The sequence below is a fragment of the Xaviernesmea rhizosphaerae genome, from assembly GCF_001938945.1.
In the GTDB taxonomy this organism is placed as follows: domain Bacteria; phylum Pseudomonadota; class Alphaproteobacteria; order Rhizobiales; family Rhizobiaceae; genus Xaviernesmea; species Xaviernesmea rhizosphaerae.
The window spans coordinates 288358-345734 of record NZ_MKIO01000041.1; the positions used below are offsets into that span (position 1 = coordinate 288358).

The 57377-nt window shown below is 65.3% G+C and carries 51 protein-coding genes and 1 pseudogene (1 of these 52 running past the window's edge); 32 read left to right on the forward strand and 20 right to left on the reverse strand.

Translation table 11 applies throughout. The annotated features are described in order from the left end of the window. The first annotated feature begins 120 nt into the window (after window positions 1-120). Genes BJF92_RS22215 through BJF92_RS22230 form a run of 4 tightly spaced genes read left to right on the forward strand, consistent with a single transcriptional unit; the run spans window position 121 to window position 5253 of the window. Window positions 121-1047: a carbohydrate ABC transporter permease gene (locus BJF92_RS22215; protein ID WP_078058324.1), complete on the forward strand. Its 927-nt coding sequence runs from the start codon at window positions 121-123 to the stop codon at window positions 1045-1047. Next, window positions 1044-1901 (forward strand): carbohydrate ABC transporter permease, encoded by an 858-nt coding sequence (locus tag BJF92_RS22220; RefSeq protein ID WP_078058325.1) that lies wholly within the window; start codon window positions 1044-1046, stop codon window positions 1899-1901. Before BJF92_RS22215 ends, BJF92_RS22220 begins: the two co-directional genes overlap by 4 nt. Before the next feature lie 10 nt (window positions 1902-1911). Further along, window positions 1912-4161: a glycoside hydrolase family 2 protein gene (locus BJF92_RS22225; RefSeq protein WP_075637036.1), complete on the forward strand. Its 2250-nt coding sequence runs from the start codon at window positions 1912-1914 to the stop codon at window positions 4159-4161. A 9-nt stretch (window positions 4162-4170) separates the two neighbouring features. Then, window positions 4171-5253, forward strand: coding sequence for an ABC transporter ATP-binding protein (locus tag BJF92_RS22230; RefSeq protein WP_075636917.1), 1083 nt, complete (start codon window positions 4171-4173; stop codon window positions 5251-5253). 39 nt (window positions 5254-5292) lie between these two features. On the opposite strand, the gene BJF92_RS22235 is transcribed toward BJF92_RS22230, so the two are convergent. The 3 genes from BJF92_RS22235 to BJF92_RS22245 form a co-directional block, all read right to left on the reverse strand. Beyond that, the gene (locus BJF92_RS22235) at window positions 5293-6528 is read right to left on the reverse strand and encodes a styrene monooxygenase/indole monooxygenase family protein (protein WP_075636918.1); all 1236 of its coding nucleotides are present in this window, start codon (window positions 6526-6528) and stop codon (window positions 5293-5295) included. Between the two features lie 77 nt (window positions 6529-6605). Then, complete coding sequence (locus BJF92_RS22240) at window positions 6606-7388, reverse strand: SDR family oxidoreductase (RefSeq protein ID WP_075636919.1); 783 nt, start codon at window positions 7386-7388, stop codon at window positions 6606-6608. Window positions 7389-7525: 137 nt separating this feature from the next. Then, window positions 7526-8032: a flavin reductase family protein gene (locus BJF92_RS22245; protein WP_075636920.1), complete on the reverse strand. Its 507-nt coding sequence runs from the start codon at window positions 8030-8032 to the stop codon at window positions 7526-7528. A gap of 188 nt (window positions 8033-8220) precedes the next feature. Here BJF92_RS22245 and BJF92_RS22250 point away from each other — a divergent pair, with 188 nt between their 5' ends. Continuing rightward, entirely contained in the window at window positions 8221-9234 is a 1014-nt protein-coding gene (locus tag BJF92_RS22250) for an AraC family transcriptional regulator (protein WP_075636921.1), read from the forward strand. A 130-nt stretch (window positions 9235-9364) separates the two neighbouring features. Here the strand turns inward: BJF92_RS22250 and BJF92_RS22255 are convergent, their stop codons facing one another. From BJF92_RS22255 to BJF92_RS25380, 3 genes are all read right to left on the reverse strand, one after another. Further along, a complete protein-coding gene (locus tag BJF92_RS22255) occupies window positions 9365-10522 on the reverse strand; it encodes a GGDEF domain-containing protein (RefSeq protein ID WP_075636922.1) in 1158 nt (385 codons plus the stop codon). Between the two features lie 372 nt (window positions 10523-10894). After that, window positions 10895-11746, reverse strand: a complete 852-nt coding sequence (locus BJF92_RS22260; protein WP_075636923.1) for a MurR/RpiR family transcriptional regulator — start codon at window positions 11744-11746, stop codon at window positions 10895-10897. 123 nt (window positions 11747-11869) lie between these two features. After that, on the reverse strand, window positions 11870-12178 hold the full coding sequence (locus tag BJF92_RS25380) for a hypothetical protein (RefSeq protein ID WP_143524151.1): 309 nt from the start codon (window positions 12176-12178) through the stop codon (window positions 11870-11872). Window positions 12179-12206: 28 nt separating this feature from the next. On the opposite strand from BJF92_RS25380, the gene BJF92_RS22265 reads away from it, so the two are divergent. The 6 genes from BJF92_RS22265 (at window position 12207) to BJF92_RS22290 (ending at window position 18780) form a co-directional block, all read left to right on the forward strand. Then, window positions 12207-13295: a dipeptidase gene (locus tag BJF92_RS22265; protein ID WP_075636924.1), complete on the forward strand. Its 1089-nt coding sequence runs from the start codon at window positions 12207-12209 to the stop codon at window positions 13293-13295. 43 nt (window positions 13296-13338) lie between these two features. Continuing rightward, window positions 13339-14976, forward strand: coding sequence for an ABC transporter substrate-binding protein (locus BJF92_RS22270; protein WP_075636925.1), 1638 nt, complete (start codon window positions 13339-13341; stop codon window positions 14974-14976). A 228-nt stretch (window positions 14977-15204) separates the two neighbouring features. Continuing rightward, entirely contained in the window at window positions 15205-16278 is a 1074-nt protein-coding gene (locus BJF92_RS22275; RefSeq protein ID WP_078058326.1) for an ABC transporter permease, read from the forward strand. After that, entirely contained in the window at window positions 16275-17207 is a 933-nt protein-coding gene (locus tag BJF92_RS22280) for an ABC transporter permease (RefSeq protein WP_075636926.1), read from the forward strand. Before BJF92_RS22275 ends, BJF92_RS22280 begins: the two co-directional genes overlap by 4 nt. Beyond that, window positions 17204-18037: an ABC transporter ATP-binding protein gene (locus tag BJF92_RS22285; protein ID WP_075636927.1), complete on the forward strand. Its 834-nt coding sequence runs from the start codon at window positions 17204-17206 to the stop codon at window positions 18035-18037. The genes BJF92_RS22280 and BJF92_RS22285 overlap by 4 nt, the downstream gene beginning before the upstream one ends. Next, entirely contained in the window at window positions 18034-18780 is a 747-nt protein-coding gene (locus BJF92_RS22290; RefSeq protein WP_075636928.1) for an ABC transporter ATP-binding protein, read from the forward strand. Before BJF92_RS22285 ends, BJF92_RS22290 begins: the two co-directional genes overlap by 4 nt. 51 nt (window positions 18781-18831) lie before the next feature. On the opposite strand, the gene BJF92_RS22295 is transcribed toward BJF92_RS22290, so the two are convergent. The 4 genes from BJF92_RS22295 to BJF92_RS22310 form a co-directional block, all read right to left on the reverse strand. Then, the gene (locus BJF92_RS22295; protein WP_075636929.1) at window positions 18832-19698 is read right to left on the reverse strand and encodes a helix-turn-helix transcriptional regulator; all 867 of its coding nucleotides are present in this window, start codon (window positions 19696-19698) and stop codon (window positions 18832-18834) included. A 379-nt stretch (window positions 19699-20077) separates the two neighbouring features. Further along, on the reverse strand, window positions 20078-20680 hold the full coding sequence (locus BJF92_RS22300; protein ID WP_143524152.1) for a hypothetical protein: 603 nt from the start codon (window positions 20678-20680) through the stop codon (window positions 20078-20080). Between the two features lie 287 nt (window positions 20681-20967). Next, complete coding sequence (gene eat, locus BJF92_RS22305) at window positions 20968-22329, reverse strand: ethanolamine permease (RefSeq protein WP_075636931.1); 1362 nt, start codon at window positions 22327-22329, stop codon at window positions 20968-20970. A gap of 671 nt (window positions 22330-23000) precedes the next feature. Further along, window positions 23001-23978: a zinc-binding dehydrogenase gene (locus BJF92_RS22310; RefSeq protein WP_075636932.1), complete on the reverse strand. Its 978-nt coding sequence runs from the start codon at window positions 23976-23978 to the stop codon at window positions 23001-23003. Window positions 23979-24200: 222 nt separating this feature from the next. On the opposite strand from BJF92_RS22310, the gene BJF92_RS22315 reads away from it, so the two are divergent. The 8 genes from BJF92_RS22315 (at window position 24201) to BJF92_RS22350 (ending at window position 33797) form a co-directional block, all read left to right on the forward strand. Further along, the gene (locus tag BJF92_RS22315; RefSeq protein ID WP_075636933.1) at window positions 24201-25118 is read left to right on the forward strand and encodes a LysR family transcriptional regulator; all 918 of its coding nucleotides are present in this window, start codon (window positions 24201-24203) and stop codon (window positions 25116-25118) included. A gap of 150 nt (window positions 25119-25268) precedes the next feature. Beyond that, window positions 25269-26795: an ABC transporter substrate-binding protein gene (locus BJF92_RS22320; protein WP_075636934.1), complete on the forward strand. Its 1527-nt coding sequence runs from the start codon at window positions 25269-25271 to the stop codon at window positions 26793-26795. 449 nt (window positions 26796-27244) lie between these two features. Further along, complete coding sequence (locus BJF92_RS22325; protein WP_075636935.1) at window positions 27245-28195, forward strand: ABC transporter permease; 951 nt, start codon at window positions 27245-27247, stop codon at window positions 28193-28195. A gap of 23 nt (window positions 28196-28218) precedes the next feature. Then, the gene (locus BJF92_RS22330; protein WP_075637038.1) at window positions 28219-29070 is read left to right on the forward strand and encodes an ABC transporter permease; all 852 of its coding nucleotides are present in this window, start codon (window positions 28219-28221) and stop codon (window positions 29068-29070) included. Continuing rightward, a complete protein-coding gene (locus BJF92_RS22335) occupies window positions 29067-30050 on the forward strand; it encodes an ABC transporter ATP-binding protein (protein ID WP_075636936.1) in 984 nt (327 codons plus the stop codon). The genes BJF92_RS22330 and BJF92_RS22335 overlap by 4 nt, the downstream gene beginning before the upstream one ends. After that, complete coding sequence (locus tag BJF92_RS22340) at window positions 30047-31048, forward strand: oligopeptide/dipeptide ABC transporter ATP-binding protein (RefSeq protein ID WP_075636937.1); 1002 nt, start codon at window positions 30047-30049, stop codon at window positions 31046-31048. The genes BJF92_RS22335 and BJF92_RS22340 overlap by 4 nt, the downstream gene beginning before the upstream one ends. 202 nt (window positions 31049-31250) lie before the next feature. Continuing rightward, the gene (locus BJF92_RS22345; protein WP_075636938.1) at window positions 31251-32654 is read left to right on the forward strand and encodes an amidase; all 1404 of its coding nucleotides are present in this window, start codon (window positions 31251-31253) and stop codon (window positions 32652-32654) included. Between the two features lie 309 nt (window positions 32655-32963). Then, the gene (locus BJF92_RS22350; RefSeq protein WP_075636939.1) at window positions 32964-33797 is read left to right on the forward strand and encodes an aldo/keto reductase; all 834 of its coding nucleotides are present in this window, start codon (window positions 32964-32966) and stop codon (window positions 33795-33797) included. A 107-nt stretch (window positions 33798-33904) separates the two neighbouring features. On the opposite strand, the pseudogene BJF92_RS22355 reads toward BJF92_RS22350, so the two are convergent. Beyond that, window positions 33905-34297: pseudogene (locus tag BJF92_RS22355) on the reverse strand (DUF2780 domain-containing protein); the annotation flags it as partial. 345 nt (window positions 34298-34642) lie between these two features. On the opposite strand from BJF92_RS22355, the gene BJF92_RS22360 reads away from it, so the two are divergent. Continuing rightward, window positions 34643-36193, forward strand: coding sequence for a helicase HerA-like C-terminal domain-containing protein (locus BJF92_RS22360; RefSeq protein ID WP_075636941.1), 1551 nt, complete (start codon window positions 34643-34645; stop codon window positions 36191-36193). Window positions 36194-36541: 348 nt separating this feature from the next. Next, window positions 36542-36886, forward strand: a complete 345-nt coding sequence (locus tag BJF92_RS22365; RefSeq protein ID WP_245294862.1) for a hypothetical protein — start codon at window positions 36542-36544, stop codon at window positions 36884-36886. 118 nt (window positions 36887-37004) lie between these two features. Here the strand turns inward: BJF92_RS22365 and BJF92_RS22370 are convergent, their stop codons facing one another. Further along, on the reverse strand, window positions 37005-37430 hold the full coding sequence (locus tag BJF92_RS22370) for an organic hydroperoxide resistance protein (RefSeq protein WP_075636942.1): 426 nt from the start codon (window positions 37428-37430) through the stop codon (window positions 37005-37007). Window positions 37431-37591: 161 nt separating this feature from the next. On the opposite strand from BJF92_RS22370, the gene BJF92_RS22375 reads away from it, so the two are divergent. The 3 genes from BJF92_RS22375 to BJF92_RS22385 all read left to right on the forward strand — a co-directional run bounded on the left by BJF92_RS22375 (window position 37592) and on the right by BJF92_RS22385 (window position 40991). Further along, window positions 37592-38098 (forward strand): MarR family winged helix-turn-helix transcriptional regulator, encoded by a 507-nt coding sequence (locus tag BJF92_RS22375; protein ID WP_075636943.1) that lies wholly within the window; start codon window positions 37592-37594, stop codon window positions 38096-38098. A gap of 536 nt (window positions 38099-38634) precedes the next feature. Continuing rightward, the gene (locus BJF92_RS22380) at window positions 38635-40587 is read left to right on the forward strand and encodes a sensor histidine kinase (RefSeq protein WP_075636944.1); all 1953 of its coding nucleotides are present in this window, start codon (window positions 38635-38637) and stop codon (window positions 40585-40587) included. Further along, entirely contained in the window at window positions 40584-40991 is a 408-nt protein-coding gene (locus BJF92_RS22385; RefSeq protein WP_075636945.1) for a response regulator, read from the forward strand. The genes BJF92_RS22380 and BJF92_RS22385 overlap by 4 nt, the downstream gene beginning before the upstream one ends. Before the next feature lie 114 nt (window positions 40992-41105). Here the strand turns inward: BJF92_RS22385 and BJF92_RS22390 are convergent, their stop codons facing one another. Next, complete coding sequence (locus tag BJF92_RS22390; protein ID WP_075636946.1) at window positions 41106-41843, reverse strand: DUF3750 domain-containing protein; 738 nt, start codon at window positions 41841-41843, stop codon at window positions 41106-41108. Between the two features lie 151 nt (window positions 41844-41994). Between BJF92_RS22390 and BJF92_RS22395 the strand changes: the two genes are divergently transcribed. Next, window positions 41995-43002, forward strand: coding sequence for an asparaginase (locus BJF92_RS22395; RefSeq protein WP_075636947.1), 1008 nt, complete (start codon window positions 41995-41997; stop codon window positions 43000-43002). A gap of 217 nt (window positions 43003-43219) precedes the next feature. Here the strand turns inward: BJF92_RS22395 and BJF92_RS25385 are convergent, their stop codons facing one another. The 3 genes from BJF92_RS25385 to BJF92_RS25395 all read right to left on the reverse strand — a co-directional run bounded on the left by BJF92_RS25385 (window position 43220) and on the right by BJF92_RS25395 (window position 44178). After that, the gene (locus BJF92_RS25385) at window positions 43220-43516 is read right to left on the reverse strand and encodes a hypothetical protein (RefSeq protein ID WP_143524153.1); all 297 of its coding nucleotides are present in this window, start codon (window positions 43514-43516) and stop codon (window positions 43220-43222) included. Then, window positions 43503-43793, reverse strand: coding sequence for a hypothetical protein (locus BJF92_RS25390; RefSeq protein ID WP_143524154.1), 291 nt, complete (start codon window positions 43791-43793; stop codon window positions 43503-43505). Before BJF92_RS25390 ends, BJF92_RS25385 begins: the two co-directional genes overlap by 14 nt. A 121-nt stretch (window positions 43794-43914) precedes the next feature. After that, the gene (locus BJF92_RS25395; RefSeq protein WP_143524155.1) at window positions 43915-44178 is read right to left on the reverse strand and encodes a hypothetical protein; all 264 of its coding nucleotides are present in this window, start codon (window positions 44176-44178) and stop codon (window positions 43915-43917) included. A 135-nt stretch (window positions 44179-44313) separates the two neighbouring features. Between BJF92_RS25395 and BJF92_RS22405 the strand changes: the two genes are divergently transcribed. Continuing rightward, window positions 44314-45210 (forward strand): LysR substrate-binding domain-containing protein, encoded by an 897-nt coding sequence (locus tag BJF92_RS22405; RefSeq protein WP_075636949.1) that lies wholly within the window; start codon window positions 44314-44316, stop codon window positions 45208-45210. Window positions 45211-45221: 11 nt separating this feature from the next. Here BJF92_RS22405 and BJF92_RS22410 read toward each other — a convergent pair whose 3' ends face one another. After that, a complete protein-coding gene (locus BJF92_RS22410) occupies window positions 45222-45881 on the reverse strand; it encodes a glutathione S-transferase family protein (RefSeq protein ID WP_075636950.1) in 660 nt (219 codons plus the stop codon). Window positions 45882-46079: 198 nt separating this feature from the next. After that, a complete protein-coding gene (locus tag BJF92_RS22415; RefSeq protein ID WP_075636951.1) occupies window positions 46080-46979 on the reverse strand; it encodes a LysR family transcriptional regulator in 900 nt (299 codons plus the stop codon). 615 nt (window positions 46980-47594) lie between these two features. Between BJF92_RS22415 and BJF92_RS22420 the strand changes: the two genes are divergently transcribed. Next, window positions 47595-48911, forward strand: a complete 1317-nt coding sequence (locus tag BJF92_RS22420; RefSeq protein ID WP_075637040.1) for an MFS transporter — start codon at window positions 47595-47597, stop codon at window positions 48909-48911. 140 nt (window positions 48912-49051) lie between these two features. Here the strand turns inward: BJF92_RS22420 and BJF92_RS22425 are convergent, their stop codons facing one another. Next, on the reverse strand, window positions 49052-50863 hold the full coding sequence (locus BJF92_RS22425; RefSeq protein WP_075636952.1) for a bifunctional diguanylate cyclase/phosphodiesterase: 1812 nt from the start codon (window positions 50861-50863) through the stop codon (window positions 49052-49054). Window positions 50864-51344: 481 nt separating this feature from the next. Between BJF92_RS22425 and BJF92_RS22430 the strand changes: the two genes are divergently transcribed. The 4 genes from BJF92_RS22430 (at window position 51345) to betB (ending at window position 55979) form a co-directional block, all read left to right on the forward strand. Continuing rightward, entirely contained in the window at window positions 51345-52184 is an 840-nt protein-coding gene (locus tag BJF92_RS22430) for an alkaline phosphatase family protein (protein WP_075636953.1), read from the forward strand. 96 nt (window positions 52185-52280) lie between these two features. Next, on the forward strand, window positions 52281-52961 hold the full coding sequence (gene betI, locus BJF92_RS22435) for a transcriptional regulator BetI (RefSeq protein WP_075636954.1): 681 nt from the start codon (window positions 52281-52283) through the stop codon (window positions 52959-52961). Between the two features lie 14 nt (window positions 52962-52975). Beyond that, window positions 52976-54511 (forward strand): choline-sulfatase, encoded by a 1536-nt coding sequence (gene betC, locus BJF92_RS22440; RefSeq protein WP_075637041.1) that lies wholly within the window; start codon window positions 52976-52978, stop codon window positions 54509-54511. 4 nt (window positions 54512-54515) lie between these two features. Further along, window positions 54516-55979: a betaine-aldehyde dehydrogenase gene (gene betB / locus BJF92_RS22445; RefSeq protein ID WP_075636955.1), complete on the forward strand. Its 1464-nt coding sequence runs from the start codon at window positions 54516-54518 to the stop codon at window positions 55977-55979. Here betB and BJF92_RS22450 read toward each other — a convergent pair. Further along, the gene (locus BJF92_RS22450) at window positions 55973-56338 is read right to left on the reverse strand and encodes a helix-turn-helix domain-containing protein (RefSeq protein WP_245294863.1); all 366 of its coding nucleotides are present in this window, start codon (window positions 56336-56338) and stop codon (window positions 55973-55975) included. The genes betB and BJF92_RS22450 overlap by 7 nt on opposite strands. Before the next feature lie 80 nt (window positions 56339-56418). On the opposite strand from BJF92_RS22450, the gene betA reads away from it, so the two are divergent. Further along, on the forward strand, window positions 56419-57377 hold the 5' portion of the coding sequence (gene betA / locus BJF92_RS22455; protein WP_075637043.1) for a choline dehydrogenase. Its footprint extends 691 nt past the window's final position; only the first 959 of its 1650 coding nucleotides appear in the window; its start codon is at window positions 56419-56421; its stop codon lies off the right edge, out of view.

Genomic DNA, 57377 nt, shown 5'->3' on the forward strand with positions numbered 1-57377 from the left:
GCGTCCCGATCCCGCAGCTCCTTCCCGGCCAGGGACTGCGCGCCGGTCCCCTGCCAATCATCCCGCCGCGGAGCCAAGGCCGCGGCGTGCCTTCTCTCGCGGAATCACCCGAGGTCGCCCATGGCACTCTCTGTTTCTGAACCCTCTTCCGGCCGGTCCTCCCAGGGGCGCGCCGGCGCGCGCAGCGCAAGCCTCAATGGCTGGCTGTTCACCGCGCCGGCGCTCGCTCTCATCGGCATTTTCCTGGTCTATCCGATCCTGCGCTCGCTGGTGCTGTCCTTCTATGCCGGCAAGGGGATGATGCTGAAGCCGGCGGGCTTTTCCAACATCGTCCGGCTGTGGAACGATCCGATCTTCCTCAAGGCTTTGGTCAACACCACCACCTTCTTCGTGGTGCAGGTGCCGATCATGATCGTCCTGGCGCTGCTTCTGGCCGGCATGCTCAACAGCGACCGGCTGCGCTTTGCCGGCTTCTTCCGCACCGCCATCTTCCTGCCCTGCGTCGCCTCTCTCGTGGCCTATTCCGTGCTGTTCAAGGGCATGTTCGCGGTGGATGGCGTGGTCAATTCCACGCTGATGGCCATCGGCCTCGTCGATCAGCCGATCGGCTGGCTGACGGATCCGTTCTGGGCCAAGGTGCTGGTGATCCTCGCCATCACCTGGCGCTGGACCGGCTACAACATGATCTTCTACCTCGCCGCCCTGCAGAACATCGACAAATCGATCTACGAGGCGGCGCGCATCGACGGGGTGCCAGCCTGGGCGCGCTTCCTGCACCTGACCGTGCCGATGCTCAAACCCGTGATCCTCTTCACCACGATCATCTCGACCATCGGCACGATCCAGCTGTTCGACGAGGTGTATAATCTCACTGAAGGGCGCGGCGGGCCGGCGGATTCCACCATCACCCTGTCGCTCTACATCTACAACCTGACCTTCCGCTACATGCCGAGCTTCGGCTATGCGGCCACCGTCTCCTATGTGATCGTCGTCATGGTCGCCGTGCTCTCCTTCCTGCAATTCTACGCCGCGAGGGACAAGGCATGAGCCTGTCAGCCACCACGCCCGTCACCGGCGCCCCGGCGCGGCCTTTCCTGCGGCATCTGGAGCGCGCGGGGCTTTATCTCGCGCTCTCCGTCGCCGCCTTCCTCTCGGTCTTTCCGTTCCTGTGGATGCTGGTCAGCGCCACCAATTCCTCCGGCGAGATCATCCGCGGCAAGCTCGGGCTCGGCGATCAGTTCTGGATCAACCTCGACAACTTCATGACGCAGGTGGACCTGCCGCTGGTCATGTGGAACTCGGCCAAGGTGGCGGTGCTCTCCACCGTGCTCACCATCGCCGTCTCCTCGCTCGCCGGCTATGGCTTCGAGATGTTCCGCTCGAAGATGCGCGAGCGGCTCTATTCGCTGGTGCTGCTCACTTTGATGGTTCCCTTCGCCGCGCTGATGATCCCGCTCTTCATGATGATCGGCCAGGCGGGGCTCATCAACACGCACATCGCCATTCTCCTGCCCTCCATCGCCTCGGCCTTCATCATCTTCTACTTCCGCCAGGCGACCAAGGCCTTCCCGACCGAGCTGCGCGATGCCGCGCGCGTGGACGGGCTGAAGGAATGGCAGATCTTCTTGTTCATCTATGTGCCGGTGATGCGCTCGACCTATGCGGCGGCCTTCGTCATCGTCTTCATGACCAGCTGGAACAACTATCTCTGGCCGCTGATCGTGCTGCAGTCCAACGAGACCAAGACGATCACCCTCGTCGTTTCGGCGCTCGCCTCGGCCTATTACCCCGATTTCGGCGTGGTGATGATCGGCACGATCCTCGCCACCCTCCCCACCCTCATCGTCTTCTTCGTCATGCAGCGCCAGTTCGTGGCGGGCATGCTCGGTTCCGTGAAATAGGATGTCGACAATGCGTCAGATGGAAAGCTTCAACGCCGGCTGGACCTTCCGCCAAGGCTTCGATGCCGCGAAGGCCGGCGCGCGCCAGGCCGGCGAGACCGTGCGCCTGCCGCACAGCGCCGTCGAGCTGCCCTATAATTACTGCGACGAAACCAGCTATCAGAAGGCCTTCACCTATCAGAAGGTGCTGGCTTATGACGGCCGCTTCGAGGGTCACGAGGTCTCGCTGGTGTTCGATGGCGCGATGGCCGACAGCGTCGTCTTCGTCAACGGCCAGCAGGTCATGGCCCATCCCGATGGCTACACGCCCTTCGAGGCCCGGCTGACCCCTTACCTGAAACCAGGCGACAATCTGATCACGGTCAAGATCGACGGCTCGGAAAACCCTGCCATTCCGCCCTTCGGCGGCATGATCGACTATCTCTGCTATGCCGGCATCTATCGCGATGTCTGGTTGAAGGTGGCGCCCAAGCTGGCCATCGCCCATCTCAAGATCGAGACGCCGGAGGCGCTGGCGCAAACCAAGAGCGTGACGGCCCGGGTCGATCTCGCCGCCCATGACGGCGCAGCGCTCGAGGGCACGCTGACGGTGACGCTGACGGATGCCGAGGGCGCGACGCTCGCCACCGCGCAGGCCCAGGTCGACGGCGCGCGCATGCTGCTGACGCTCGATGGTCTCACCGGCCTTTCGCTCTGGGACATCGACAATCCCGTGCTCTATCGCCTGACGGTGGAGCTCGAAAGCGCTTCCGGCCGCGACGCCGTTTCCTCCCGCTTCGGCTTCCGCACGGCGGAATTCACGCCCACCGGCTTCCTGCTGAACGGCAAGCCCCTGAAGCTGCGCGGCCTCAACCGGCACCAGGCCTATCCCCATGTCGGCTATGCCTTCGGCCGCCGCGCGCAGGAACTCGATGCCAATGTGCTGAAGTTCGAACTGGCCTGCAACATCGTGCGCACCTCGCACTATCCGCAGGCGAAGAGCTTCCTCGACCGCTGCGACGAGATCGGCCTCCTGGTGTTCGAGGAAATTCCCGGCTGGCAGCATATCGGCGACGAGGCCTGGCAGCAGGAATCGATCCGCAATGTCCGACGCATGATTGAGCGCGACTGGAACCATCCCTCGATCATCATCTGGGGCGTGCGCATCAACGAAAGCCAGGACAACCACGCCTTCTATGCCGAGACCAACCGCCTGGCGCGCGAACTGGACTCTACCCGCCAGACCGGCGGCGTGCGCTTCATCACCAATTCGGAGCTGCTCGAAGACGTCTACACGATGAACGACTTCATCCTCGGCAATGAGGAAATGCCGGGCAACAATCGCGGCCGGGTGGTGCTGCGCGACCGGGTGGAGACCACCGGCATCGCCAGGCCGATCCCCTATATGATCACCGAATATAACGGCCACATGTACCCGACCAAACGCTTCGATCAGGAGCAGCGCCAGGCCGAGCACGTCACCCGCCACCTGCTGATCCTCGACAAGATCGCCGGCGAAGAGACGATTTCGGGCGGCACCGGCTGGTGCATGGCCGATTACAACACCCACAAGGATTTCGGCGCGGGCGACCGCATCTGCTATCACGGCGTGCTCGACATGTATCGCGAGCCGAAATTCGCGGCCTATGCCTATGCCTCGCAGGGCGATCCGCGCAAGAAGCCGGTTCTCAAACCCGTGACCTACTGGGCGCGCGGCGAGCGCAACATCGGCGGCGTTCTGCCGCTGATCATCCTCACCAATTGCGATTATGTCGAGGTCGCCTTCGGCGACGCCGCGCCCAAGCGCTTCGAGCCCGACCGCGCCACCTATCCGCATCTCAGCCATCCGCCCGTGATCCTCGACGAGCGCAATGTCGATCCCAAGGAATTCGGCACCTGGGGCCGCGTCTGGCGCGAAGGCACGATTGTCGGTTATGTCGACGGCAAGGAAGCGATCCGCGTGATGCTCCCCGGCGATCCGCTGCCGACGCGGCTGGAGATCGCCCCCGACGACACCAGGCTGAAGGCGGGCGAAAAGGATGCCGTGCGCGTGATCCTGCGCGCGCTCGACCAGGGCGGCAATCCGCTGCCCTTCTTCGACGATCCGGTCGCCCTGTCGCTCGAGGGCCCGGGGCGGATCATCGGGCCGGAACTCGCCAGCTTCAAGGGCGGCGGCACCGGCCTGTGGATCGAGGCGGGCGACGAGGCTGGCACGCTGACGCTGACGGTGCGCTCGGCCCCCTTCGGCGAGCAGACGGTTGCCTTCACGGTCGAGGCGTAAGGAAAAGCCATGGCGGATGTTCGTCTTCAGGCTGTCAGAAAGACCTTCGGCGTCCTCGACGTGATCAAGGGCGTGGATCTCGACATCCGCGCCGGCGAGTTCGTCGTCTTCGTCGGCCCTTCCGGCTGCGGCAAGTCCACGCTGCTACGGATGATCGCCGGGCTGGAGGATATCAGCGAGGGCACGCTGACCATCGGCGGCCAGACCATGAACGATGTCGATCCCTCTCAGCGCGGCATCGCCATGGTGTTCCAGTCCTATGCGCTCTACCCGCATATGACGGTGCGCGAAAACATGGGCTTTGCGCTGCGCTTTGCCGGCATGGACAAGCAGGAGATCGCGCGGCGCGTCCAGTCCGCCGCGCGCATCCTGGAGCTGGAACCGCTTCTGGAGCGCAAGCCCAAGGCGCTTTCCGGCGGTCAGCGCCAGCGCGTGGCGATCGGCCGGGCGATCGTGCGCAATCCGAAGGTCTTCCTGTTCGACGAACCCCTGTCCAACCTCGATGCGGAGCTGCGCGTGCACATGCGCGTGGAAATCGCCCGGCTGCACAAGGAACTGAAGACCACCGTGATCTATGTCACCCATGATCAGGTGGAAGCGATGACGCTGGCCGACAAGATCGTGGTGCTGCGCGCCGGCCAGGTGGAACAGGTGGGCGCGCCGCTCGACCTCTATGACGACCCGGCCAATCTCTTCGTCGCCGGCTTCATCGGCGCGCCGCGCATCAATGTCTTTACAGGACAGGTGACCGCGCGGCTGCCCGGCGCGGCGGAAGTGCGGCTGGATGGCTTTGCCGAGCGACGCCTCGTCATTCCGCTCACCGGCGAAGCGCCGGCCGAGGGCACGGAGATCCGCCTGGGCATCCGCCCGGAGCATCTGACCGAGGGCGGCGCGGAGAGCCTGCCGATCGAGATCGACATGTTCGAGCATCTGGGCGGCGAAACCTTCGCCTATGGCCGCTCGCGCTCGGGCGAGACCATCATCGTCTCCACCCGCAACGGCCGCCACCTCAAGGCCGGCCAAGTGCTCGCCGCCGGCTTCGATGCCAGCAAGGCGCTGCTGTTCGACGCAGCCGGGCTACGCATTCGGTAGCGCAGCACATGACACGAAGGTTCGCGCGCCTCGTCCGCCTCAGGCCGCCAGCTTTTCCAGATAGGCATCCGCCTCTTCCGGCACGGCGAACCAGGGGAAGAAGTCGCGCGGATCGTCGAAGCCATTGGCGATGCGGCGTGCCAGCGCCGGATAGGCCTGAGCCGAGCCCATGATGTTGAGCACATGCGGCGGCGGCGGCATCAAGAGCGCATTGGTCCAGCCGACGACGAATTGGGCATAGGCCCAATAGGCCTCGAAGGTCGCGACCATGAAGGCCTCGTCGAAGGGCCGGTCGCCCTGGGCGAGGATGGCGTCGAGATAGCATTTCGCCGCTTTCGAGGCATTGTTGGAGCCCTGGCCGGTGATCGGATCGTTGAGGCAGACGGCATCGGCCATGCCGAGCACGACGGCGCCGGAGGGCAGGCGTCCGACGGGTTTGCGCACGGTGGGGGCGAAGGCGCCGGCCAGCCGGCCATTGTCGTCGGTGAGCGCGATGTCGCGGCAGCGCTCGGCCTCCCAGGGCAGGAAGCTGTCGAGGATGCGCTGCGACACCGCCAGATGCGCCTCGGGCGTCGTCGCCTCCTTCCAGCAGTCCATCGGGCCGCCGGGCAGGCCCTCGAACACCATGATGTCGCAAGGGCCTGACGTGGTCAGCGCCGGGAAGGTGAAATATTCTCCGACGCCGGGGATCAGGTTGAAATTGACGGCGGAATGGTCAGGGCGCGCTTCCATGCCGGTGACATAGGTCAGCGCCAGCGCTCGCTGCGGCTTGTCGAAGGGGGAGCGTGCGGCGTCACGCTCGAACATGCGGGCGATCTCGCCCTTGCCGGCGGCGACGATCACCAGATCGCTGCGCTTGGCATAAGCCTCCAGATCCTCGATCCCGGCATCATGAATGGTCAGGCGGCCGCCGCGCGCGGTGAACTCCGCCATCCAGCGCGGGATCTTCACGCGCTGGTCGACGCTCTGCGCCTTGCGGTCGAGCTTGCCGTTCCAATCCACGGCCTTGCCCGCGCCATCGGGCGCCGGCACCACGAAGTTGATGGAGTCGACAGGCGGACAGCTGTCCTCCCAGAAATTCAGGTCAAGCGCGCGCTCGTTTTCCAGAGCGGTGTGAAACATGCACTGGCTGGACAGAACCCGCCCGCCAGCGATCTCCTCAGCCGTACGGTTCTGGACGACCTCGACCTGATGGCCCGCCGCCAGCAGTCCGCAGGCAAGCTGGAGGCCCGACTGGCCGCCGCCGACGATGGTAAAGGACTTTTCTCTGCTCATCTCATTCCCCTTTTTTGCGAAACTGCTTCTTCTGGCATGTCATTGTCGAAGGTGGGCGCGACGCGCGGGTCCTGTGCTTATTCCATCAGCAGCGGAATGGCCGGCTCGGCCCGCTCCGGGCCCATGGCGGTGTAGCCGCCATCGACGCGCAGGTCGGTTCCGGTGACGAAGCTCGCATGGTCGGACAGCAGGAAGGCCACGGCCTCGGCCACCTCGTCCGGGCCGCCAGTGCGCTTGATCAGGTGAAAGGCGCCGGCCACCTTGTCGGCCTTTTCCCTGACATCGCCGGTCAGTTCCACCATGACATTGCTCCAGGTCCAGCCGGGCGAGACGGCATTGACGCGGATACCGTCGCTGGCGAGATCCATGGCCTGGTTGCGGGTGAGCTGCAGGATCGCGGCCTTGGAAACGGGATAGACCCAGCGCCCGGTCTGGGCGAGGCGCGCGGAGATCGATCCGAAATTGACAATCGCCCCCCGGTTCTTCGCCAGATGCGGCCGCGCGGCCTGCATCAGCACGACTGAGCCGACGAGGTTGATATCCAGCGCCTTCAGCCAGTCGGCGCGCGTGGTCTCAGCGCCATTGTCGAGATAGGTGCAGGCGACGTTGACGAGAAAATCCAGCCGGCCGGTGGTCTCCACCACCTTGGCCACCAGCGCGGCCACGCTGGCATCGCTGGTAATGTCCGTCTCGATGAAATGCGCGCCTGGCACCGCCGCGGCCACGGCGCGGCCGCCCGCGGCATTGATGTCGGCGATCACGGGCGTGACGCCATAAGACGCCAGCACCTCGGCCACGCCGCGCCCGATCAGTGTCGCGCCGCCGGAGATGATCGCGGTCTTTCCGTTCAATCCACGCATGCAGTTCCCCTTTTTGCTTGTTAATGGCCAGGGCTTCGAGGCATGGGCGCGCGCAGGCGCAATCGGGCAGCGCGGCTCGTGCCCCGGCAGTGCCACGGCATCTTCCGATTGTTCTGTGGATGCGATGATCCGGCCCGTCAGGCGATCGCCGGCATGGCGGCAAGCCGGGAGAAGGCGCCGTTGCCATAGATCAGCGGGCCGTCGAGGCAGTCGGCCAGATGCGTGGCGGCCACGGTGCCGATCAGGATCAGATGCGTGCCGAAGGGCTTGACCTCGGCCAGCCGGCATTCAAAGGCGACAGCGGCATCGCCGAGCACTGGCGCGCCGGTCACCCGCCGGTGCCAGAGGCCGGCAGCGCCGAAGCGCTCTTCCCGCGCAAGGCCCGCCCGTCCGGCAAAGACTTCGGCCACGCCTTGATGATCGAGGCCGAGCACGTTGACGGCGAAGACGCCGCTGGCCTCGACCACGGCCGCCACCGAGCTTTCGCGGTTGACGCAGGCCAGCAGCGAGGGCGGATCGGTGGAAAGCGAGCAGACGGCCGTGGCCGTCAGCCCGCAGCGCCGGCCGTCAAGGTCGAGAGAGGTGATGATGGTGACGCCGCCTGCGAGCTTGCGCATGCCGGCGCGAAAATCGTCGCTGCCCATGGTCTGTTCCCTTTTGCGATGGAGTTCGCATTTATTTTATGCTTCAATTTTCAAGGATGATCCGGCAGAGCCCGTCGCTTCGCAATCCGTTTTGCGCGGGCGATTGTCCAGATCCGGCAGGGCAAGCACCCTGCGCCCGCCCGAACGCCCCCGTCTTGATGCCCCGTCTTGAAACAAGGACATGCCGCATGAAGATCGCCAGCCAGACCATCGATTTCTCCCATCACCGGCGGGTGGACACCCGCGCGATCGACGAGGCGCGCGAGGCGATCGGCCGGATCTTCTGTCCGCATTTCCTCGATGTGACCGATCGCGCCCGCGCCCGCTTCCACGCCCGCCATGCCGTGGCCGATGGGCCCGGCTATTCGGTCAACCTCGTTTCCTATGGCGCGGAGGTGGAGATCGATCCGGGGGAGCTGTCGCGCTTCTTCCTGCTTCAGCTGCCGCTCAAGGGGCATGCGCGGGTGCGCTGCGGCACGGCCATGGTGGAGGCCGCCGCCGGGCGGCGCGCCAGCCTGCTGTCCCCGACGCTTGCAACCCGCATGCGCTGGATGGAGGGCTGCGAGAAGCTGATCGTGCTGATCGAGCGCGCGGCCGTGGAGTGCCACGCCGCCGCCTTCGACGGCGGGCGCGACGGGCCTGTGGAATTTTCGCCGGAGATCGATCTCACAGCCCCCGTGGGACGGGCGGCGCTGCAGCATGCCGTCCTGATGGCGGCCGCCGCCGTCAGTCCGTTGCCGCTGCCGGAAGCCTATCGCCTGCTGCTGCGCGATGGCCTGATCAGTCTCCTGTTCAACGGGCTCGGCCACAACCGTAGCGCCCCCTCGCCCCGGCCAGGCACCGTGGATGCACCAGCCCCGGTGCGCCGGGCGCAGGCCTTCATCGAGGCCCACGCCGCCCACCCCATCACCACGGCGGAAATCGCCACCGCCGCCGGCCTCTCACTGCGCAGCCTGCAGGACGCCTTTCGCAAGGCGCGCGGCATGACGCTGATCGAGGCGCTGCAGGCCGCAAGGCTGGAGAAGCTCCGGGCGAAGCTGTTGCGGCCGGAGGAGGCGCTGACGGTCGCCGATGCCGTTTTCGACTGCGGGCTCGGCCATCTCGGCCGGGCGGCTGCGGCCTATCGGGATCGCTACGGCGAAACACCCTCGCAGACGTTGCGCCGGGGGCTGCCGCAGGCGAGGCATGGTATGAGGACGTGAGCAGCGAACCGAAAAGCCGGAACCGCTATTCGGTCCGGCGCTCGGAAGCACGGCGTGATCGCGAAGGCACAATCCGAACCTGCGACAGGCCGGCATACAGTGCGCGATGCCGTTGTCTCTGCGCCGCGCATCACCGCGCCGAGCGCATCCGCGTGATGGTCCGGCCATCGTCGAAGGACAGCACCCGGTTTCGGCCGGCGTTCTTGGCGTGATAGAGCGCCTTGTCGGCGCGGCTGCAGGCGCTGCGCAGATCGTCCTCGCTTTCCCGTACCCGCGCCAGACCGATGCTGACGGTGACGTGCACGATCTCGCCCATCTCGCTTTCGAGCTGGCGGCGCTCGATGGCGGCGCGCATGCGCTCGGCGATCTGGGCGGCATCGCCGGCCTCTACAGGCAGATGAACACAGAACTCCTCGCCGCCATAGCGTGCGACCAGACCATTGCGCGGTGTGAGATGGCGCAGCGTCTCGGCGATCGACTTCAGCACGTCATCGCCGCCGGCATGGCCGAAGCGGTCGTTGATCGATTTGAACCTGTCGACGTCGATCAGCAGGATCACGTCGTCCGCCTTCAGCTGCGGACCGACCGAGCGCTCGAAGGCGCGGCGGTTTGCGACGCCGGTCAGCCCGTCCGTGTCGGCAAGACGCTGCAGCTTGATATGTTGCCGCTCGCTGATCAGCACGGTGACGAGGTAGGTGAACAGGAATTTCGTCACGATCAGCAGGAAAAAGATCGACGCGGGCGAAATCAGCCAGAACTCATTGGTGAGAAACTCCACGGCCGCAACACCGCATAGAAGGCCGCTTGCCCCCGTCACCCCCGCGAGAAGCGGGCGAACCCTGAGCGGCTCCACGGCATTGTCGCGCCACACGACGATGGCGGAGAAGATCAGGCTGGCGCAGGCCATCCCCATGAACAGGGCTCCGCGAACGCTGTCGACTGCATGAAGCCCGGCAAGTGTGGCTGGCGCCATCACCGCCAGCGTCACGCCAAAGACGTGCCATAGCGAGATCCGCCGGCTTTGTCCGCTCAGATGCGTCAATCCCATGGCCCAGAGCGCATAGGCGGCGACGCCCATGAGCAGCGTCGTCCAGGCGAGAATTGCGTAGTTCCACGCCTGGGGATCAAGACCGGCCGCAATGGTCGAGCCGATGGACAGAAGCGCGAAGCAGGCGGCAATCGCCACGACGCCATCCGTATTGGGCAGGGTCCTGCGCATGAACAGAAGCACGATCGCACCGGCAATGTAGGATGTCTTCTGCAGAAGGAGGACGGTCGAAATGTCCACGGTCGTTCCTGATGTTCAAGGAGAGCCTCCGGCCGAACCCGCAAGCCGCGTGCTCTCGCTCTTGTCTTCGCCTTGGAAATCCCCAAAGCCGCTGGTTACTCGTCTTTCCAATGCCAACGTCCGGCAATCGCATGCGGGCAGGCGTCACAGACGGGCGCATCCGACCGAAAGGCGCGAACCGGTCTTCAGAAAAATCCGCTGCAGACCTGAAAACCGACATCATCGACGCGCGAACTGCTTTCCGTTCGATTCTCTCGGCAAAGAGCCTTCTGCAATCCGTCCCGCCGCACGCTGAGACCACGAAGCCTAGTCGCGAATCCTAAAGAAACCTTCCTCACGGGCAAGACCCCGTCGACCGGCACGGGCCGGCATCTATTTGCTGTAGGCGCCGAACCTGTCCTGCGACACGGAGATCCGCTCCACATGCGCCTTGCCGCGCTCGCCGAGCGCCAGCACGACGTCCTGCATCAGCAGATTGAGGCTGAAATTGATGCCGACGGGCAGGCCGAGGAAATAATAGGACTCGCTGGGAAAGACGATGGTCTTGTCGGTCAGCTCCGCCGCCCAGTCGCACAGCTCGTCGCAGAACACGATGACCTCGGCCCCCTCTTCCCGCGCGGCCCGCGCCAGGCGCGGACCATTGGCGCCATAACGAAAGGTGTCGATGATGATCAGCACCTTGCCTTTGGCGCCGGAGGCGAAGAATTCGCCGTACACACCATCCGCGCCATCAAGCACCGTGACGTTGTTGCGGATGTAGCGCAGGCGCATGGCCAGGCCCCCCGCCAGATAATGCATGGTCTGGAAACCGGCCAGAAAGACCGCCTCGGTCTCCGCCACCAGGCGCACCACCTCGCGCCAGAGAAAGGTGCGGCGATGTTCCAGGGCGCAATTGATCGCCGTCAGCGCCACCTGATGATCGCTGTTGAGATCGCGCCCGCCGAGGGACAGGCTGAAATCACCGTAGCGGTTGTCGAGACGGGCGGCGCCATGGGCGTAGAGATCGGCCTTGATCTTGCTGCGCGCTTCCAGCGAGCTCTCATAGCCGAGCTTCTTGAAGAAGCGGCTGACGGTCATCGGGCTGACATCGAGCTTCTTGGCGATCTCGGCGCTGGACTCGATCGCCACGACCTCGGGCCGGCTGAGCAGGTAATCGGCGATCCGCTGCTCGAGCTTGGTCAGGCTCGCCTGCGCCGAGGCGATGGTCTGCGCAAGGTCCGTCATGCCGCGCGCTCCGAGGATCCTGCCCTGCCCGCCAGGTTCGTTTTCATGCCGATACCCCTGTCCGCGCCCCGCACCACCCAGGGCTCAAGCCGGGTGGTGGCGGAATGTTTCGATCATAACATATCACAAGGCACTGTTTTGCAATTCAATTTCTAAAAATTCCCGGCCACTCACGATAGAATGCAAAAGATATGGTACGAAGCAATCTATTTTATTGACGCGCCGCACGATATGAATTTTACTCAGTGCAGAAATTAAAAAGAGACGATGGGGAATCATGAACAGCCAGCCGGGACAGCCATACAGAGCGACCTGACGAGCAGGGCAGCGCGTGAGCGCATGCGGCCTTGAAGGCCCAGCTGTGCGCAACACAGAACGATCAATCTTGAAAAGCCGGCAAGCGCAGAACGCTGCCGGCAACGGCTTCGGCATGTCTGCGGCCTGATGAAAGCGGAATTCGATGCAGCAGGTTTTCGACGGCCATAATGATGTCCTGTTCCGGCTCTGGACGCTGTCGCTTGACGGTCGCGATCCGGTCGCGGCCTTTCGCGATGGCGATGGCGCGGGCCATATCGACCTGCCGCGCGCCCGTACCGGCGGCCTTGCCGGCGGGCTCTGCGCCATTTTTGTCCCCTCCGAAGGCGGCCTCGTCGTCAGCCATCCCGCCACGGACGGCGCCTATGTGACGCCCATGGCCGAGCCGGTGGCCCAGCCGCAGGCGCTGGAGATCGCCAAGGCCATGCTCGGCATCGCCCGCGACATCGAAGCGGGCGGCGGCTGGCAGCTGTGCCGCAGCACGGCCGAAATCCGCGCGGCCATGGCCGCCGGGCGCTTTTCCACCGTGCTGCATCTGGAAGGTTGCGAGCCGATCGGCCCGGATCTGGCCGAACTCGAAACCTTCCATGCCGCCGGCCTGCGCTCGCTCGGCCCGGTGTGGAGCCGGCACAACATCTTCGGCCACGGCGTTCCCTTCGCCTTCCCCATGTCGCCGGATACGGGGCCGGGCCTGACCGAGCACGGCTTCGCGCTGGTCAGGGCCTGCAACCGGCTGGGCATTGCCGTGGATCTCGCCCATATCACCGAACAGGGCTTCTGGGACGTGGCGCGCACCACGGACAAGCCGCTGATCGCCACCCATTCCAATGCCCATGCGCTGACGCCGGTGGCGCGCAACCTCACCGACCGGCAGCTCGACGCCATTCGCGAGAGCCGGGGCGTGGTGGGCCTGAACTATGCCACCACCATGCTGCGCCCCGACGGCCTCGACGATGCGGCGACGCCGCTCTCCGACATGGTGCGCCACATCGACCACCTCGTCGCCCGCCTCGGCATCGACGGCGTCGCGCTCGGCTCGGACTTCGACGGCGCGACGATCCCGCGGGCAATAAGCGATGCCGCCGGCAATCAGGCGTTGATCGACGCGCTCAAGGCCGCTGGCTATGGTGACGACGACTTGAGCAAGCTGTGCTGCGACAACTGGCTGCGCGTGCTGGGCGAGGCCTGGCACGAGGGCGCCGCGAACGACACCGGGCGGCATCAGGCGGCCTGAAAAACCCACGTCCATTCAACAAAACAACATCAAGGGGAATGCCATGAATATGCCCATCCGCAAGACTTTCGCCGTTCTGCTGGCCAGCGCCGGCCTCGCTGCGATGGTCAGCGCCGCGCCCGCCTGGGCCGTCACGCCGGCCGATACGCTGGTCGAGGGCTTCGCCTTCGACGATATCATCTCGGTCGATCCGGGCGAAGCTTTCGAGCTGTCGACCGCCGAGATCACCGGCAACACCTACAACATGCTGGTGCGTATCAACCCGGAGAACACGGCCGAGGTCGTCAACGAACTGGCCGAGAGCTGGTCGGTTTCCGACGACAAGCTGACCTATACGTTCAAGCTGAAGCCGGGCCTGAAATTCGCCTCCGGCAACCCGATCACCGCCGAGGACGTGGCCTTCTCGATGGAGCGCGCGGTCAAGCTCGACAAGTCGCCCGCCTTCCTGCTGACACAGTTCGGCCTGACCGGCGACAACGTCACGGAAAAGGCCAAGGCCGTTGACCCGCTGACCTTCACGCTGACGGTCGACAAGCCCTATGCGCCGAGCTTCGTGCTCAACGTGCTGACCGCCACCGTCGCCTCCGTGGTCGACAAGAAACTGGTCATGTCCAAGGCCCAGCCGGTGACGCCGAGCGAGAAGTACAAATACGACACCGACTTCGGCAACGGCTTCCTCAAGACCGGCTATGCCGGCTCCGGCCCCTACAAGATCATGGCCTGGAAGGCCAACGAGGCCGTGGTTCTGGAAGCCAACCCGAACTATTTCGGCGAGAAGCCCAAGCTCAAGCGCGTGATCTACCGCTACATGAAGGAAAGCTCGAGCCAGCGTCTGGCGTTGGAGGCCGGCGACATCGACGTCGCCCGCAATCTCGAGCCGGGCGACATGGAGGCCGTTTCCAAGAAGCCGGGCATGGTCATCACTTCGGCGCCGAAGGGCACGGTCTACTTCATCAGCTTCAACCAGAAGAACAAGGATCTGGCCAAGCCGGAAGTGCGCGAGGCGCTGAAATATCTGATCGATTACGATGCGATCGGCGCAACGCTGATCAAGGGTGTTGGCACCATCCACCAGACCTTCCTGCCCGCCGGCCAGCTCGGCGCCATCGATGACAAGCCCTACAAGCTGGACGTGGCCAAGGCCAAGGAGCTTCTGGCCAAGGCGGGCCTCAAGGACGGTTTCAGCGTCACCTTCGACGTGCGCAACATCCAGCCGGTCACCGGCATCGCCGAGAGCTTCCAGCAGACGGCGGCGCAGGCCGGCATCAAGGTGGAGATCATTCCCGGCGACGGCAAGCAGACGCTGACCAAGTTCCGCTCCCGCAAGCATGACCTCTATATCGGCCAGTGGGGTTCGGACTATTTCGACCCGAACTCCAACGCGGAGACCTTCACCTCCAACACCGACAATTCCGACGACAGCAAGAATAAGACGCTCGCCTGGCGCAATGCCTGGGACGTTCCGGCGCTGACGAAGGAAACCCAGTCGGCCCTGCTGGAGCCGGATGCGGCCAAGCGTGCGGCGATTTATCAGGACCTGCAGAAGAAGGTGCTGGCCGATGGTCCCTTCGCCATCATCTACCAGCAGGTGGAAATCGCCGGCCATTCGGAAAAGCTGAAGAACTTCAAGCTCGGCCCGAGCTTCGACACCAACTTCGTCTACACGATCTCCAAGGACTGACGCGCCGGAAGCAGGCGCGGGCGCGACACCCGCGCCTGCGCCTTTTCTCCCCCACGTCGCCCGTCAGCCGAAGCCTCCGGGTAGACCGGCAGCGCATCGCGCAAGATCGCTCAGCGGTCTTGCGAGGATCGCCTGTGTCCGAACGCAAACTGTCGTTCGGCCGGGGACATGACGCGGCTTTTTTGGCCACCGGACGACGGTGGGCCTTGAGACAACGGAGCTGATCGGATGACCGTGACGACCACATCCCCCAGCCTGCCCCCCGGGCGCAAACATCGAAAAACCGAGAAGATCCTGCTCGACATCGGCCGTTTCCTGGTCGTGCTGGTCACGACCTATCTCGGCCTTCTGGCGGTGACCTTCTTCATCGGCCGCGTCATTCCGATCGACCCCGTTCTGGCGGTGCTGGGCGACCGCGCGCCGGCTTCGGCAATCGCCCGTGTCCGCGAGGAAATGGGGCTGGACCTGCCGCTCTGGCAGCAGTTCTTCCTCTATGTCCGCCAGATCCTGTCGGGCGATTTCGGCACGTCCGTGCTGACCACCAATCCCGTTCTGACCGACATCGCCCGCGTCTTTCCCGCCACGCTGGAGCTGGCCACCTTCGGCACCGTGATCGGCACGCTGCTCGGCATTCCGCTCGGCGTGCTGGCGGCGGTCAAGCGCGGCACGCTCATTGATCAGCTCGTGCGGCTGGTCGGCCTCGTCGGCTATTCGGTGCCGATCTTCTGGCTGGCCTTGCTGAGCCTCCTGCTCTTCTATGCCAAGCTCGGCTGGGTCGCCTTTCCCGGCCGTATCGATATCGTCTATGAATATACCTTCACGCCGATCACCCAGATCTTCCTGCTGGACGCGCTTTTGCAGCGCCAGTGGGACGTGGCCTGGGATGTGTTCCGCCACATCGTCCTGCCCGGATCGCTGCTCGGCTATTTCTCCATGGCCTATATCAGCCGCATGACGCGCTCCTTCATGCTCAACGAGCTGGCGCAGGAATATGTGGTCGCCGCGCGCGCCAAGGGTCTTTCGGAAAGCCGGATCATCTGGAGCCATGCGCTGCGCAATGCCGCCGTGCCGCTCGTCACCGTGATCGCCCTCTCCTATGCCGGTCTTTTGGAAGGGTCGGTGCTGACGGAGACCGTATTCTCCTGGCCCGGTCTCGGCCTCTACATCACCAATTCGCTGCAGAGCGCCGACATGAACGCCGTGCTGGGCAGCACGCTGGCGATCGGCTCGGCCTTCATCGCGCTCAACCTTCTGTCCGATCTGCTTTACCGGACGCTCGATCCGAGGACCCGCACCCGATGACGACAGGTCTCGACACGCCCGTCCTCAGCCGCCGCGAATGGCTGCTGTCGGACCGCCCGGCCTCAAGGCTTCAGGCCCAGCTTGGCCGCGCCTATATGGTCTGGCTGCGCTTTTCCGCCAACAGGCTGGCGCTGGCCGGCCTCGGCATCATCCTCATGCTGATCGTCGTGGCGCTGTTTGCCGATGTGCTGGCGCCGCACAATCCGGTGCAGGGCGACCTGCGCAATGCGCGGCTGCTGCCGCCGGGCACGGGAAGCTATCTGCTCGGCACCGACGATCAGGGGCGCGACATTCTCTCGCGCCTGATCCATGGCTCCCGGCTGACGCTGGCCGTGGTCGTGCTGGTCGCCATCATCGCCGCGCCGCTCGGCCTGCTGGTCGGCACGGTGTCCGGCTATGCCGGCGGCTGGGTGGACGCGGTGCTGATGCGCATCACCGATATCTTCCTCGCCTTCCCCAAGCTGGTGCTGGCGCTCGCCTTCGTCGCTGCGCTCGGGCCCGGCATCGAAAACGCCATTCTCGCCATCGCGCTCACCTCCTGGCCGCCCTATGCCCGCATGGCCCGGGCGGAAACGCTGGGCGTGCGCCATTCCGACTATATCGCCGCCGTCAGGCTGATGGGGGCTTCGCCGTTCCGCATCGTCCTGCGCCATGTCATGCCCATGTGCCTCTCCTCGCTGATCGTGCGCGTCACGCTCGACATGGCGGGCATCATCCTAACGGCCGCAGGCCTCGGCTTTCTCGGGCTCGGCGCGCAGCCGCCGCTCCCGGAATGGGGCGCCATGATCGCCTCGGGCCGGCGCTTCATCCTCGACCAGTGGTGGGTCGCTACCATGCCCGGCATCGCCATCCTCATCGTCAGCCTCGGCTTCAACCTGCTCGGCGATGGCCTGCGCGACGCCCTCGATCCCCGGGAGGCCGGCCAATGAGCGCGCTTCTGACCGTCGAAAACCTCAAGGTCCACTATCCCACCCGCTCCGGCCTGATCCAGGCGGTGCGCGGCGTCTCCTTCACGCTCGGCCGCGAACGTCTCGGCATCGTCGGCGAATCCGGCTCCGGCAAGTCGCAGACCGGGCGGGCGATCATGGGGCTAACCGCCCCGCAGGCGCTGATCTCGGCCGACCGCCTGGAATTCCAGGGCCAGGATCTTCTGACGCTCAGCCCGCGCGAACGCCGCGCCTTGCGCGGCCGGCGGATCGCCATGATCCTGCAGGATCCGAAATATTCGCTCAACCCCGTCATGACCATCGGCCGGCAGATCGTCGAGACCCTGCGCACGCATGAAAGCGTGACCAAAGCCGAGGCGAAACGGCGGGCCCTGGAGATGCTCGAAGCCGTGCAGATCCGCGATCCCGAGCGCGTCTTCGGCCTTTATCCGCATGAGGTCTCCGGCGGCATGGGCCAGCGGGCGATGATCGCGATGATGCTGATCTGCGGCCCGGAGTTGATGATTGCCGACGAGCCGACCTCCGCGCTCGACGTGACGGTGCAGCTCGAAGTGCTCAACATTCTCGACGGTCTCGTGGCGAAACGCGGCATGGGCCTGATCTTCGTCTCCCACGATCTGCGCCTCGTCTCCTCTTTCTGCGACCGGGTGCTGGTGATGTATGCCGGCCGGGTGGTGGAGGAGCTGAGCTCGGGCGCACTATCCGAGGCGAAACATCCCTATACCCGCGGGTTGCTGGACTGCGTGCCAAAGGTCGGCGAAAGCCGCCATCCCCTGCCCGTCCTCGACCGCAAGCCGGAGTGGGCCGCATGACGCCGCTTCTCGATATCCGTGACCTCAATGTCTATTTCGACACCTATCGCGCGCTTGATGATGTCAGCCTCTCGGTTGGCAAGGGCGAATCCTTCGGCCTCGTGGGCGAGTCCGGCTCGGGCAAGTCCACACTGCTGCGCGCCGTGGCGGGCCTTGCGCCGGTTGCCGGCGGCACCATCGCCGTCGAAGGCGAAGAGATCAAAGGCAGGCGCCGCTCGCGCGATTTTCACCGCCGGGTGCAGATGGTGTTTCAGGACCCCTATGGCTCGCTGCATCCGCGCCAGACGGTGGACCGCCAGCTTCTGGAGCCGCTCGCCATCCACGGCATAGGCGACACCGAGCCGCGCATCCGCCGGGCGCTGGACGAGGTCGGCCTCGGCCCCTCCTTCCGCTTCCGCTTTCCCCATCAGATGTCCGGCGGCCAGCGCCAGCGCGTGGCGATTGCCCGCGCGCTGATCCTGGAGCCGAAGATCCTGCTGCTGGACGAGCCGACCTCGGCGCTCGATGCCTCGGTGCAGGCGGAGGTGCTCAATCTGCTGGAGCAGGTGCGCAAGGAGCATGGCCTGACCTTCATCATGGTCAGCCATGATCTCGGCGTCGTCACCCATCTGTGCGAGCGGCTGGCGGTGATGCAGCATGGTCGCGTGGTGGAAACGCTTTCCTCCACGGATCTTGCCGGCGGGCGGATGCGCGCCGACTATACCCGCCATCTGATGACGGCCAGCCTCGGCTTCGCCCGCTGAGATGGTCGCCGGCGTGAGGGCGGCACCCTCGTCCGACTGCCGTCTTGTGTCTCAGCCGCGATGCTGGCGGCGGAACTGGCCGGGGGAAAGCCCTGACGCGGCGGAAAACACCCGGGTCAGGTGGCTCTGGTCGGAAAAGCCCGTCATGACCGCGATTTCCGCAATCGGCAGCGGCCCGGCCAGCAGCTCGCGCGCGCGGCTCACGCGGTAGTCGATCAGCCAGCGATAGGGCGTGCGGTGGAAGGTCTGCTTGAAGGCCTTGATGAAATGGTTGCGGGACAGGCCGCAGGCCTGCGCCAGCTCGGCGATCTGAAAGGGCGTGGCGATATGGCCTGCGAGAAATTCCGTGGCCCGCTTCTGCTGCCAGGCCGCCAGCATGCCCTTTCCCTGGGCCGGCAGGTGCAGGCCGCCATGGGCCTGGGCCAGATGCGTCATCAGCGCCAGTACGACCTGCTCGACGAAAAGCGGGCTTGCCTCTTCCGGCCGCTCCAGCGAGGGCAATAGCGCCTGGGCGAGCCCGGCCGCCACGGGATCGGCCTCGGCCGAGACCTCGCCGAGCCCGGTCAGGCGCGGCTGGCCCATCTCCTCGGCGAAGCGGCGGAGTTCCGCGACAGGAATATCGAAACGGACATTGTCGAAAGGCGCGAGGTGATGGCACTGCCAGGCCGCGCCAAGATCGGTGATCGCCAGCGCGCCCTGCCCATGGCCGCCCTCATAGACAAGGCGGCCATCGCGCCAGAGCCGGTGCATGCGGAAATCAGCGAGCTGGGTGATGACATGAAAGGCGTCGCTCGGGCGGCTCGGCTCCGCCATGGCGAGATCATCGCCGTCATAGCGCATGCGCGCAATGCCGATCCCCCCGGCCGAAAGCCGGCTGCATTCCGGCACCGAGGCGCCGCCTGCTCCTCTCTTGTCCATTGTCCCCTTCCTCTCGCCCGATCCCGCAACGGGCGGCCTGTGCGTCATGACGCACAGCGTCAGAGCGCCGCTTCCTCGGCAGAAAACAGAAAGCCAAGCCTGTCATGGCACGCGTTACGGCCAATGGGCTTGCCATCCCGAAACTTGACAGGCTGAAGCCGGCGTCCCCCGACGCTGAATGCCTCGCATCTTAGGGTTTCCGGTTGATCAGACTGGGAACCGTATCGCACGATCGTCTCTTGCCCAGGCCAGCCGCAGCCGACCCGAAAGAGCGTATGCGGCGAGTGTAACCGAATGCGCACAAATGTGTAGCCGCGCCCGATCACGCCCTGGTGATCGGTCTGGCAGAAGCCAGATTTCCCCTTTTCGGTCTGATGATCTAATGCCAGAGGCGGGAGGTCGGCGGGCCGCCGGCCGCGGGGCCTGCCATGGCTGCGAGACCGTAAGCCTGGACCAGATGCAGGCAGATCCCGCGCGCCACATGGCAGAGAACAGCGTCGGACAGGGTTTCGGCCTGCATGAGCGCCAGCCAGGCAGTGGCGAGATGGACGAGGACAGGATCCAGCGCGGCACGGCGGCAGCGCAACCCGTAGACGGGCGGGAGATCGGCGGTCCGCACCAGTTCCGACAGGAGATCGTCGGCAATGATGAAGGCCAGCACTTCCAGATCGCTGCGCAGGGCGATCGCCGCCCCGTCCCGCAGATCGACCAGACAGATGGAGCCGGCAGGGTAGAGCCGCGCCGGAGCCTGCTGGCCATCGGGCAGGAGATCGCAATGCCAGGCATCGGCCCTGTAGACCATCAGCAGATGCGCCCGCTGCGGCGCGAGCACCACCGTCCTCCCGGCCCCTAGGCCGGCTGCGCCCTGCAGATAGGCGGACACCAGCGCGACCGCACCCAGCGGCACGATCGACATAACAGGCGCCTCCGGAAGGCCGAAGCAGCGGGCAAGCGATGCGCTGTCATAGGGTGAACCAGTCAAGGCGGCCTCTTGGGCATGTTCCGTAAAGCATGATCATAGCAAAGCATCGGACCGAAAAACGGCATGGCACGGCCGGGGCCTGCCATCGCGACCCGAAAAGGGTCCCGTATCCGGAAAGGCACGGCCCCATATCGTGGGTACAGGCCCTTTCCGCATGGAGAGCATAGAGCATGGCGTGGCAAAACGGAATCCTGCGAGGAACACCGTTTGCGCGGTTCAGACCTGCAGGACTGCGTCGTCTGCCCTTATGGCGCCCGCCGGGCCCGCGGCCAGGCGGGCGCCGCGCATCAGGCCGGCACGACCGGCGTCACGGTGCGGCGCATCAGCCGCGTGGCAACCACCAGCACCAGCATGATGCCGGCGAAGACGGCGAAGATCTGCGTGTTGTAATAGACCATGGCGAGGAAGGCGACCACGGCCATGCCGAGCGCGAAGCCGGGCGCCAGCGGATAGAGCGGCGCCTTGAAGGGGCGGGCAAGGCCCGGCTCGCTCTGGCGCAGCTTGAACAGGCTGAGCATGCTCATGATGTACATGGTCAGCGCGCCGAAGACCGACATGGTGACGATGCTGGCGGTCAGTGACTGGCCCGCGATCGACACGAGATTGTCGCTGAAGATCGCCGCCACGCCAATGACGCCGCCGGCGACGGTCGCCACATGCGGCGTGCGGAAGCGCGGATGCAGGCGGGAGAAGAACTCCGGCAGGAAACCGGCCCGCGACATGGCGAAGATCTGCCGCGCATAGCCCATGATGATGCCATGGAACGAGGCAACGAGGCCGAACAGGCCGAGCCAGACAAGCATGTGCAGCCAGCCGCTGCTTTCGCCGACCACGGTCTTCATCGCCTGCGGCAGCGGGTCGTTCAGGTTGGAGAGCGCCTTCCAGTCGCCCGAGCCGCCGGCAAACAGCATGACGCCGAAGGCGAGCGCCACCAGCGTCAGAACGCCGGTGATATAGGCCACCGGAATGGTGCGCTTGGGGTCCTTGGCCTCCTCCGCCGCCATGGCCACGCCCTCGATGGCGAGGAAGAACCAGATGGCGAAGGGAATCGCGGCGAAAATGCCACCGATCGAGGCGACGCTGAACGTATCCTCACCGCTCCAGCCGCCGGCGGCGAACTGGGCAAAGCTGAAGGCCGGCGAGACCACGCCCATGAACACCAGAAGCTCGCCCACCGCCAGAATGGTGACGAAAAGCTCGAAGGTCGCGGCGATCTGCACGCCGATGATATTGAGCGTGATGAAGAGGATATAGGCGCCCAGCGCCGCCATCTTCGGGTCCAGCCCGGGAAATTGCACGTTGAGATAGGCGCCGATCGCCAGCGAGATCGCCGGCGGGGCGAAGACAAATTCGATCAGCGTGGCAAAGCCGGCAATGGCGCCGCCCGTCGGCCCGAAGGCCCGCAGCGAATAGGCAAAGGGCCCGCCCGCCTGCGGAATGGCGGTGGTGAGCTCGGTGAAGGAAAAGATGAAGGCGACATACATGGCGGCGATCACCGTCGTCGTCACCAGGAAGCCCAGCGTTCCCGCGGTGGCCCAGCCATAGCTCCAGCCGAAATACTCGCCGGAAATGACGAGGCCGACGGCAATGCCCCAGAGATGGAATGTATTGAGTGTTTTCTTGAGTGTGACGTCAGGTGTGTTGCTCATAAGCTGTTCCCCTTTTTTTGATCGGCTTATTGATGCAGTGGCACGCAATGCGGCCCTCAGGACAGGTCCGCCATTCCCGGCGGCCGTCCCCGCACCCCTTTCGCCGGACGCCGCACGGGGACAGGCGCAGAAAGGCACGGGACCGCGCGATGAGTGTGACGATCACGAGGTTGTAGAACAAGGCATTTTCGTCACGGACCCTGAGATATTGCTGCACCTGCGTTCACGCGCTCGCCGCAGGGCGGCATGATCGCCCTTCGGTGGCGTCAGGACGCGCCGATCGGTCCGGCGCAGGGCGCGAGACTTGCGCGCGACGCTTCGGGCGCGAAGAGGGATGCCTCGCCATCAGGCCGATGCGACCTCTCTTTCACTGCGGCCGGAGGGAATATCAGAGCCCGGGCATCAAAGCGGGGAGGCCGAAGGCGATCACTGCGCCTGAACTCAATGCACCGGACCGAAAATCGGTTCGCGCTTTCTCGGTCCGTTCGATGCTCTATCCCTCATCCAAAGGCCTAAGAATCACGTCCGAATTTTAAGATTTCCGGCAAAGATCATCATCATCGCGCGCGACGTTATCCTCGGGCTTGTCGCAGAGCCCGAGGATGACGTGAACACAGGGTCCACCGCATCGAGACGTCCGACGACGGCGCCTCCCCCGATCTCTCCCCGGCTCAGGGCCGGAGCAGCACCTTGCCGCCCTTGCCCGGCGCAAGCGAGGCGCGCACCGCATCGCCGATCGCCTCCAGCGGAAAGACCGAATCGACCGGCAGGATGATCTGCCCGGCTACCACCAGCCGGATCAGCTCGCCCATCAGCCGCGCCCGATCTTCCGGCGCCATGGCGGCCGAGACCTTGGAGCCCCAGAAGCCCTTGATGGTCAGCTGCTTGAAGATGACGGGGCCGGAGGAGATCTGCATCGGCTCGCCGGTCATGGAGCCGAAGGAGACGAACAGGCCGTTGTCGCCGAGGAGTTCGGCAATATCGCCGGAGGCCTTCCCGCCGATGGAATCGACGCCGGCGCGCGCGCCCGCCTCGCCGGTCAGCGCCCGCACCTTGTCCTTCCAGCTCTCGCCGGCGGTGGAGACGGCATTGGCGATGCCGAGCGATTCGAGTTCGGCCACGCCTTCGTCGCGCCGCACCAGATTGACCGTGTGGATGCCGCGCGCGGCCGCCACCATGGCCAGCACCTTGCCCACCGCGCCATTGGCCGTGTTCTGGACGATCCAGTCGCCCGGCTGCACCTCGAGGAATTCCAGCAGCGACAGGGCGCTGAAGGGCATGGCGATCAGCTGCGCGCCGGCCTCGTCGGAAATGGCGTCCGGCAGCGGCACCAGCGCCCTGGCGGGGGCCACGAAATACTCCGCCCAGCTGCCGCGCAGACCCGCCGCCGCCACGCGCCGGCCGATCAGCGACGCGTCGGCCTCCGGCCCCACGGCCTCGACCACGCCCACCGCCTCGCTGCCGCCGATGGCCGGCAGCGGCGGCTTGATGCCGTAGGAGCCGCGCACGGTCCATAGATCGTGATTGTGGATGGGCGAGAGGTGCATGCGCACCAGAACCTCGCCCGTGCCAGGCACAGGCTGCGGGCTTTCGTGCAGGCCAAGCACGTCCTGGGGATCGCCGAACCGGTCGTGAACCGCACTGCGCATCGTCTTGATCTCCTGTTTCTCGTCTTTTGGTCTGTCGTCTTCCGGTCCGGGCCGGATCGTTCCGGCCGGACATTCGCCGTCGATATAGGTCGCCCCGGGGCAATGGGCCAGCCGGGCGCAAAGGGGCTCGCAGGCTGTCCGGCGGGCTGCCTCTCCCCCAGCCGGTCGGGATCGGCTATGCATCGACGGGAAAAGGCGGCTGATGAGGGAGAGACGGGCGCGATGCAGGTCCGGGCGCTGATCTATTTCGACGAGGTGGTGCGCACCCGCTCGCTGCGCGCGGCCGCCGAGCGGCTGAACGTGGCGCCCACCGCGCTCGCCCGCCAGATCGACCATCTCGAACATTATTTCGGCACGCCGCTTTTGGAGCGCTCGGCGCGCGGCATCAGGCTGACGGCGGCGGGCGAGCTGCTGGCCGAGCGCGCCGGGCGCACGCTGCGCGAACTCGACAATGTCCGTCAGCTGATCGACGATCTGGCAGGGTTGAAGCGCGGGCGGGTGGCGATCCAGGCGAGCGGGGCGGTGGTCGCAAGCCTGCTTGCTCCGGCGCTCGCCGATTTCAGCACCCGCTTTCCCGGCATCCGCTTCGACATCGCGGTCACCAGCGCGCGCCAGTCGGTCGAGGCGCTGGTCTCGGCCGAGGCCGACATCGCCGTCACCCTCTTTTCCGAGCCGCATCCCGGCACCAAGGTGCGGCTGAAGGCGGAAATCCTCTATGACATGATCGCGTCCACGGACCATCCGCTGGCGGCACAGAGCGCGGTGAGCGTGGCCGATCTCGCCCGTCATCCGCTCGCCCTGCCCGACCGCGCCTTCGGCGCCCGCCAAGCCTTCGACGCGCTGTTTGCCGCGGAAGGGCTGTCTCTCGATCCGATCTTCGTCACCGCCTCTCTGGAAATGCTGAAGGAGCTGACCTTAAGCGGCGTGGCGGTGACGCTGCTGCCGGCCTTCACCGTGCAGCGCGAATGCCGGCTCGGCCAGCTCGTCGCCCGGCCCGTCGTGGGGGGAAAAGCGCTGCGCACGCCGCTGAACCTGGCGGTGGCGAGCGAGCGGCAGTTGCCCTTTGCCGCCACCAAACTGCTCGACCATATCGACCGCTTCTTGCGCGACAGCTTCGCCCGCCCGGTGAAAGCCACATGAGTGCATCGTTTTCAGCTGCACGGGGCACACAAAAACATCAATTGTGTGCGCGCCAAAATCATGAAACTCTCCGGCCATTCAAGCGCCGGCGTCAGATCGGCCAGCCTCGACCAGAGTATCCGACCGGGGCATCCAGCAAAGGGGAATAGGATGATCAACCATTTCGCGCCGGCGCGCCGGCGTCTGCTGTGCGCCGTCTTCGGCCTGTCGGCCGCGCTTTTCCTGCCGCTCGGCATGCTGCCGGCTGAGGCCGCGCCCAAGACCAGCCTCGTTCTGGGCATGAACCCGGAGCCGCAGGGCCTCGACCCGACCATCGCCGCGCCTGTGGCCATCGGTCAGGTCACCTGGCAGAACGTGTTCGAGGGCCTCGTCGCCATCGACCGCACGGGCAAGGTGGTGCCGCAGCTCGCCAAGAGCTGGGACATCTCGGCCGACGGCCTCACCTACACCTTCCACCTGCAGGAAGGCGTCACCTTCCATGATGGCGAGCCCTTCGACAGCGCCGCGGCGAAATTCTCGCTGGATCGCGCGCGCGGCAAAGATTCGGTCAATCCGCAGAAGCGCTTCTTCGCCGCCATCGACACCATCGAGACGCCCGACGCCAGCACGCTGGTCCTGAAGCTGAAAACGCGCAACAGCAGCCTGCTTTCCTGGCTCGGCTGGCCGGCCTCCGTCATGCTCGGGCCAAAGAGCGCGGCCGATGCCAAGACAAAGCCGATCGGCACCGGTCCGTTCAAATTCGTCAGCTGGGCCAAGGGCGACCGCGTCGAGCTGGCCGCCAATCCGGGCTACTGGAACAAGGCGGTGAAGCTCGGGCTGGACAAGGTCACCTTCCGCTTCATCGGCGATCCGCAGGCCCAGGCCGCCGCGCTGAAATCGGGCGATGTCGACGCCTTCCCGGAATTTGCCGCGCCGGAACTGATGGAGAGCTTCAAGGGCGACGAAAAGCTCGCCACCGTCATCGGCAACACCGAGCTCAAAGTCGTGGCCGGCATGAACAATGCCCGCAAGCCCTTCAACGACAAGCGCGTGCGCCAGGCGCTGATGATGGCGGTGGACCGCGCCACCGTGATCGAGGGCGCATGGTCCGGCCTCGGCCAGGCGATCGGCAGCCATTACACGCCGAACGACCGCGGCTATATCGACACAACGGGCGTCCACCCCTACGATCCGGCAAAGGCCAAGGCGCTGTTGACGGAAGCCGGCTATCCCGACGGCTTCTCCTTCACCATCAAGACGCCGCAGATGGCCTACGCCCCGCGCTCGGCGGAGATCCTGCAGGCCATGTTCGCCGAGATCGGCGTGACCATGACCATCGAGCCCACGGAATTTCCGGCAAAATGGGTGCAGGACGTGTTCAAGGGCACGGATTACGACATGACCATCGTCGCCCATGCCGAGCCTATGGACCTCGATATCTACGCCCGCGACCCCTATTACTTCAACTACAAGAACCCGGCCTTCAACGACGTTCTCGCGAAGATCGAGCAGACCACCGACACGGCCGAGCAGGACAAGCTCTATGGCGAGGCGCAGACGATCCTCGCGGATGACGTGCCGGCGCTCTACCTCTTCGTGCTGCCGAAGCTCGGCGTCTGGAACGCCAAGCTCAAGGGCCTGTGGGAAAACGAGCCGATCCCCTCCAACGTGCTGACCGACGTGCACTGGGAGGAGTGAGCGGGCTTTACCGGCACGTCTGACCTCGGTGCATGCCAATATCGCTGAGGGCAGATGGGCAGACCGCTTGACCTGCCCCTGTCTCCCCCCTCACCCTGCCCTCTCCCCGATGGGGAGAGGAGGCCAGTGGCTCATCGTCTCGCCGAACTTGCCGCACCGCTTGCGTTTCTGCTTCGAATGTAAGTGAGCGCTCGCCCCGAGTCTCTTCTCCCCTCGGGGAGAAGATGCCGGCAGGCAGATGAGGGGGCTGCACGTCGGGAGACGTTACAGAAAGCCATCCCGCACAGATCCGACAACCGATTTCGTCCAGCCATCGCCTGTGGCTGCCTCTCGAGCATCGGACTGAAAATAGCACTCAGTACGATGCTCTAGATTTTTGTTTTTGCATCGGATTTTTCCGAAAACCGGTTCCCACTTTTCGGTCCGATGCTCTCGCCCAAGGATGACCCATGACCGCCCTTCTCCTGCGCCGGTCGGCAAGCCTGTTTCTGACCCTGCTCGCCGTCTCCGGCCTGATCTTCCTGGTGATGCAGGTGCTCCCCGGCGATCCCGCCGCCATCATGCTCGGCACCTCGGCGAGCCCGGAAACGCTGGCGGCGCTGCGCCATGAGCTCGGCCTCGACCAGCCGATGCTGGTGCGCTACCTCGCCTGGATCGGCGGGCTGGCCACCGGCGATCTCGGCACCTCCACCACCTATGGCGTTCCCGTCTCGGGGCTGATCGGCGAGCGGCTGGCTGTCACCCTGCCTTTGGCGCTGATGGCCATCGGTCTCTCCATCGCCATTGCTTTGCCGCTCGGCGTGCTTTCGGCTGCGCGGCGCAACGGGCCGGCGGACTATATTGCCGGCTTCATTTCGCAGCTCTTCATCGCCGTGCCCGGCTTCTGGGTCGGGCTGCTTCTGGCGCTGGTCTTCGCGGTCAAGCTCGGGGTCATGCCCTCCGGCGGCTTTCCCGGCTGGCAGACGGGCTTCTGGCCGGCCCTGCAGGCGCTCGTCCTGCCGGCCATCGCGCTCGCGCTGCCGCAGGCGGGCGTGCTCACCCGCGTCACCCGCTCCTCGGTCGCCGAGGTGCTGGGCGAGGATTTCGTGCGCACCGCGCGGGCCAAAGGCCTGCCGAAGCGGGCCGCACTCTGGCGTCATGCCGTGCGCAATGCGCTGGTGCCGGTCGTCACCATTCTCGGCCTGCAATTCACCTTCCTCATCGCCGGCGCGGTGCTGGTGGAAAACGTCTTCAACCTGCCGGGCCTCGGGCGGCTTGCCTATCAGGCGCTGACCCAGCGCGATCTGGTGGTCATGCAGGATGTGGTGATGTTCTTCGCCGGCCTGGTCATCCTCATGAATTTCCTGGTGGACATGTCCTATCTCCTGCTCGATCCGCGTCTGCGGGAGGCCGGCCGGTGACCGCGCCCGCCTCCTCGACACCCCTGCCCACGGCCCGCCGCAAGAGCCCCGGCCTTCGCCTCGCCACCCGGCCGAACCTCGTGATCGGCGGCGCGCTGGTCGCCTTCCTCCTCGGCATCGCGCTGGTCTCTCTGGTCTGGACCCCGCTGCCGCCGACGAAGATGCAGATCGCGCTGAAGCTGAAGGCGCCGCTGGAAAAAGGCCTGTTCGGCACCGATCATCTCGGCCGAGATGTCGCCTCCATGCTGATGGCGGGCGCCTGGAATTCGCTGTCGATCGCGGTGAGCGCCGTGGCACTCGGTGCCGCTGTCGGCACGGCGCTCGGCGTCACGGTCGCGGCCAAGCGCGGCCTGTTCGAGGCCGTGGCCATGCGCGCCAATGACGTGATCTTCGCCTTCCCGCCGATCCTCTCGGCCATGATGCTCGGCGCGCTGATGGGCACGGGACGGGGGACGGCGATCATCGCCATCGCCACCTTCATGGTGCCGGTCTTCGCCCGGGTCACTGCCGGCGCGGCGTCCCAAGTCTGGGCGCGTGATTTCATCCTGGCCGCGCGCAGCGCCGGCAAGGGCGTAACTCGCATCACCATCGAGCATGTTCTGCCCAACATCGCCAACCAGATCATCGTGCAGGTGGCGATCCAGCTCGGCCTCGCCATCCTCACCGAAGCGGGCCTGAGCTTCCTCGGGCTGGGCATGGCGCCGCCCGCGCCCACCTGGGGGCGGATGCTGGCTGACAGCCAGACCTATCTCGGCACCGCCCCCTGGCTGGCGCTGATGCCCGGGCTTGCCATCGCGCTCACCGTCTTCGGGTTCAACATGCTGGGCGACGGTCTGCGCGACCTGCTCGACCCGCGCGAGAAAGGCCGCACATGAGCGCCGCCCCGCTTCTTTCGGTCGAGAATCTCGACATCGCCATGCGCCTGCCCGATGGCGGCCGGCTGCCGATCGTGAAGGATTTCTCACTGACGCTTCAGGCCGGCGACACGCTCGGCATCGTCGGCGAGAGCGGCTCCGGCAAGTCGCTGCTGTCGCTGGCCGTGATGGGCCTGCTGCCGCCCGCCGCCATCGCCTCCGGCCGCATCCTGCTGGAGGGGCGCGACCTGATGGCGCTCGATGATGACGGCATGAGCCGGGTGCGCGGCCGGCGGATCGGCATGATCTTCCAGGAGCCGATGACGGCGCTGAACCCGGCCATGACCGTGGGCGACCAGATCGCCGAGGGGCTGGTGCGCCACGAGAAGCTCTCCTGGAAGGCCGCGCGGGAGGCGGCCGTCGATCTCCTCGACCGGGTGCGCATTCCCGATCCGCGCGCCCGCGCCAAGGCCTATCCGCACCAGATGTCCGGCGGCCAGCGCCAGCGCGTCGGCATCGCCATCGCGGTGGCCATGCGCCCGGCGCTGATGATCGCCGACGAGCCGACCACCGCGCTCGACGTGACGGTGCAGGCGGAGGTGCTCGAGATTCTCGACGATCTCTGCGCGCGCGAGGGCATGGCGCTGATGCTGATCAGCCATGATCTCGGCGTGATCGCCCGCATGTGCGCCCGCACGCTGGTGCTCTATGCCGGCCGGCGGATGGAGGAAGGCGACACGCGCGGCGTGCTGACCGAGCCCCTGAACCCCTATACACGCGGCCTCCTGCGCGCCGTGCCGCGCCGGCGGGTAGATGGCGCGCCGCTCGATACCATTCCCGGCACGGTGCCCGGCTTTGCCCGCCTGCCGGAAGGCTGCGTGTTTTCCGACCGTTGCGGCGATGTCGTGGCCGCCTGCCGCGCAGGCGAACCGGCCTGGACCCAGCCGCGGCCGAACCGAGGCGTGCGCTGCATCCGGGCACAGCAGGAGATGCCGGCATGAAGACCCCTCTGATCGACATCCGCCGCCTGACCCGCGACTATGCTGGCGGCGGCCTCTTCGCTAGGCCCAGCCTGACCCGCGCGCTCGACGATCTCACCATGACGGTGGAGGCCGGCACGATCCACGGCATTGTCGGCGAGTCCGGCTGCGGCAAGTCCACGCTGGCACGCATTCTCATGGCGCTCGACCGGCCCACGTCAGGCGACGTGATCCTCGACGGCGCCTCGCTCTTCGACCTCTCGCCGAAAGAGCTGATGCGCAAGCGGCGCGATTTCCAGATGGTGTTCCAGGACCCGTTCGGCTCGCTCGATCCGCGCCAGCGCGTCGCCCGCATCGTGGCCGAGCCGCTGCATGTGCTGGACGAGAAGCCGTCGCGGGCTGCAAGGCGCGAGCGTGTGATGGCGATGCTGGAGGCCGTCGGCCTCAACGCCGCGCAGGCCGAGCGCTATCCGCATGAATTTTCCGGCGGCCAGCGCCAGCGCATCGCCATTGCCCGGGCGCTGATCACCGAGCCCAAGCTGGTCGTGGCCGACGAGGCCGTCTCCGCGCTCGATCTCTCGGTGCAGGCGCAGGTGCTGAACCTCATCACCCGGCTGAAGCGCGAACGCGGCGTGACCTTCCTGTTCATCACCCACAATCTGGCGGTGGTCGATGCGGTCGCCGATCAGGTCGGCGTCATGTATCGCGGCCGCCTAGTGGAAAGCGGGCCGGCGCGCGCCGTGTTCGAACGGCCGCTGCATCCCTATACCCGCGTTCTGGCCGATGCCGAGCCCTCGGTGACCAAGTTCGGCCGCCCGCCGGCCCGCCCCGCGCCCCCGGCTGCGGCACTTGCTGCGCCCTTGACGCATGGCCCGCCCGGCCAGGGCTGCGCCTTCCTGCCGCGCTGTCCGCTGGCCGGACCGCGCTGCGCGGCGGAAGCGCCTGTTTTGCGTCAGGTGCTACCGGGCCGGCAGACGGCCTGTCACCATGCCGAGCAGATGCTCTGCGCCCCGGCGTGAGCGGGCGCTCGACCGGCCGATCGAACAGATGACCTGACGGGACGGCAGGCGGCCGACAGGCCCCTGCCTCTAGAGCATCGGACCGAAAAGTGGGAACCGGTTTTCGGATAAATCCGATGCAAAAACAAAAAATTAGAGCATCGGACTGCGAGCGATTTTCAGTCTGATGCTCTCGACCCGTCGTACCGAACGGATTTTGCCCATGACCTCTCTTCTAGACCTTTCGATCCGCGATCTCACCGCCGCCTTTGCCGACAAAAGCCTGTCGCCAGTGACCTATTGGGATCAGGTGGAAGCGCGCGTGGCCGCCTTCGAGCCTGCCGTCGCCGCGCTTTATGCCTATGATCCCGAAGGCGCGCGCGCCATGGCCCGGGCATCTGAGGCGCGCTACGCCAAAGGCGCGCCGCTCGGGCCTCTCGATGGCGTTCCGGTGACGCTGAAGGAGCTGATCGCCACCAAGGGCACGCCGGTGCCGCTCGGCACGGCGGCGGTGGAACTCGTTCCCGCCGCGGCCGACGCGCCCATTGCCGCGCGCATGCGCGAGGATGGCGCAGTGATCTTCGCCAAGACCACCTGCCCGGATTACGGCATGCTGTCCTCCGGCCTGTCGAGCTTCCACCCCTTGAGCCGCAATCCCTGGGACGTGACGCAGAACCCCGGCGGCTCCAGCGCCGGCGCAGCCGCAGCAGGTGCTGCCGGCTATGGCCCCTTGCATATCGGCACCGATATCGGCGGCTCCGTGCGCCTGCCGGCCGGCTGGACCGGCCTGTTCGGTTTCAAGCCGAGCCATGGCCGCATTCCGGTCGATCCCTATTATGTCGGCCGCTGCGCCGGGCCGATGACGCGCCGGGTAGAAGACGCCGCCTTTGCCATGGCCACCCTGTCGCGGCCTGACTGGCGCGACGGCACCAGCCTGCCGCCGAACGATCTCGACTGGCTCGATTTCGATCTCGACGTGAAGGGCCTGCGCATCGGCGTGATGCTGGATGCCGGCTGCGGGCTGGAAGCAGAGCCGGAGATCCGCGCGGCAGTGCTCGCCGCTGCCCGCCGGTTCGAGGATGCCGGCGCCATCGTCACCGAGGTAGGCCCGGTCCTGAGCCGCGCCATGCTGGACGGGCTCGATCTTTTCTGGCGGGCGAAGTTCTGGGGCGATATCGAGAAGCTGCCGGCCGTGCGCCGCGAAAAGATCCTGCCCTATATCTATCATTGGGCGCAGAAGGGCGCGGATGTCACCGGGGTGCAGGCGGCGCAGGGCTTCGGCCAGACCATCGAGATGCGCAAGACCTGCGGCGCCCTGTTCCAGACCGTGGATGTCGTGCTGTCTCCCACCAATCCCATCGTCTCCTACCCGGCCGACTGGGCCTCGCCGACCAACGATCCCGAACGCCCCTTCGAGCACATCGCCTTCACCGTGCCGTGGAACATGTCGGAGCAGCCGGCCGCCTCGATCAATTGCGGCTTTTCATCCCAGGGCCTGCCGATCGGTCTGCAGATCGTCGGGCCGCGTTTCGACGATCTCCTGGTGCTGCGCCTGTCGAAACTGTTCGAGGACTGGACGGGCGGGATCACCCGGTGGCCGCAGCCGAAGGCCAAGACGACGGCTTGACGCTGCCGGCCGGCGCACCAGTTCCTCTCTCACAGTCTGTTCAAGACTTGCTGTTGGTCTGATGAAAATGGCGGTTTCGAGAACCGGAGCGCAGCGTACTTAAGGTACGTGAGCACCGGAAGCGCAGAAATTGCCATTTGCAGGCGGCCAACGGCGATTATTGGACAGACTGTCAGCGGCAGCCCGCGCTTGCAGTACGCCTTAACCGGACGAGCCGGCGCGAGGCGCGTGACCAGGCGGCGCGCTGCCCCAATGGCCGCCCGGCCCTCCTGCCGGTGACGGCCCGAACGAGAGAAACGGGAGACAAGCATGAACACAGTCAAGGTGCACGGCGCGGAAATCCCCGCGCTCGGCTTCGGCACGTTCCGCATGCCGGATGCCGAGGTGCTCGAGATCCTGCCGCAGGCGCTGAAGCTCGGCTTCCGCCATGTCGACACGGCCCAGATCTACAAGAACGAAGAGGCGGTGGGCACGGCGATCCAGCAATCGGGCATTGCCCGCAGCGAGATTTTCCTGACCACCAAGGTCTGGGTCGATCGTTTCGGCCGGGGCGAACTGGAAACCTCCGTTGAGGAAAGCCTGCGCAAGCTGAAGACCGACCATGTCGATCTGCTGCTCCTGCACTGGCCGGGCAGCCCGACGCCGATCGCCGAGGCGGTGGAAGGGCTGAACAAGGTGCGCCAGGCCGGCAAGGTGCGCCATATCGGGGTGAGCAATTTCAACGTTCACCAGATGCAGGAGGCTGCCAAAGCGAGCCAAGCGCCGCTCGTCACCAATCAGGTGGAGTATCACCCCTATATCGACCAGACCCCGGTTCTCGACGCCGCCCACAAGCTCGGCCTGTCGCTGACCGCTTATTATGCCATGGCCGACGGCCGGGTGCCGAAGGATCCGCTGCTCAACGAAATCGGCGCGCGCCACGGCAAGACGGCGGCGCAGGTGACGCTGCGCTGGCTCACGCAGCAGCTCAACGTCATCGCCCTGTCCAAAACCTCGACCGCCGCGCGTCTGAAGGAGAATTTCGAGATTTTCGACTTCGTGCTGAGCGAGGAGGAAATGCAGGCGATCCATGGCCTTGCCCGTCCCGACGGGCGCATCGTCAGCCCCAACGGCCTGGCGCCGGCCTGGGACCGCGCGGCGTAGGAACGCATGACAATCGAAAGGCCGGCACCGCATGGGTGTCGGCCTTGTCGTTCAGAACTTTCTTCCCTCACGCGCCTTCAAATAGCGCGAGGAAGCGGAGATGCACCTCAGACGAACTGGCGCAGCCCGGGCACCGAATCGATCACCTCGTTGACCGTGTCCTCGCCGGCATGTTCCTTGCCATAGGCGATCACTTCCTTGGCCAGTGCGGTGATCTCGCCCATGCTCAGCCCCTCGCTCATCAGCTGCTGGCCGAGCGCCATGACGCCGCCGCCGAAAGCACCGACGATCTTGCCGAGCAGGCCGCCGCTCTTGCCCTCGCCGTTGAAGCGCGCCACCAGTTCGGCCGCGCCCGGCGTGGCTTCGATCATCCGCGCCACCGGACCATCCGCCGCCTCGCGCTGCAGAAAGCCGAGCATCATGCCGATCGCCTTTTCGGCCTGGGCCGGGGCGATGCCCACATTTTCGGTGACGCGGGTCACGAGGTCGCTCATCGGGGTGTCTCCTTGGGTTGTGTGACGTTAACGTCAACGTAAATGACTGTTTCGGGAAATCAAGCGCGGAATTCGCCTTGCGCCGAGACAGGCGCATCCATGCGCCCCGAGCCTATCGCGAGGCTCGACAAGGGCCCTCTCGCGCGGCTCCACAAGGGTCCGGAGAAGGGCCCGCCGGCCTTTGCCGCCGATCGCGGTTTCCCCTTGCAAAAACAGTGGTCAAGCGCGGGCGGGATCACTACATTCCCCGCCAGCGTCCTGGGCCTTACGCCGGAAGCCCTCTGGGCTTGCGGCGGGGAGCATGAAGACGTCACACGGTGCGCAGCACCGAGGGTTCGACAGGGAGGTCGCATGCTGGAAGCCGGAAAGCTCTATATCGGCACGAGCCGCACGCCGGACGACAAGCCGGCCAAGGGCGAATATCTCGATCTCAGGCTCGCCAACCGCCATGGGCTGATCACCGGCGCCACCGGCACGGGCAAGACGGTGACGCTGCAGGTGCTGGCCGAGGGCTTCTCGCAGGCCGGCGTTCCCGTCTTCTGTGCCGATATCAAGGGCGACCTGTCCGGCATCGCCGCCAAGGGCGAGCCGAAGGATTTCCTGCTCAAGCGCGCCGGCGAGATCGGACTCGACCCCTATGAATTCGAGGCCTTCCCCGCGATCTTCTGGGATCTCTACGGCGAAAAGGGCCACCGCATCCGCGCCACCGTGTCCGAGATGGGGCCGCTTTTGCTGGCCCGGCTGATGGATGCCAGCGAGGCGCAGGAAGGGGTCCTGGCCATCGCCTTCAAGATCGCCGACGAGGGCGGGCTGCCGCTGCTGGATCTGAAGGATCTGCAGGCGCTGCTCACCTATATGAGCGAGCATGCCAGCGAGCTGTCCGCCCGCTACGGCCTGATCTCCAAGGCCTCGCTCGGCTCGATCCAGCGCGCGCTCCTGGTGCTGGAAGGCCAGGGGGCCGACCAGTTCTTCGGCGAGCCGGCGCTTGCGATTGCCGACCTCATGCGCGTGGATGCGCGCGGGCGCGGGCTGGTCTCGGTTCTGGCGGCCGACCGGCTGATGATGAACCCCCGGCTCTACGGCACCTTCCTGCTCTGGCTGCTGTCCGAGCTGTTCGAGGAACTGCCTGAAATCGGCGATCCGGAAAAGCCGCGCCTGGTCTTCTTCTTCGACGAGGCGCATCTCCTGTTCAAGGACGCGCCGCGCGTGCTGCTGGAGCGCGTCGAGCAGGTGGTCCGGCTGATCCGCTCCAAGGGCGTCGGCGTCTATTTCGTCACGCAGAACCCGCTGGACGTGCCGGAAACGGTTCTGGCCCAGCTCGGCAACCGCGTGCAGCATGCGCTGCGCGCCTATACCCCGCGCGAGCAGAAGGCGGTGAAGACGGCCGCCGAGACCTTCCGGCCCAATCCCGATTTCGACTGCGCCGAGGTCATCACGACGCTCGGCACCGGCGAGGCGCTGGTCTCCACGCTGGAGGGCAAGGGCGCGCCCTCCATGGTCCAGCGCACACTGATCCGCCCGCCATCCGGCCGTGTCGGCCCGATCAGCGAGGAGGAACGCCGCGCACTGCTTTCCTCCAGCGGCATGGGCCCGCTCTACGACCGCGACGTCGACCGGGAATCGGCTTATGAAATCCTGACGGAGCGCGCCGCCCGGGCGCAGGAACAGGTGCAGGCCGAAAAGGCCGCCCGCGAGGCCGAGGCCGCCCCGCCCAAGAGCCGCTGGACCCTGCCCGGCTTCGGCGACCGGCAGGAGGAGGAGACCCCTGCCCAGAAGCCGCGCCGCGCCGGCTATCAGCGCGAAACCGTGGCCGAAGCCGCGATGAAATCCATCGCCCGCTCCGTCGCCTCCTCGCTCGGCCAGGCGCTGGTGCGCGGCATTCTCGGCAGCCTGAAGCGGTAGCGCGCCGGATCGGCGGCCGTTCACCGGTTCTAGGAAAAATCAGAAGCAAACCATAAGCCTGACGCCCATGGCGCAGGCCCGACAGCCTATACGAAGGGGCGACAGGATGGAGCAGGCCGCGCTTGACGTCAGAGCGGCTTGGCGGAGGCTGAAAGCCATGCCTGCCAATGGCTCATCGACGTGATCCGCTCAGCGGCTTGAACAAGAGACGGCCGCTAAAAATACCGACCTTTCCCTTCACGGTCTTTTCAAGCTTATATTCTTAAATTCTCAGGTCTTCATGCGGGAGCGCGCGCCGATGCTCGGCGCATCGCCCGCTTTTCACGGGAAAGACTTGGGAGGGATGGAATGAAGAAGCTTTTATGCGCCTTTGGCCTCAGCGTGGCGATCACGGTCCTTGGCGGCACCGGCGCCCTGGCGAGCGATTACGGCTTCCGCCTGCACAACCGCGCGGCCGGCTACACGATCAACGGCTTCTACACCTATCAGGACGGCCGCTGGAGCGACAACTGGCTGACGGGTCGCGTGCGCCCCGGCCAGGCCGTCGACATGGACTGGTTCAGCAATGAGGGCAATTGCACCGTACCCTTCCGCGTCAGCTGGGACGACTACGGCGCCGACGACTTCAAGCTCGACTGGTGCAAGGGCGTCAGCAATCTCTACATGAAGGACAAGGGCTTCAGCTGGGACTGATCGACGCGCAAAAAGCCGAAGCATCGCGCCGGTTGGACAATCCGGCACTATGCTTCGGCGAAGAGCCTCTCACAGACCTTGATGAGAGGTTCCTCAATATCGGCCGTGCTCCAAGGTCTCAGGCGAGCGAGACCTGAACCTCGGTGGCCGTGCGCATGGCATGGCTGTAGGGGCAGACGATGTGGGCGGCTGCGATCAGGTCTTCGGCCTCGGCGCGCTCGACACCGGGCAGATCCACCAGCAGCGACACTTCGATGCCGAAGCCCGTGCCATCCTCGCGCGGGCCGATACCGACCGTTGCCGTGACCTTGGCGTCGTCAGGCACCTTGATCTTCTTCTGGCCGGCAACGTAGCGCATCGCGCCGAGGAAGCAGGCGGAATAGCCGGTGGCAAACAGCTGCTCGGGATTGGTGCCGGTGGCGCCATCGCCGCCCAGCTCCTTCGGCACGGTCAGCGTCACGTCGAGAACGCCGTTTTCGGTGGCGGCGTGGCCGGCGCGGCCGCCGCCGGTTGCGGAAGCCTTGGTGGTGTAGAGGATCGGCATGGGAAGCTCCTTGGGTCTCGGTTCAGGGGATCTGGGTTCAGGCTCTGTCGGTCTGAAGGTCGGGTTCCGAAAGCGACGATTATTTATATAATGCACAATTTGATTTTGCGCAATAGAATTTTGCAAATTGCCTGCGGTGGCGGGATTTGCGATAAGGAGGCATGAGCGAGACGGGCAGAGACGAAAACGAGACGCCTGAGACCCCGCAGCCCACGCCCCGGCTGGGCGATCATCTGTGCTTTTCCGTCTATGCCCTCGCCCACGCCTTCAACCGCGCCTATAAGCCGCTGCTCGACCGCGTCGGTCTGACCTATCCGCAATATCTCGTGCTGCTGACGCTGTTCGAAGCAAGCGAGCTGACGGTCAAGGCGATCGGCGATCGGCTGGGGCTCGATTCCGGCACCCTATCGCCGCTGCTCAAGCGCCTGGAAAATGCCGGCATCGTCTCCCGCCTGCGCGATGCCCGCGACGAGCGGCAGGTTCTGATCCGGCCGACGCCCGCCGGCCTGGCGCTAAAACCCGCGATTGTCGACATCCACCGCGCCATTGGCCGCGCCGTGGGCTGCAGCCTGTCGGATGCGGAAGCGCTTCAGCGCCAGCTCAGGGACCTGACGGCGCGGCTCGAAGCCACCAGCCAGACGGCTGCGCCCGGCAAGGGCGACGCCTGATCCCCTCCGCATGATCTTCTCGCTGATCCCCTCGACATGAGGCCATCGGCGCGCGCCGGAAAGCCGACAGGTTTTATCTGTCTCGTGTCCCTTATTTTTGCGGCCGCAGCGGATCGCGCCGAAAATCGCTTCCCATCCTTCGGTCGGATGATTTAGCTGTCTATTGCCCGTCCGCAATCACCGCTACGCCGCAAACAGGCCTTTAAGACGCATCTGTTTTTCGGCAAATTGGGCTTCGCCTATTTAAGAATTTTCGACCTCTATGTTTTATCAAACAGCTGATGTTCTCGGAAAATGGTAGAATTTTTCTTCACAGCGGACTGCGCTAGGGTAGCGAATGGGGTGATTCGGGCGCGGCCAGCCTGGGCTCCGGCCGCGACTTCGGTTCGTGTCGTCGCAAGCGCAGGAAGACGCGTCCGAGCGGCTGAGGCGATGCCGGTGGGAGTCGGCGGCAGGGGATTGAGGGGCAGTGTGGAGATGAACAGGCGGAGAGCCGTGGCACGGCGTGCACACCGCATTGCCGATGGCGCATTGCCTTGCTGAAGCTGCGCAAGCCAGGCGCCGAGAGCCAGGTCGTCCCGTCAGTGTTGTCGTTCGGCAGCCTGGTGGCGGGCTCCCTCTCCGTTGCGATCGGGCTCACGGTGCTGACGCTCTGGATTCTGCAGCCCGCCTTCGTCATCGAGCGCTATCCCGTGTTCTTCGGCACGGGCCTGCTCTCGGCCGGCTGTTTCGTGCTGACCGGCCTGTCCTTCATAATGACCCTGATCCGGCGAAAGCGGATTGGCGTTCTCTTGTCGAGCCTCACCATCTTGCTCGCAGGCGATTCGCTGATTTTCCAGATCAGCGGCCTGGATCTCGGGCTGGATGCGATGATGCCCATCCTGTTTTCGGAGGCGACGCTTCAGCCCCGCCATATCCCCGGCGCCACCTCGCTCAGCTTCATCCTGCTCAACCTGTCGATCCTTGGTCTGGCGCTGCGCGAGAGGCCGCTGCCCTGGGGCCTCCTGCTGCCGGGCGTGGTGTTCATGATCTCGGCGAGCACGCTTTTGACCTATACGCTGCGGCTCGGCATCCTGCCGCGCTGGCTGCCGCTGACGCAGATCGCGCCGCTGACCATGCTTTGCTTCCTGGCGCTTTCGCTGGCGATGATCGTCATCCACGTGCGGATCCTCAACTATCACCGCCAGACGGTCGCGGCGCTGCTGGCGGCGGCGAGCTATCTGCTCCTGCTGCTGCTCACGCTGCTCGGGCTGAACAACAGCGTGGAAGGCGGCATTCCGCTCCTGTCAGAGGCCAATACCCGGGACATTCTGGCGGCCATCCTGCTCGTCTCCGGCATCATCTTCACCGCCCTCATCGTCTATGCCTTCCGCAATGCCCAGCGCCATGCGGAGGTGGCCGAACAGCTCGCTGAAAGCCAGCAGCGCCTCGTCGCCATCATCGAAACGGCGATGGACGGCTTCATCACCATCGACGAGCGCGGAACGATTCTGTCGATCAACACAGCCTGCGAGCGCATCTTCGGCTATAGTGCTGCAGAAATGCTCGGGGAAAATGTGCGGATTCTGATGCCGGAGCCTTACCAAAGCGAACATGACGGCTATATGAACAACTATCGCGCGACGGGCCGGGCGAAGATCATCGGCAGCGGTCGCGAGGTGGAAGGCCGGCGCAAGAACGGCACGACCTTTCCGCTGGATCTGGCGGTCACGCGCATCGAACTGCCGCATCAGGTGCTCTACAGCGGCATCGTGCGGGACATTTCAGTGCGCAAGCGCCAGGAACGCGAATTGCTGGAGGCCAATGCCGAAATGGAGGAATTCTCCTATCGCACCTCGCACGACCTGCGCTCGCCCATCACCTCGGCGCTCGGGCTGGTGGCGATCGCGCGTGAGATGATCGGGGACGGGGCGCCGGCCGCCGAGGTCGCGCCCGTGATCGAGCGGATCGATGGCGGCCTGCGCCGGCTCGACCGGCTGATCCAGGACATCATCGCGCTGACCCGCACCAAGCTTCTGGAAGAGCCGGATGTGCGCCTGCCGCTGGCCGAGACGGTGCGCGAGACCATCGAGCGCATGCGCTTCATCGGCGCGGGCCGGCGCATCGCCTTCAAGGTCGAGATTGCCGAGACGCTGGTGATCGATGTCAAGGCTTCGCGCGTACAAATGATTCTCGACAACCTGATCTCCAACGCAATCAAATATTGCGACCCGCGCGAGGAAGCCCCTTTCGTGCGGGTGGAAGCGCAGATGGAGAACGGCATGCTGGCGCTGACGGTGAGTGACAACGGCCTGGGGATCGAGGAGGAGCAGCAGCGCCAGCTGTTCCAGATGTTCCGCCGCTTCCATCCCACCCACAGCTATGGCAGCGGGCTCGGGCTCTACATCCTGCGCAAGAGCGTCGAGCATCTGGGCGGCGCCGCCAGCTATCGCCGTCTCGACAAGGGCAGCGCTTTCAGCGTACGATTCCCGGCAAGGATCTCGCCATGATGCTCTCGTCTATTCTCATGGTCGACGACGACGAGTCGGATCTCTTCATCGCCGGCTATACCATTCGCAAGTTCGACCCCGCCATTGCGCTTCTCAGCGCGCATAACGGGCAGGAGGCGCTCGACATCCTGCGCGCTGGCCGGCCGGATGCCGTGCTTCTTGATGTCAACATGCCCGTGATGAACGGCTTCGAGCTTTTGGAGCATCTGGCGCTGATGGCCGAGGACGAGCGGCCCGTGGTCGCCATGCTCACCTCGTCGCGCGTGCCGGCCGACCGCCAGCGCGCGGAAACCTTCGCTTTCGTGCGCGCCTATTTCGAAAAGCCACTGAGGACCGAGGACATGGCCGCCCTGGCCGGGCTCGCGGGCAGCCGCGATCTGGAGCGGCGCCAGACCGGGGGCTGAGGCCCGTCGCAATCAGCGAGTACCGCTCTTCGCGCTTCAAGACCTTGTTTTCCTGTATATTGTGGCCGCGACACCGCCTAGCAGTCAGGGCAGGAAGCCGGTCAGGACATGTGCTCAGAACCCGATCCGGCCGAAAGCCGGCACCTTCACGCCCGGATGGCGCAGGTCCAGCCCGGCCACGAGGCCAAGCACGTGGAGTTCAAAACCGCTGCGCTGGCCGGCGGAAAAGCCGAGAAGGCCGTAAAGCGTCATATGCATGTCGCGCCCATCGGCATCCACCGCAAGAAAGCGGCACTCCGGCAGAAAATCGCGCCCGACCGCATGGGGCGGCAGAACGGCATCGAGCTCGGGCACGCTGCGCAGCACATGGGCGACGAAGCTGTTGGAGTTCGGCCCCGGAAACAGCCTGTAGGCGCCTGCGGTGGCATAAGGATAGGCCGCAATTGCCGCCTCGACCTTGGCGATCAGCGCCTCGGCCTGCGGCCCGCGCCGCGCCACCACCAGCTCCGGCGGGTTGGAATACCAGCGGGCATCGGCGGCATAGGCATTGCGCCGGATCGGCTGCCCCCAGCCCACCTTGTCATAGCGCTCATAGCGGGACGCCCCGGGCTTCTTCACCACGATCCAGGAATGGCTGGCCACCGCGCCCTTCATGCCACCGGTGGCGGCGGAGAAGACATAGATTGCGGCTTGCGGATCGTCGGCAGCGCGCGGCAAAATGCCCGCGGACGACCAATCGGCCTCGCTCCAGCGCGCCGGCCGGTCGCGCAGCGACCAGAGCCCGGCGGAGGCGAGCGCCGGCAGGCAGTAGATCACCAGGAAGGCGAGAAGGGTGAGCCGCAACACGGCCATTAGCGCCCCCACCATGGCGCGCGGCCGGCGCTCCCCGCGTCCGATGCGCTGGCCTCGAAGGCGGGCAGCCGGTTTTCACGCGCAGCGCATTGACCTGATGGCGCCGCTTCGACAAGAAGACAGGGAATTTCGCAGGCGATGAGGACGGACAATGGCAAACCCGGTTCTGGTGGAAGTGACGCGCGGCACGATGGTGGAAAGCCGGCATCGCGGCATGGTCGTCGCGGTGGACAGCGCGGGCAGGATCGTCTTCTCGGCCGGCGCGGTTGATCATCTGGTGTTTCCGCGCTCCGCCTGCAAGGCCATGCAGGCGCTGCCGCTGGTGGAAAGCGGCGCGGCCGACCACTACGGCTTTAGCGCGCGCGAGCTGGCGCTCGCCTGCTCCTCGCACAATGGCGAGCCGGAGCATGCCGAGCTTGCCGGCGCCATGCTGGCACGGGCCGGCCGCTCGGTGGAGGATCTCGAATGCGGGGCGCACTGGTCCTTCCAGCAGGAAACGCTGATCAACCAGGTCCGGGCGATGGATAGGCCGACGGCCCTGCATAACAATTGCTCGGGCAAGCATGCCGGCTTCGTCTGCACCTGCGCCCATACGGGCGAGGCGGTATCGGGCTATGTCGGCTATGACCACCCGCTCCAGCGCGAGATCCGCGCGACGATGGAGAGCCTGACGGGTGCCGCACTCTCGCAGGATGTCTGCGGCACGGATGGCTGCTCGATCCCGACCTATGCCGTGCCGCTGCAAGGGCTGGCTCATGGCTTTGCCAAAATGGCGACCGGCGAAGGCCTATCGCCCGAACGGGCGAAGGCCGCCCGGCGGCTGATCGACGCCTGCATGGCTGAGCCCTTCTATGTCGCCGGCACAAGGCGGCTGTGCACCGAGATCATGGCGCTGGCGCCCGGCCGCATCTTCGCCAAGACGGGCGCCGAAGGCGTGTTCTGCGCCGCGCTGCCCAAACAGGGCATCGCGATTGCGCTGAAATGCGAGGACGGCACCACCCGCGCCGCCGAGGCCATGGTGGCCGCCACGCTCGCCCGCTTCTTCCGCGACGACGAGGCCCTTCACACTGCGCTGATGGCCAAGGCCAACCACACCATGCGCAACTGGAACGGCATGGCGGTCGGCGATGTGCGCGTGACCGAGGCGCTGATGGCGTGAGCAAATTTGAATAGAGTAGGCAGGAGGGGCACGGGGATTCGGATTCTAAATTTCCATTTTCATAGAAACTTTTAAGAGAACACTAAAGATGGAACTATCGAGAAGAAAACGGCATCGCCTAAATAATTATCTCAATATTTTAGACACGAACTCAATTAAACATAATTACTTGAGTCCAATAAAAAAATTTTACTTACTAATCATTTGAATTATATTACTATACTAATTTTATGCAATATCTCAATGCAATATAGGGCGGAATATTTGGCAAAGGATCGCTAATATTCTGACCTTCATTAAATTTTACGCTTTCCAATCCAGTGAATTCTTCTTTTTTCCTTACGTAGTCTCCATGGCTGACTACAATCAAATCTGGAATATTTGGAATTCTGATTACTGTTTCTTGATAACCGCCAACGGATTCAAATGGCTTTGGCTTGAGATCCTTATCGCCCTCATCCCGGAGAAATTTTTTCTCGATTTCTGGTATTTGCGTTTCCTCAAGCGCCCCCACAATAACGCCCCCCCCAAGCGCCTTTAAAGTCTCCCCAGCCGGTTGGACATTTCGTTTTCAAATCGAAAGCAACAACGGCATTTGCGGGTATATATCCTAATATATTTGACACACCGCCGGCAGCATACCATCCCCAAAGCCAACTCAACGCAACACCCATCAATGCGAGCAATCCAAGAGCAAGTTGATTTGCCACCCCTTCGCTAAATGCCTCTATGAATTTTCGCACCCAAACCTTCTCAGGCGCTTTGTTCCCGTCATTATTCAATCCAGACATTATATCACCCCATATACAACATCTTATCTCCACATATTACAGAATATAATTTGAAAATTATGAAATTAAAAGTCAATACTTTAATATACGAACTTGGTTTGTAGGCGAATTTTTCCCCGGATCATGCTGTATTTGAGGCGCAAAGAATTTTTGTGATTTCCTTACGGCTCGACTGGTACCGCCCGTAATTTTCTTCAGGGCCATTACAGGATGATCTCCAACTGAGGCGATATTCTGGAAACGGCAGGTCGGCCAGCATGCGGGCATCCATCCGTGCGATGGCGGGATGGGACAGCGGATCCTGCGCCTCGCATGCCGGCGCAGCGGCGCGACGGCTGGACGCCGGTTTCCGGAAAAATCCGATGCGGATCAGGAACGAGATCATGGCGCGTCCTTTCTCCCCTGTTTAAAGGCAGAGGCCTTGCGGGGTGATGCAGCCCATAGGGGACGCTTTAGAAATACAGGCAGCGGATACGCCAGCACAATTGAGTTTACCGCGCCAGGACTATAGCTTTCCTATATGAAGACCTTGAACCTCGTTCACCTCAACGGCCTGCGCGCGGTGGAAGCTGCGGCCCGGCTGGGCTCGCTGCAGGCCGCGGCGGCGGAGCTCGGCGTCACCATCGGCGCGGTCAGCCAGCAGATCCTCAAGACCGAGCGCCAGCTTGGCCGGCCGCTTTTCGCCCGCCAGCCGCGTGGCCTTGACGTGCTGCCCGAGGCCGAGGCCGTGATCGCCGATCTGGCGGAAGGCTTTGTGCGGCTGGAGCGGGCGGTGGTGCGGGCGCGGCGGCGCGACGAGACGGTGCTGACCGTCTCCGTCGCCCCGGTCTTTGCCGCGCGCTGGCTGGTGCCGCGTCTCGACCGGTTCGAAGCGCGGCATCCGGGCCTGCGCCTGCGGCTCGACGCGACTGCGCGGCTGGTCGATCTGGAGGCGGAGGAGGTCGATCTGGCGATCCGCGTGGGGCGCGGCGACTGGCCGGGCACGGCGGCGGAGCTGCTGCTTGCGCAAAGGGTGTTCCCGGTCGCCTCCCCCGCGCTTGCCGAGCGGCTGCAGCGGCCGGAGGACGTGCTGTCCCTGCCCGCCGTGATCGACGGGCGCTCGATGTTTTCCTGGGAGCTGTGGCTGGAAGCGGCGGGCCTTCCCGGCCGCAGCATGGCAGTGCGCCATGTCTTCAACGAGGCCTCGCTCTGCCTGGATGCGGCAATTGCCGGTCAGGGCCTGTTTCTGGCCTGGCAGACGATCGCCTGCGATGCGCTCCGCGACGGGCGGCTGATCGAGCCCTTCGACTTGCGGGTGCCGACAGGGCTCGGCCATTACATTCTGACGCCGACGGGCCGGCGGGCAACGCCCGCCCGCACCGCGCTGCGGGCCTGGCTGTTCGACGAGATCGGCGAGGCCGAGCGGGCTGGAGTTTGACGTGACGCGACTCAGGCCGCCTCTGCGAGCCGTTTCGCCATCATCGCCTTGAAGGCCGGCCGCTCCTGGCAGCGGGCAAGCCAGGCCTTGAGCTGAGGGTGACGGTCGAAGAGCGCCGTCTGGCTCATGGCATAGCGGAAGACCTCGGCCAAGTTGAGATCGGCAACAGTGAAGCGGTCGCCGAGCAGATAGGGCTGCGCCGCCAGTTGCGCTTCCAGCCTGGCAAAGCCCGGCTCCAGGGCGAGGACCGCCTCGGCAATGGTGGCGCGGCCGGCATCGGTGGCCTCGACGCCGGCATCATAGACGAGCACGATGCGCACGGCCTGCGGCTCGATGGCGGTCGCCGCCCACAGCGTCCAGTTCAGGGCCAGCGCCTCCTCCCGCCGGTCGGCCGGGGCCAGCGGGCCGCCATGTTTTGCGGCGAGATGGAGGGTGATGGCGAGCGATTCCGTCAGCACCAGACCGTCGTCGTCGATCGCCGGGATCTGCTGCATCGGATTGATGGCGCGAAAGGCGGGGGAGCGCGTGTTCAAGGGCGCATCCTCGGCAAGCGGCGCGGCCAGCCGGCGCGCCTGGATGACCGGCACCGAGCGGAACGCCAGGCCGAGCTCCTCCGCCAGCCAGTAGACGCGCGAGGCGCGCGATCGATAGACGCCATAGATCGTCAGCATGTCACATCCTTCGCTTCTGTCGTTTCCTGCCGAGACCACGCGCGCCCGGCACATCGGACGGAGCATCATCTGCAGTCCAAGGCCCTGAAATCGATAACGCACCGGATGATCCTGCTCCAGAGGCTTTTACGGGAACGGGCCCTGGAAAACTGCCGGGAGATCGGCGCGCATCGAGCGGCCGGCGCGCGGTCGAAGCGGTCAGCTTCGTGCGCGAAAGGTCTCGAAAATCAGCGCGCGCAGCCAGCGATGCACGGGATCGGCATCCATGCGCGGGTGCCAGGCCTGGACGATCTCGAAGCCGGGGACCGGCACCGGGAGCTCAAAGGAGCGGATATTGGAAACCGCGGCGGAACCACGATAGGAGTGGGGAATGGTGCCGATCAGATCGGAGGCGGCGGCCACGGTGATCACGGCGGGAAAGCTCGGCACGATCAGCCTGACATCGCGCTGCAGGCCGCGCTCGGCCAGCGCCGCATCGATCGGGCCCGCAAACTCCGGCTGCATCGAAAACAGCACGTGCCCCCAGGCGAGATAGTCGTCGAGGCCGATCAGCTCCTTGTCAAAGAGCGGATGCCCGGCCCTGATGACGCCGACATAGCGGTCCTCGAACAGGGTCTGGCAGCGCAGCTCGCCGCTGTCGAGCGGCAGCACGCCGATATCGAGATCGATGACGCCGTCGCGCAGCATCTGCACGTCCTTGTCCGCGCGCGGAGCGAAACGCAGGCGCACACCAGGCGCGCCATCCGCCACGGCGGCGCTCAGGCCCGCGGCATAGAGCAGCACGAAGGCCTCGTTGGCACGGATCGTCACATTGCGCCTGACGGCGCGCATCTCCACGCTGGACGGCGGACTGAGCACCGCGCGCACCGCCTCCTTCAGCGCATGCACCTCGTCGGCGATCTCAAGCGCATGCGGCGTGGGCACCATGCCGCGCCCGGCCGGCACGAGAATCGGATCGCCCAGCGCCGCCCGCAGGCGCGCCAGCGTCCGGCTCATCGCCGAGGTGCTGAGATTGAGCCGGCGCGCAGCCGCCGAAACGCTGCGCTCGCGCAAAAGCGCATCCAGCGCGACCAGAAGGTTCAGATCGAGATCGGGCATGCCGCAACTTAAACCCAGTCTTGCTGATAGCAACCCATGAGGTTCACCAGCAAGACTGGGCAATTGAGCATCAGACCGAAAAGTGGCGACCGGTTTTCGGAAAAATCCTATGCAAAACAGATTTCTAGGGCATCGTCCGGCCGAACTGAAACGAGGGTCGACACGCCAGGCTTCAAACAAGCTCGCGGGCGCGACGATGAGGACCGCCCTGCGCAGCCTCCGCGCAGTGCAAACCCCGGCGGCGGCGTTTGACAGGCAGCGTTCTATCTAGGGCGTCAGACGCAATGGTTGTTTGATTCCGTTGCGTCTGGCGCCGGCACTCGTGGCGCCATAATTTGCCTGCATTCGTGACCTGACGCCGCGCACAGCCCGAAGCATCGTATGGATGGCGGAGCAAGGTTTCAGGTCGATCGGATGCAAGAAAGTCGCGAGCATCGCGCCGAACCCGGTCGGCGGTCGAATGCTCCGGATCGAAACAGTCGAGCGGGTTGGCGAGAAGCGTCAGGCTGTTTCGCCATCCCGCTCCAGCGAGGATTTCTGATGTCTCCTTCATCGGCCGTGAGAACGCCCCAGCAGGATGGCCTGCCCGCCCCCCGCCGGACCTTTGCCGTCGGCCTGCTGCTGCTTACGCTTCTGCTCGTCGTTCTCGATGGCGCGATCGCCAATGTGGCCCTGCCCTCGATCGCGCGGTCGCTGCAGGCCGATGCCGCGAGCACGGTCTGGGTGGTCTCGGCCTATCAGCTGGCCGTGCTGGTCGCCATCCTGCCCTGCGGGGCGCTGGGTGAAATTCACGGGCCCAGGCGGGTCTATCTCAGCGGCGTGGCGCTGTTCACCCTGGCCTCCGCCGGCTGCGCCTTCGCGGAAAACCTGACCTTTCTGGTGCTGGCCCGCTTCGTGCAGGGCCTGGGCGCGGGCGCAATCATGGGGCTGGCGATGATGAACCTGCGCGCGGCCGTGCCCCAGCGCATGCTGGGCACGATCATCGGGCTCAATGCCATGGTCGTCGCCATTTCCTCGGCGGCGGGCCCCGGCATTGCCGGCGCCATCCTGTCGGTCGCCAGCTGGCCCTGGCTGTTCGCGGTCAATCTGCCCCTCGGCATCCTCGTCCTTGCCGGCGGGCGGCTGCTGGCGCGGGTGGAGGGCCGGAAGCGCAGGCTCGATCTCTCATCGCTTCTCGCCAACACGCTGATGTTCATCCTGTTTTTCTGCGGGGCAGAGCGGATCGCCAGCGAGCCCGTCATCGGCGCGGCCCTGATCGGCGGGGCGATCGTCTGCCTCTCGCTGCTGCTGCATCTGGAACGCGGCAAGGAGGCGCCGCTCATTCCGACGGATCTCCTCGCGGCGCCGGATTTCCGCGTGGCGCTGGTCGCCTCGGTCGCCTGCTTCTGCGGCCAGATGCTGAGCTATATCGCTCTGCCCTTCTATCTTCAGCACAGCCTGAACATGCCGCCGGCGCTGGCCGGCCTCTATCTGATGCCCTGGCCGATCGCCACGGCGATCATGGCGCCGCTGTCGGGCCGGCTCGCCAACAGCATCAAGACGGCCTGGCTCTGCGCCACCGGCGGCGCGCTGCTGGCCGCCGGGCTGCTGATCGCCGGCCTCAGCCCGCCTGACCCGTATGGCATCGCCTTTCTCATCGGCGCGGTGATGGCCGGCGCGGGCTTCGGCCTGTTCCAGACGCCGAACAACCGCATCCTGCTACTCTCGGCCCCCAAGGCGCGCAGCGGCGCGGCCGGGGCGATGCAGGGCACGGCCCGGCTGACGGGCCAGACCCTTGGCGGGATTTCCATGTCGATCCTCTTCGCCAGCCTGCCCCTGTCGGCAGCGCTGCACGGCGCCGTGCTCTTCGCCGCCGCCTGCGCCATGATCGCAAGCCTGGTGAGCCTCAGCCGCGGGCGCTATGAGGCCGTGGGACAGGCCGGCGCGGCCTGAAAGCGGGAATTTTCAGGCCGGCGAGTTTCAGGAAGAATGAGCGATCGGCGCGCCCGGCAGAGGTCCATCGGCCGGGCGCATCGGCCGCGTGCGTCGGATCCAAAACCGGCGCCCGACTTCCGCTCCGGCGCCCTCAGTGATCACGCGGTGATGCCGCCGCCGACGATGTCGAAGACCAGCCCGTCCGCGCTGGCCTTGGCGCTTTTCTTGGCCTGGGCGATGCGCATGCTGATCGGCATGGCATGGGAGAAGACCTGGCCGCGCGGCAGCATCAGCACGGCGATGGAGCAGCGCATCAGCGGAAAGGCGGTCGGCGTGCCGTCGCGCGCCACGCCGCGAATGGCGCCGGCCTCGAGATCTCCGGGGGAATAGAGCTGGCGCACATCGGCGGAAAAGTCGGACAGAAGCCGGGCCATGTTGGCCTCCACCGTCGCCCGGCTCAGGCCGCGCACGCCGATGAAGAAATCATCGCCGCCGACATGGGCGAGGAACGTGCCTTCGCCGATGAAGTGGCGGCGCATCAGCGCGGCGAACAGCGTGATCGCCATATCGCCCTTCTGGAAGCCATAGGCATCATTATAGGGTTTGAAATTGTCGAAGTCGCAATAGCAGACGAAACGTTCCTCGTCGCCATCCTGCACCAGCGTCTGGATGTAGTCGCGGATCGCCCGGTTGCCCGGCAGGCCTGTCAGCGGATTTTCCTCCTGCGCGTGCTTGAGCTGCTTCTCGTGCAGGATGCGCAGCAGCGCGGAGGCCGAGAGGATGCCGGCATAGCGGGCATTCTCGGTGAGGATCACGCAGTCGCTGCCCTCCATGTCGGCGAAGGCACGCAGGATCTCCTCGGTGGGCATGTCGAGATCGGCGATCGGCGCAGGCGTGACGAAGTCCAGAACCGTGCGTCGATAGAGCTTGTTCTGCAGGAGATCGCGGCCGAAGGGATGGTAGATCATCTCCTTCAGGTGATGCTCGTGCAGCACGCCGCGCGGCTCGCCGCCGGCATTGATCACCGGCACGAAGCTGCGCTGCGGCGACTGGCGGAAGAAGTCGAAGACCGCATCCAGCCCCTCATTCTCGCTGACCACCGGCACGATCTCCACCTGCTGGCGGATCAGCACCGCATCCAGCGAGCCATTGGCGATGCGGCGGCGACCCGCCTGCTCCAGGTGGACATAGGCGGATCGCAGGCTCATCGCATCACTCGTCGGCCGCGCCACATAATAGCCCTGCACGAGATCGCAGCCGAGATCGCGGCAGATGACGAATTCGGTTTCGGTTTCCACGCCCTCGGCAATCACGCGCGTTCCCAGAACATGGGAGGAATTGACGACCTGGCGCAGCACATGGCGCTTGCGCGGATTGGTCTCGATGCCCCGGATAAAGTGGCGGTCGATCTTGATGTAATCGACGGCGAGATCGCACAGAAGCTTCATGCCGTTGAAGCCGACACCGAAATCGTCGATCGCCAGCTTGAAGCCGAGCGCCTTCAGGCTGCGGATCATGCCGGCCAGATCGTCGGCGCCGGCGAAATGGTCGAAGCGCTCGGACAGTTCGAAGCAGATGGCCGAAGCTGGAATGGCGGCGCCCTCCAGGCTCGCCAACAGGCGCTGCGCATAGGCGACGATCTTGCCGGCGACGCGGCCGTCGACATTGAGAAACAAAGTGCGCGTGGAGAAATCCGGCAGGTCGGCGAAGATCGCCAGCGCGCGGCTGGCCACCATCTGCTCCAGCGCCAGAAGCTGTCCCTCGGCCTGCGCCCGATCGAGGAGATCATGCGGCGTGGAAAAGCCCAGGCGGTCGTGGCCGCGGATCAGCGCCTCATAGCCGAACACCAGACCCGTGGCGACTTCGGCGATCGGCTGGAAGGCCGGCTGAATCGCCAGCTTGGCAAGGGACAGGATTTCATCCGGCCGAACGGGATCGACCATGGCCTGACGGGGCAGTGTGTTGCGCATGATGAGGCCTCGCGGCGGGATTCTGACAACGGTTGGAATGACTTTGACATTTGCCTTCGAGCATTCTGCAGGCTGTCGCAAATATGAAAACCACACCAATAGCCTGAGGTTAGGCACACAGGCTCAACGAAGGCTTACGCCAGCATGACAGTTAGATGATGATTTCGGTAAAGTTTTAGCTTGTTCGGATCGGCGTACGGAAGAGGGCAAGGGCAGGCAAGGCGCCGAAACGATGCGGGCAGCGCCCATCCAGGACATGCGCATCACGTCAGATTTTTGTTGATTGTTTGATCAATCAAAAATAAACTCGTCTGATCAAAGCGGCTTATCACGGCCGTCTGCCGCCGGGCGGAACCGGCGGCAACCAGGCCCGGCGCGTGGGTTTCATGCCGCTGTGACACAGGCACGACATGCCGGCCTCCTACAGCAAGGTCTGGCGCCTTCGGGCGCCACCCCTCTCATCTTAGACGGACGATCCTCCATGGCGCTCAAGGCAAAACTCCTCCTGATCATTCTCGACGGCCAGCCCTGGCGCGTTGCGCGCCGTTTCATGGGCAACCTCGAGGGCTGGGTGCAGGCGGGCGAGGCGCGGGTCTGGCGCATGCGCTCGGTGGTGCCTTCCACCTCCGCGTCCTGCTATGCCTCGATCCATACGGGCGTCACGCCGCAGGTCCATGGCGTCCTGTCCAACGACACGCTGTTTCGTGTGGCGGAGCCGGACGTTTTCTCGGAAGTGGCCAAGGCCGGCGGGCGCAGCGGCGCGGTCACCCATTCTTTCTGGTCCACCTTCTTCCAGCGCGCGCCCTTCGACGCGGTCAGCGACATCGAATATGACGAACCGACCGGGCCGATCCACCATGGCCGCTTCCACACCATGGCCGGTTACAACCACGACAATCAGATGACGCCGAGCGATTTCGATCTCTTTGCCACGCTGAGCATGCTGACGCAGCGTTTTGCCATCGATTACGGCATTCTCCACACCTGCACGCTCGACAGCATGGGCCATCGCTACGGCCATGATTGCGCGGAGATGGATGCGGCCTGCTTCACCATCGACGCCCAGCTCGCCCGCTTCCTGCCGCTCTGGCGCAAGGCCGGCTACGAGGTGATCGTGACCGCCGATCACGGCCAGACCGATCGCGGCCATCATGGCGGGCGCGACCCGGAGATGCAGGACGTAGCCTTCTACTGGTTCGGCGGCGGACAAGGCCCCGAGGAGGACACGCTGCTCGATCAGCTGCAGCTGGCGCCCACCATCCTATCCCGGCTCGGCGTGCCCGTGCCGGAGACGATGAAGGCCGCACCCTTCCTGCGCTGAGGCGATCGCCTTCGACCAAGCGGGACGGCGGGCGCCGCCATCCCGCCTGAGCCCTCCCCTCTTCCCGTCAACCCCTTAAGCGCCCGGAGGCGCGGCATGCCGAAGATCGGAATGGAGCCCATACGCCGCCAGGCGCTGACGGATGCGGCGCTGCGCGCCATCGCCGATCACGGCTCGCTCGGCGTGACCATGTCGCAGATCGCCCGGCAGGCTGGCGTCTCGCCCGCGCTCGCCCATCACTATTTCGGCTCGAAGGACGAGCTACTGGTCGCCACCATGCGCATGCTGCTCGAACGGCTGCGGGCCGATACGGTGGCGCGGCTGCGACGGGCGGAGAGCCCGCGCGCGCGGCTGTCGACGCTGATCGCCGTCAGCTTCCAGGCCGACCAATTCCAGCCGGAAACCGTGGCCGCATGGCTTGCCTTTTACGGCGAGGCGCAGCGCTCCGCCCCGTTGCGCCGCCTGCTGATCGTCTATGCTCGCCGGCTGCGCTCCAACCTGATCGACGCGCTGGTGGCACTGACATCGCGCGATGACGCAGCGCGGATCGCGGAGGGCGCAGCGGCGATGATCGATGGACTTTATTTGCGGCAAGCTCTTGAGGCCGTGCCGCTGGGGCCGGAGGCCTGCGCAGCACTTGTGGAGGACCACGTCGCCCGCCAGCTGGCAGGCCCTCGGACGGAAACAGCTGCCTCGGGGCCCGCAAACAGGGATCAGGGCACTCAGGACCCGGTCCTTCAGGATGAAGACAATCGCAGCGGGAGGAATGCGCGGTGAGCAAGGTGGCGAAGATGACGGGCGCGAAGCCGAACATCCTGGTGATCATGGTCGATCAGCTCAACGGGACCTTGTTTCCCGACGGGCCGGCCGATTTCCTCCATGCGCCGCATTTGAAAGCGCTGGCCGGCCGCTCGGCCCGCTTTGCCAACAACTACACCTCCTCGCCGCTCTGCGCCCCGGCGCGCGCCTCCTTCATGGCTGGGCAATTGCCGAGCCGCACCCGCGTCTATGACAATGCCGCCGAATATGTCTCCTCCATCCCCACCTTCGCCCATCACCTGCGCCGCGCCGGCTATTACACCGCGCTGTCGGGCAAGATGCATTTCGTCGGCCCCGACCAGCTGCACGGCTTCGAGGAGCGGCTGACGACGGACATCTACCCCGCAGATTTCGGCTGGACGCCCGACTATCGCAAGCCCGGCGAGCGGATCGACTGGTGGTATCACAATATGGGTTCGGTGACGGGCGCCGGTGTGGCCGAGATCACCAACCAGATGGAATATGACGACGAGGTCGCCTTCCTCGCCAACCAGAAGCTCTATCATCTGGCGCGCGAAAACGACGATCCCGCCCGCCGGCCCTGGTGCCTCGTCGCCTCCTTCACCCATCCGCACGACCCCTATGTCGCCCGGCGAAAGTTCTGGGATCTTTATGAGGACTGCGCCCATCTGGAGCCCGAAATCGGCATGCTGGCCGAGCAGGACCCGCATTCCCGGCGCATCCTCGCGGCCTGCGACTATGCCAGCTTCGACATCACGCAGGAGGACGTACGCCGCTCCCGCCGCGCCTATTTCGCCAATATCTCCTATCTCGACGAAAAGGTCGGCGAGCTCGTCGACACGCTCAGCCGCACGCGGATGCTCGATGACACGCTGATCCTGTTCTGCTCGGACCATGGCGACATGCTGGGCGAGCGCGGACTGTGGTTCAAGATGAACTTCTTCGAGGGATCGGCCCGTGTGCCGCTGATGATCGCCGGTCCCGGCGTTGCCGCCGGCCTGCACGCCGCCCCCGTCTCCAATCTCGACGTGACGCCGACGCTCTGCGATCTCGCCGGCATTTCCATGGACGAAATCATGCCCTGGACCGATGGCGAAAGCCTCGTGCCGGTCATCACAGGCGCGGCGCCGCGCAGCGCTCCGGTGCTGATGGAATATGCCGCCGAGGCCTCGCATGCGCCGATGGTGGCGATCCGCGAGGGCAAGTGGAAATACACCCATTGTCCCCTCGACCCGGACCAGCTCTTCGATCTCGAGGCCGATCCGCACGAGCTCAACAATCTCGCGCTTGCGCCGCCCGACGCCGCCACTGCCGCCACGCTCGAGGCTTTCCGCCAGATGCGCGAGGCGCGCTGGGACATGGAGGCCTTCGACGCCGCCGTGCGCGAGAGTCAGGCGCGGCGCTGGGTGGTCTACGAGGCGCTGCGCAACGGCGCCTATTATCCGTGGGACCACCAGCCGCTGCGCGACGCCTCCGAACGCTACATGCGCAACCACATGAACCTCGACAATCTCGAGGACAGCAAACGTTATCCGCGAGGGGAATAATCCGATGAGAGCTCAGCCACCCGCCTCCCATTTCATCGACGGCGCCTATGTCGAGGATGAAGCCGGCACCCCCTTCGACAGCATCTACCCCGCCACGGGCGAGGTGATCGCCAGGCTGCATGCCGCAACCCCCGCGATCGTCGAAAAGGCCGTGGCCTCGGCCAAGCGCGCGCAGAAGGACTGGGCGGCGATGAGCCCGACGGCGCGCGGCCGCATCCTGAAACGCGCCGCCGAGATCATGCGCGCGCGCAACCGGGAGCTTTCCGAGCTGGAGACGCTCGACACCGGCAAGCCGATCCAGGAAACCATCGTCGCCGACCCGACCTCGGGCGCGGATGCCTTTGAATTCTTCGGCGGCATCGCCGCCGTCGGCCTCAATGGCAGCCACATCCCGCTCGGGGCCGATTTTGCCTATACCAAGCGCGTGCCGCTCGGCGTCTGCGTGGGCATCGGCGCCTGGAACTATCCGCAGCAGATCGCCTGCTGGAAGGGCGCGCCGGCGCTGGTGGCCGGCAATGCCATGGTGTTCAAGCCTTCGGAAAACACGCCGCTCGGCGCCTTAAAGATCGCCGAGATCCTGATCGAGGCCGGCCTGCCCAAGGGGCTCTACAATGTCATCCAGGGCGACCGCACCACCGGCCCGCTCCTGGTGGAGCATCCCGATGTCGCCAAGGTCTCGCTGACCGGCTCGGTGCCGACGGGGCGCAAGGTAGCGGCGGCGGCTGCCGGCCATCTCAAGCATGTGACCATGGAGCTTGGCGGCAAATCGCCGCTGATCGTCTTCGACGATGCCGATCTCGAGTCCGCCATCGGCGGCGCCATGCTCGGCAATTTCTATTCCACCGGCCAGGTCTGCTCCAACGCCACCCGCGTCTTCGTGCACAAGGCGATCAAGGCGCCCTTCCTCGAGCGGCTGAAGGCCCGGACGGAAGCCATCAAGATCGGTGATCCGATGGACGAAGAAACCCAGCTCGGGCCGATGGTCTCGGCCGCTCAGCGCGCCAAGGTGCTGGACTATATCGCCAAGGGTCAGGCCGAAGGCGCGCGGCTCGTCACCGGCGGCGGCATTCCCAACCATGTGCCGGGTGAAGGCACCTATATCCAGCCGACCGTCTTTGCCGACGTGACCGACGACATGACCATCGCGCGTGAGGAGATCTTCGGGCCTGTCATGTGCGTGCTGGACTTCCAGGACGAGGAGGATGTGCTCGCCCGCGCCAATGCCAGCGAATTCGGGCTCGCCGCCGGCGTCTTCACGGCCGACATGACCCGGGCCCACCGCATGGTCGACCGGCTGGAAGCCGGCACGCTCTGGATCAACAGCTACAATCTCTGCCCGGTCGAAATCCCCTTCGGCGGCTCCAAGCAGTCCGGCTTCGGTCGCGAGAACGCGCTGGCCGCGTTGGAGCATTACAGCGAGCTGAAGACGGTCTATGTCGGCATGGGCAAGGTCGAGGCGCCCTATTGATGGGCGTCGCGCTCCACCACGAGATCGTCCAGATCGACCTTCAGCACGCCGGCGATGCGCTTGAGAACGTCGACCGAGCCGGTCTTCTTCACCGCCTCGATCTCGGAGAGATAGGGCTGCGAGATGCCGGCGGCGGCGGCGAGTTCGGAGACGGTCAGATTGCGATAGGTGCGGATGCGGCTGTCGGTGTCGATCAATTCCTCGACCAGTTCCATGGGCCAGGTCTCCTCGCCAGCGGCAATGCGCGCGAGGATCACATCGGTTTGCAGGCCATCGACCAGATCCTCGAAATCCTCTTCGGCGATCTGGACATAGGCTCTGCCGTCGATCGTCACCCTGCGAATGTCGATTCCGTTCAAGATATCGTCGCCAGCGATCTCCAGTCCTTTCCGTCCGCCCGTCGCCTCCATTAGCATATGAGGGAATGAAGATCATGACCATAGAAGCGGATTTCGTCATCATCGGCTCCGGCTCGGCGGGCTCGGCGATCGCCTATCGCCTGTCCGAGGACGGGCGGCACAAGGTGATCGTCATCGAGGCCGGCGGTTCGGATTTCGGGCCCTTCATCCAGATGCCGGCAGCGCTCGCCTGGCCGATGAGCATGAAGCGCTATAATTGGGGCTATCTCTCCGAGCCGGAGCCGAATCTCAACAACCGCCGCATCACCGCGCCGCGCGGCAAGGTGCTGGGTGGCTCCTCCTCGATCAACGGGCTGGTCTATGTACGCGGCCATGCCGAGGACTTCAACCGCTGGGAGGCGCTGGGCGCCAGCGGCTGGGCCTATGCCGATGTGCTGCCATACTTCAAGCGGATGGAAACCTCCCATGGCGGCGAGGAGGGCTGGCGCGGCACGGACGGGCCGCTGCATGTGCAGCGCGGCCCGGTGAAGAACCCGCTGTTCCACGCCTTCATCCAGGCCGGCAAGCAAGCGGGCTTCGAGGAAACCGCCGATTATAACGGCTCCAAGCAGGAAGGCTTCGGCCTGATGGAGCAGACCATCTACAAGGGGCGGCGCTGGTCGGCGGCCAATGCCTATCTGCGCCCGGCGATGAAGCGCGGCAATGTCGAGGTGGTCCATGGCCTGGCCGAGCGCATCGTCATCGAGAACGGCGTGGCCAAGGGCGTCGAGATCCGCCAGGGCAAGGCGCTCACCACCATCCGCGCCCGGCGCGAGGTGATCGTCTCGGCCTCCTCCTTCAATTCGCCGAAGCTCCTGATGCTGTCGGGCATCGGCCCGGCCGCCCATCTCCAGGCCATGGGCATTCCCGTCATCGCCGACCGGCCCGGTGTGGGCGCCAATCTGCAGGATCACATGGAGTTCTACTTCCAGCAGATCTCCACCAAGCCGGTCTCGCTCTATTCCTGGCTGCCCTGGTTCTGGCAGGGCGTCGCCGGTGC

Coding starts and splice junctions, on each gene's coding strand:
- BJF92_RS22215 (WP_078058324.1), top strand. CDS start 121: ATGGCACTCTCTGTTTCTGAACCCTCTTCCGGCCGGTCCTCCCAGGGG.
- BJF92_RS22220 (WP_078058325.1), top strand. CDS start 1,044: ATGAGCCTGTCAGCCACCACGCCCGTCACCGGCGCCCCGGCGCGGCCT.
- BJF92_RS22225 (WP_075637036.1), top strand. CDS start 1,912: ATGCGTCAGATGGAAAGCTTCAACGCCGGCTGGACCTTCCGCCAAGGC.
- BJF92_RS22230 (WP_075636917.1), top strand. CDS start 4,171: ATGGCGGATGTTCGTCTTCAGGCTGTCAGAAAGACCTTCGGCGTCCTC.
- BJF92_RS22235 (WP_075636918.1), bottom strand. CDS start 6,528: ATGAGCAGAGAAAAGTCCTTTACCATCGTCGGCGGCGGCCAGTCGGGC.
- BJF92_RS22240 (WP_075636919.1), bottom strand. CDS start 7,388: ATGCGTGGATTGAACGGAAAGACCGCGATCATCTCCGGCGGCGCGACA.
- BJF92_RS22245 (WP_075636920.1), bottom strand. CDS start 8,032: ATGGGCAGCGACGATTTTCGCGCCGGCATGCGCAAGCTCGCAGGCGGC.
- BJF92_RS22250 (WP_075636921.1), top strand. CDS start 8,221: ATGAAGATCGCCAGCCAGACCATCGATTTCTCCCATCACCGGCGGGTG.
- BJF92_RS22260 (WP_075636923.1), bottom strand. CDS start 11,746: ATGACGGACCTTGCGCAGACCATCGCCTCGGCGCAGGCGAGCCTGACC.
- BJF92_RS25380 (WP_143524151.1), bottom strand. CDS start 12,178: ATGCCGAAGCCGTTGCCGGCAGCGTTCTGCGCTTGCCGGCTTTTCAAG.
- BJF92_RS22265 (WP_075636924.1), top strand. CDS start 12,207: ATGCAGCAGGTTTTCGACGGCCATAATGATGTCCTGTTCCGGCTCTGG.
- BJF92_RS22270 (WP_075636925.1), top strand. CDS start 13,339: ATGAATATGCCCATCCGCAAGACTTTCGCCGTTCTGCTGGCCAGCGCC.
- BJF92_RS22275 (WP_078058326.1), top strand. CDS start 15,205: ATGACCGTGACGACCACATCCCCCAGCCTGCCCCCCGGGCGCAAACAT.
- BJF92_RS22280 (WP_075636926.1), top strand. CDS start 16,275: ATGACGACAGGTCTCGACACGCCCGTCCTCAGCCGCCGCGAATGGCTG.
- BJF92_RS22285 (WP_075636927.1), top strand. CDS start 17,204: ATGAGCGCGCTTCTGACCGTCGAAAACCTCAAGGTCCACTATCCCACC.
- BJF92_RS22290 (WP_075636928.1), top strand. CDS start 18,034: ATGACGCCGCTTCTCGATATCCGTGACCTCAATGTCTATTTCGACACC.
- BJF92_RS22295 (WP_075636929.1), bottom strand. CDS start 19,698: ATGGACAAGAGAGGAGCAGGCGGCGCCTCGGTGCCGGAATGCAGCCGG.
- eat (WP_075636931.1), bottom strand. CDS start 22,329: ATGAGCAACACACCTGACGTCACACTCAAGAAAACACTCAATACATTC.
- BJF92_RS22310 (WP_075636932.1), bottom strand. CDS start 23,978: ATGCGCAGTGCGGTTCACGACCGGTTCGGCGATCCCCAGGACGTGCTT.
- BJF92_RS22315 (WP_075636933.1), top strand. CDS start 24,201: ATGCAGGTCCGGGCGCTGATCTATTTCGACGAGGTGGTGCGCACCCGC.
- BJF92_RS22320 (WP_075636934.1), top strand. CDS start 25,269: ATGATCAACCATTTCGCGCCGGCGCGCCGGCGTCTGCTGTGCGCCGTC.
- BJF92_RS22325 (WP_075636935.1), top strand. CDS start 27,245: ATGACCGCCCTTCTCCTGCGCCGGTCGGCAAGCCTGTTTCTGACCCTG.
- BJF92_RS22335 (WP_075636936.1), top strand. CDS start 29,067: ATGAGCGCCGCCCCGCTTCTTTCGGTCGAGAATCTCGACATCGCCATG.
- BJF92_RS22340 (WP_075636937.1), top strand. CDS start 30,047: ATGAAGACCCCTCTGATCGACATCCGCCGCCTGACCCGCGACTATGCT.
- BJF92_RS22345 (WP_075636938.1), top strand. CDS start 31,251: ATGACCTCTCTTCTAGACCTTTCGATCCGCGATCTCACCGCCGCCTTT.
- BJF92_RS22350 (WP_075636939.1), top strand. CDS start 32,964: ATGAACACAGTCAAGGTGCACGGCGCGGAAATCCCCGCGCTCGGCTTC.
- BJF92_RS22360 (WP_075636941.1), top strand. CDS start 34,643: ATGCTGGAAGCCGGAAAGCTCTATATCGGCACGAGCCGCACGCCGGAC.
- BJF92_RS22365 (WP_245294862.1), top strand. CDS start 36,542: ATGAAGAAGCTTTTATGCGCCTTTGGCCTCAGCGTGGCGATCACGGTC.
- BJF92_RS22370 (WP_075636942.1), bottom strand. CDS start 37,430: ATGCCGATCCTCTACACCACCAAGGCTTCCGCAACCGGCGGCGGCCGC.
- BJF92_RS22375 (WP_075636943.1), top strand. CDS start 37,592: ATGAGCGAGACGGGCAGAGACGAAAACGAGACGCCTGAGACCCCGCAG.
- BJF92_RS22385 (WP_075636945.1), top strand. CDS start 40,584: ATGATGCTCTCGTCTATTCTCATGGTCGACGACGACGAGTCGGATCTC.
- BJF92_RS22390 (WP_075636946.1), bottom strand. CDS start 41,843: ATGGCCGTGTTGCGGCTCACCCTTCTCGCCTTCCTGGTGATCTACTGC.
- BJF92_RS22395 (WP_075636947.1), top strand. CDS start 41,995: ATGGCAAACCCGGTTCTGGTGGAAGTGACGCGCGGCACGATGGTGGAA.
- BJF92_RS25390 (WP_143524154.1), bottom strand. CDS start 43,793: ATGTCTGGATTGAATAATGACGGGAACAAAGCGCCTGAGAAGGTTTGG.
- BJF92_RS25395 (WP_143524155.1), bottom strand. CDS start 44,178: ATGATCTCGTTCCTGATCCGCATCGGATTTTTCCGGAAACCGGCGTCC.
- BJF92_RS22405 (WP_075636949.1), top strand. CDS start 44,314: ATGAAGACCTTGAACCTCGTTCACCTCAACGGCCTGCGCGCGGTGGAA.
- BJF92_RS22410 (WP_075636950.1), bottom strand. CDS start 45,881: ATGCTGACGATCTATGGCGTCTATCGATCGCGCGCCTCGCGCGTCTAC.
- BJF92_RS22415 (WP_075636951.1), bottom strand. CDS start 46,979: ATGCCCGATCTCGATCTGAACCTTCTGGTCGCGCTGGATGCGCTTTTG.
- BJF92_RS22425 (WP_075636952.1), bottom strand. CDS start 50,863: ATGCGCAACACACTGCCCCGTCAGGCCATGGTCGATCCCGTTCGGCCG.
- BJF92_RS22430 (WP_075636953.1), top strand. CDS start 51,345: ATGGCGCTCAAGGCAAAACTCCTCCTGATCATTCTCGACGGCCAGCCC.
- betI (WP_075636954.1), top strand. CDS start 52,281: ATGCCGAAGATCGGAATGGAGCCCATACGCCGCCAGGCGCTGACGGAT.
- betC (WP_075637041.1), top strand. CDS start 52,976: ATGACGGGCGCGAAGCCGAACATCCTGGTGATCATGGTCGATCAGCTC.
- betB (WP_075636955.1), top strand. CDS start 54,516: ATGAGAGCTCAGCCACCCGCCTCCCATTTCATCGACGGCGCCTATGTC.